Genomic DNA, 57,671 nt, shown 5'->3' on the forward strand with positions numbered 1-57,671 from the left:
GATCCTGGCTCAGGATGAACGCTGGCGGCGTGCCTAACACATGCAAGTCGAACGAAGCATCCCATAGGAAGTTTTCGGATGGAATATGGGATGACTGAGTGGCGGACGGGTGAGTAACGCGTGGATAACCTGCCTCACACTGGGGGATAACAGTTAGAAATGGCTGCTAATACCGCATAAGCGCACAGTACCGCATGGTACGGTGTGAAAAACCCAGGTGGTGTGAGATGGATCCGCGTCTGATTAGCCAGTTGGCGGGGTAACGGCCCACCAAAGCGACGATCAGTAGCCGACCTGAGAGGGTGACCGGCCACATTGGGACTGAGACACGGCCCAAACTCCTACGGGAGGCAGCAGTGGGGAATATTGCACAATGGGCGAAAGCCTGATGCAGCGACGCCGCGTGAGTGAAGAAGTATCTCGGTATGTAAAGCTCTATCAGCAGGGAAGAAAATGACGGTACCTGACTAAGAAGCCCCGGCTAACTACGTGCCAGCAGCCGCGGTAATACGTAGGGGGCAAGCGTTATCCGGATTTACTGGGTGTAAAGGGAGCGTAGACGGCGATGCAAGTCTGAAGTGAAAGCCCGGGGCTCAACCCCGGGACTGCTTTGGAAACTGTGTGGCTGGAGTGCAGGAGAGGTAAGTGGAATTCCTAGTGTAGCGGTGAAATGCGTAGATATTAGGAGGAACACCAGTGGCGAAGGCGGCTTACTGGACTGTAACTGACGTTGAGGCTCGAAAGCGTGGGGAGCAAACAGGATTAGATACCCTGGTAGTCCACGCCGTAAACGATGAATGCTAGGTGTCGGGGGGCAAAGCCCCTCGGTGCCGCCGCTAACGCAATAAGCATTCCACCTGGGGAGTACGTTCGCAAGAATGAAACTCAAAGGAATTGACGGGGACCCGCACAAGCGGTGGAGCATGTGGTTTAATTCGAAGCAACGCGAAGAACCTTACCAAGTCTTGACATCCCCCCTGACCGGACAGTAACGTGTCCCTTCCTTCGGGACAGGGGAGACAGGTGGTGCATGGTTGTCGTCAGCTCGTGTCGTGAGATGTTGGGTTAAGTCCCGCAACGAGCGCAACCCTTATCCTTAGTAGCCAGCACCTCGGGTGGGCACTCTAGGGAGACTGCCAGGGATAACCTGGAGGAAGGTGGGGATGACGTCAAATCATCATGCCCCTTATGATTTGGGCTACACACGTGCTACAATGGCGTAAACAAAGGGAAGCGGCCCTGCGAAGGTGAGCAAATCCCAAAAATAACGTCCCAGTTCGGACTGTAGTCTGCAACCCGACTACACGAAGCTGGAATCGCTAGTAATCGCGGATCAGAATGCCGCGGTGAATACGTTCCCGGGTCTTGTACACACCGCCCGTCACACCATGGGAGTCAGCAACGCCCGAAGTCAGTGACCCAACCGAAAGGAGGGAGCTGCCGAAGGCGGGGCAGGTAACTGGGGTGAAGTCGTAACAAGGTAGCCGTATCGGAAGGTGCGGCTGGATCACCTCCTTTCTAAGGAAGAAGAAGTAGGGGTTTGAGTATTATTGAGTCCTTGATTAAAAGGTACTGAAAATTTCCGGTGGCGATGCGCTTAGGGGACACACCCGTTCCCATCCCGAACACGATGGTTAAGACCTAAGCGGCCGATGGTACTATGCTGGAGACGGCATGGGAGAGCAGGTGGCTGCCGGATTCCATAAGAGTTTTACAGTAAGCAGGCAGCATGGTTTGCTTATACTGAAAACATAGAATAAGGTAATGATGTTAAATTGAAAAATTGCAGAATTAACCGGGGCTTATAGCTCAGCCGGTTAGAGCGCACGCCTGATAAGCGTGAGGTCGGTGGTTCGAGTCCACTTAAGCCCAGTAGGAATTATTTTACATAAATGATTCCGCAACGTACCTTGAAAACCGCATATTGAAAAAATGAATTGAGTATCCTAAGAAATTAGGATAAACAAGACATCCGAGGCCATACAAGCGATTGTATGGAAAGAAACAAACTTGTAAACGCGAAAGCGTTTAAGAAGAACCTAGAACCAAAGAGTCCAACGCTATGGACTTCGACTGACACCCGCACCCGCAGGTGGAGGTCGTCTTGGTTAAGCTGATAAGAGCGCAGGGTGGATGCCTTGGCACTAAGAGCCGATGAAAGACGTGATAAGCTGCGAAAAGCTTCGGGGAGGAGCAAATATCCTTTGATCCGGAGGTATCTGAATGGGGAAACCTACTTGAGCAACCCTCAAGTGTCGTATGGTGAATACATAGCCATACGTCGGGAACCCGGTGAACTGAAACATCTAAGTAACCGGAGGAAGAGAAAGAAACATCGATTCCCAGAGTAGCGGCGAGCGAAATGGGAAGAGCCCAAACCAGCGTGCGTGCATGCTGGGGTTATGGACCGCGTAAGTGAGCCGATCTGTTAATGGAACTGCCTGGGAAGGCAGGCCACAGAGGGTGAGAGCCCCGTACATGAAAACAGTAGGCAGCGGCGGTATCCAGAGTACCACGAGACACGAGAAACCTTGTGGGAAGTCGGAGGGACCACCCTCCAAGGCTAAATACTACTTAGTGACCGATAGCGCATAGTACTGTGAAGGAAAGGTGAAAAGGACCCCGGGAGGGGAGTGAAAGAGAACCTGAAACCCTGTGTTTACAAGCTGTGGGAGCACGTTAAGGTGCGACCGCGTACTTTTTGTAGAACGGTCCGGCGAGTTGCCGGTACTGGCAAGGTTAAGCACTTAAGGTGCGGAGCCGAAGGGAAACCAAGTCTTAAATGGGCGTCAAGTCAGTACAGGCAGACCCGAAACCGGGTGACCTATCCATGTCCAGGTTGAAGCGGAAGTAAAATTCCGTGGAGGACCGGATCCACATCCGTTGAAAAGGGTGGGAATGAGGTGTGGATAGGGGAGAAATTCCAATCGAACCCGGAGATAGCTGGTTCTCCTCGAAATAGCTTTAGGGCTAGCCTCGTATCAGTTTAGCGGAGGTAGAGCACTGAATTCCTAAGGGGGCGTCAAAGCTTACCAAGGGATATCAAACTCCGAATGCCGCATAAATGATGTACGGGAGTCAGACTGCACGAGATAAGTTGGGTAGTCAAAAGGGAAAGAGCCCAGACCTACAGCTAAGGTCCCAAAGTGTGTGTTAAGTGGAAAAGGATGTGGGATTTCAAAGACAACTAGGATGTTGGCTCAGAAGCAGCCACACATTCAAAGAGTGCGTAATAGCTCACTAGTCGAGAGGTCCTGCGCCGAAAATGTCCGGGGCTGAAACACAACACCGAAGCTTAGGAATGTACGTGAGTACATTGGTAGAGGAGCATTCTTAAAGGGGTGAAGCAGTACCGATGAGGAGCTGTGGACCTTTAAGAAGAGAGAATGCCGGAATGAGTAGCGAGATGGAGGTGGGAATCCTCCAGGCCGAATATCCAAGGTTTCCAGAGTAAAGCTGATCTGCTCTGGGTAAGTCGGGGCCTAAGGCGAGGCTGGGAGGCGTAGCCGATGGACAACAGGTTGAGATTCCTGTACCATGCATCATCAGAACTGTGGGGACACAGAAGGACAACACATCCCGGGAATGGGAATACCGGGGCAAGCGTAGTAGGGGTTAAGCTGGCAAATCCGCTTAACAACCCGAAGACGTGACGCGGAACGAACTGAAGTAGTGAAGTGTGTGATTCCGGCTGTCAAGAAAAGCCGCTATCGTGTGATGCATGCCCGTACCGTAAACCGACACAGGTGGATGAGGAGAGAATCCTAAGGCCGGCGGGAGAAGCATTGTTAAGGAACTCGGCAAAATGACCCCGTAACTTCGGGAGAAGGGGTGCCACAGAGATGTGGCCGCAGAGAATAGGCTCAAGCAACTGTTTAGCAAAAACACAGGTCTATGCAAAACCGTAAGGTGAGGTATATGGGCTGACGCCTGCCCGGTGCTGGAAGGTTAAGAGGAGAGGTTAGGGAAACCGAAGCTTTGAATTTAAGCCCCAGTAAACGGCGGCCGTAACTATAACGGTCCTAAGGTAGCGAAATTCCTTGTCGGGTAAGTTCCGACCCGCACGAAAGGCGTAATGATTTGAGCGCTGTCTCAACAATGCACCCGGTGAAATTGAAATACCAGTGAAGATGCTGGTTACCTGCGCCAGGACGGAAAGACCCCATGGAGCTTTACTCCAGCTTGATACTGGGATCCGGTGCTGCATGTACAGGATAGGTGGGAGGCTATGAGGCATGGACGCCAGTCTGTGCGGAGCCATTGTTGGGATACCACCCTTGCGGTACTGGGTTTCTAACCTGCGCCCATGACCTGGGCGGGGGACAATGTCAGGTGGGGAGTTTGACTGGGGCGGTCGCCTCCGAAAGGGTATCGGAGGCGCTCAAAGGTTCCCTCAGGATGGTTGGAAACCATCCAAAGAGTGCAAAGGCATAAGGGAGCTTGACTGCGAGACTGACGGGTCGAGCAGGTACGAAAGTAGGACTTAGTGATCCGGTGGTATGAAAGTGGGATTGCCATCGCTCAACGGATAAAAGCTACCCTGGGGATAACAGGCTTATCACTCCCAAGAGTTCACATCGACGGAGTGGTTTGGCACCTCGATGTCGGCTCATCGCATCCTGGGGCTGTAGCAGGTCCCAAGGGTTGGGCTGTTCGCCCATTAAAGCGGTACGCGAGCTGGGTTCAGAACGTCGTGAGACAGTTCGGTCCCTATCCGGCGCGGGCGTAGGAGATCTGAGAGGAGCTGTCCTTAGTACGAGAGGACCGGGATGGACAGACCGCTGGTGTACCTGTTGGCCTACCAGGGCCATGGCAGGGTAGCCAAGTCTGGACGGGATAAACGCTGAAGGCATCTAAGCGTGAAGCCCCCCTCAAGATGAGATCTCCCATGCGTAAGCAGTAAGACCCCTTGAAGACGACGAGGTGGATAGGTTAGAGGTGGAAGTGCAGCAATGTACGGAGCTGACTAATACTAATCGGTCGAGGGCTTAACCAGAAGGTTCAGGGAGAAGCAGGAAGTTTGTCAGTTCGGTTTTCAATATGTGGTTTTGAGGGTACGTAATATACTTGAAATTTTCAATCATCTATGGTATATTATTTATCGTTGGTGATGACGGGGTGTGGCTCAGCTTGGCTAGAGCGCCTGGTTTGGGACCAGGAGGTCGCAGGTTCGAATCCTGTCACCCCGACTTTCATTAATTAAATAAGATATAATATGCGCGAGTGGCTCAGTGGTGGAGTATCGCCTTGCCAAGGCGAGGGTCGCGGGTTCGAATCCCGTCTCGCGCTTTTTTTATTGGCTGGAATCCTTTGATTTATAAGGGATTTCAGCCTTTTGCGTTCTCCAGGATACTGTAGACAGTTGTAGACACCCCTCATTCTTTCCAGATGGGGAAATGACGGTATGGTTCAAGTCCCGCCGCACGTTGCTTTTTGGGTGTCTACACTTTTTGGCAGGCAGCTGTATTTAATCATCCTCTGGAACAGGGGCGGATGGGAAATATTCCAGGAACAGCTGGTCCACACATTTGTGGACAGAAGATTCAAATTTTTGGAATTGTGTTAACAGGCATTGACCTTCCGGGGTCAGGACCGAACCGGCACGGGTGGAACCTCCCTTTTTCTTGATGATGAGGGCGAATCCCAAATCTTCTTCGGCTGAACGGATCAGATGCCATGCCTTACTGTAAGCCATATTCATCACCTGGCTGGCAGAGCGGATGGAATGCCCTTGTTGGATTAACAGCATCAGGGAGATGACTCCTTTCCCAAAATGAGGGGATGTGTTATAGACCTGAAGTTTAAGAAGGTAATGGGCCGGACTTATGGGATTGCTGCTGGAACTAAGGCTGCCGTGGTCTGTTACTGATTCTGAATTCATGGAACACTCCTTAAATGGTTTTATTTCATATAAAATATGATACCATTATATTTAATAAAATACAATGGTTGACAGGGATTCGGGGTTCCATTATACTAAGTAGAGAATATATCAACAAATACAAGGGAAGGCATGGAAATGAACAAAAGAAACGCAATAACGGTGGAAGAGGCACAGAAACGATTGGGGCAGATTGAGATAAATGTCAATACTGAAATGATAAAATCAGTTGATTCACTTGGACGCATATGCGCCCAGGATATATACTCCATTATGAACCAGCCTCCATTTCCAAGATCGCCACTGGACGGTTATGCGGTCAGAAGCGTGGATGTACAGGGGGCATCCAGGGAAAATCCTGTGAAGCTGAATGTAATTGAACGGGTTTGTGCGGGAATGTGTCCCCAGAAGGAAGTGGGGCCTAAAGAGGCCGTCAGGATTATGACAGGCGCTCCCATACCGGAAGGGGCCGATGGCATCATCATGCAGGAACAGACGGACGAAGGGGACCAGGTGGTGGAGATTTACCAGCCGGTTAAAGCTTATGGGAATTACTGCTTTCAGGGCGAGGATGTGGAAAAAGGGGTATTGCTGTTTGAAAAAGGCACCCAGATACGCCACATGCATGTGGGGATAATGGCCAGCCAGGGGATTGAGGATGTACAGGTATATTCAGTGCCAAGAATCGGAGTCATGGCAACTGGCGATGAATTGATGCCGGTGGGATGTGCCCTTATGCCGGGAAAGATATATGACAGCAATGGTCCGCTTCTCTCTGCCAGGGTCATGGAATTGGGAATGGAAGCAGTCAGGATGGACAGCTTTGGTGATGACACAGAAAGGCTGGCTGATGCGGTTATGGAGTCATTAGGCCAATGTGATGCCCTGATTACCAGTGGAGGTGTATCAGTGGGGGTCAGGGATTGCATGCCCCTTGTGGCTGAACATCTGGGCGCTGAGGTGCTGTTTCATGGAATTGATGCAAAACCAGGCTCCCCCATCATGGTGATGCTGATTGGTAATAAGCCTGTATTCTGTCTGTCCGGCAATCCGTTTGCAGCCGCAGCGACCTTTGAGGTTCTGGTAAGGCCGGTTCTGGAGGTAATGCGTGGAAGGCTCGGTTGGAGGCCCGGCCGGATTCAGGGAATCCTTGAAACTGCATTTCCAAAACCATCATCCACAAGAAGGTTTATCAGGGGACGTATGGATAATGGAAAGGTCTGGCTTCCTGAGGGACGCCATTCATCGGGCATGCTTGTAAGTCTGTCCCAGTGTAACTGCCTTGTGGATATTCCTGCCGGTAACGGAGGAATGAAAGCCGGGGAGGCAGTAGATGTAATATTGTTATAATATAATACGGTACACAGATTCCTGTAAGAAGGCCTGTGTACCGTATGTCTGTTCCTATGGTTCTATTTCAAAATTTTCTGATTTGAAATTACTGTAGTATCTGCCGGACTCAGCCGTGAACCGCAGGACACAGTAGTCAGGGTCTGTTACCCCCAGGGGATAATACATGGTATCCCCTTCCTGCCAGATCATTTCCTTGCTTTCACTGTCCTCCAAAACCTCCATGGTACCGGTCAGCATTACCCCGCGGAAAAAACGCCGGTCACAGAAATATACACAGGCCTTGGGATTCTCCCTGTATTGTGCGGCCCGCATGGATGATGTGTTGCTGGTGAAATAAATGGTCTTCAGTCCAATCCGTTTCCTTGGGGCGAGCATCGCCTTTACATTAGGGAACCCGTCCTGGGAAACAGAACCTATAAATGCAGTACTCTGTCTGTCGATTAAATTTCCAATGGTTTTCTGGACATCTCTCATATGTGTATCATCCTCCTTTTAACTACAATCTTAAGGGTTTGCAGCAAATAAGGGAAGTAGGCACTTTTTAGTAACTATACGGACTGGTCATAAAAGTCCTTTGGTCCTGAGCAGTTCTTCCTTATGGTCTTCTATCATCATCTCAATGCCGACTGTCTGCATGATTGTGATGGCATCGAATATTTTCCTGCCTCTGTCCGTCAGGTCATATTCCACCTGCAGGGGATAACCTTCAAAGGTGGTCTTGGCCACAAATCCATATTGGATTAATTCATTCAGATGCTGGATCAGCATTTTCTGTGATATACCTGCAATTGAATGCCTGAGCCCTGAAAGGGATTGGGGTGCCTTACTCAGCTGCCACAGGATAATGGGCTTCCATTTCCCTTTGATGGCATCGTGGGTCAGTTCCAAAGGGCAGGTATACTCGTCACGCATTTTCATATACATTCACCTCATGGAAAGTATATCATAGAAAATACTTGACAGAAAGATGATTGAGGAATAAAATGCAAGTAAATACTTGCAAATGAGGATGGCATTAAAAATGGATCAGACCAGTCAGAAGATAATTGACGCAGCCATGGAGCTGATGATGGAAATCGGATACACGGCAGCCACCACAAAGGATATTGCCAGACGTGCAGGGGTTAATGAATGTACTATTTTCCGCAAGTTTGGGGAGAAAAAGGAAATCGTTCTTCAGGCCATGAAGCAGAGCCGGTGGCATCCGGACCTTAGACCGGAAGATTTTAATACATGGACAGGGGATTTAGAGGAAGATTTAAACCGGTTTTCACGCATATACATGAAAAAGGTAACGGAGCATTTTGTGAAGCTGTCCATTGGGCTTCGCACACCCGAACTGGCAGATGCTGCTTCTGATGGGATCATGGCTGTTCCGCAGACATTTAAGAACGGTCTGGTCAATTACTTTGGGGAAATGCATAAAAAGGGAGTCCTGAAGCAGAATCATGCAGAAACCCTGGCCATGATGTTTTTATCATTGAATTTCGGGTTCGTCTTTTTTAAAGCTTCCTTTGGGGAAAGGCTGACGGCAATGTCGGAAGAAGCATATATCACCGGGATGGTATCTGCATTTGTAAAAGGGATTAACGGCTGATTCCCATGATGGGAGGGGGATGTCTGGTTGGAGGACGTATGGGGATATAGCACATGCCGTGCCATATATTTTTGATTTGAATGCAAGCATTTACTTGCATCGGAGGAGGACATATGGGGATATATTTTATTGTAAGCACTTATCTGGATAAAGAAAAAGGGCGGGGGGAATATGATGAATACATCAGGATGGTCAAACCGATTGTAGAAGGATATGGGGGCAGATATATTGTGCGGAGCGAAGCAGTTGAGGCCATTGGCTGCCAGTGGAGGCCGGAACGCGTGATTGTCATACGTTTTCCTGATAGAAGCAGCCTGAATGCATGCTTTGACTCAGAGGACTATAAACAGATTATGGGAAAGCGTACTTCTTCGGTCAACAGCCAGGCAGTAATTGTCCCAGGAATCTGATGACTTGAGGCAGCTATGCCCGATTATATCCATTTGGTGAGGAGGAACGATATGAAAATATGTGATACAGTACATCAGTTAAAAGTTGAATTCGATGTGACACCGCAGGTTAAACGGTATGTTTATGTGTATATCATTGTAGGAAAACAGGGGTATTACCTGATTGACTCCGGCGTCAAAGGGTGTCAGAAAAAAATTGGGGAATATATACATAAAATTGGAAATCCAAGACAAACTATCAATGCAGTCATCCTGACACATTCCCATCCCGACCATATTGGCGCTGCAAAGTCCATAAAAAAAGAGTATGCCTGCTGTGTATATGGATGTCAGGGGGAACGTGACTGGATTGAAGATACAGAGCTTCAGTATAAGGAGCGTCCGATACCTAATTTCCATGAGCTGGTTGAAGGTCCGGTCATGTTGGACCGGATAATAAAAGATAAGGACAGTATCTGTCTGGAACCTGGGATAGATTTGGAAATAATCAATTCTTCCGGACACTCCAGGGAATCACTTTCTTTTTATTACCGCCAGGAACAGATGCTGTTTACAGGCGATGCAATCCCGTCAGCAGATGACGTACCGATTTACGAGAACTCTGAAAGCAGCATTCATACACTGAAACGTCTGGGAAGCCAAGGAGAGGTGCGGCTGTATTGTCCTGCCTGGGATAAAGTGTATGACAAGGAACAAGGACTGCACACCATTGATTTGGCAATATCCCAAATGGAGCGCATCTGTAATATAACCCGGCAGTATGCAGATTCCTGGCGGCCGGAGATGACCTGGGACGAAGTGTTTTGTCTCCTGTGCAGGGACTTGGAAATGCAGCAATGGGAAAAACATCCTTTGTTTAAATGGTCCGTTTTCAAGGATATTTACAGGCTAAAGGAGGCACAGGAAAAGTAATTAAAAAAGTTTGCAGAAAAATGTTGACAATTGTCGAAGCATCTGGTAAGATATCTCTTGCGTTGCGGTGAGAGCCACAACGCAGGAACACGGCAAAGAAAAAAGTTAAAAAAGTTGTTGACAAAAGCAAATGCTTATGATATACTATCAAAGTTGCTGCTGAGACAGACAACAGACCAAGAACCTTGATAATTGAAGATTGAACAGTATGTAAAACCCTGAAAATTCTAAAAACAGAAGGCCTGGTTTAGGCCTTTGGATTTGAGAAAATTCAGAACAAAACCAAGTAATGAAGGTTAAAGATAACTAGCCAAGCTAAGTAGTCTGAAACCTGGAATCAGCTTTTAATTTGAGAGTTTGATCCTGGCTCAGGATGAACGCTGGCGGCGTGCCTAACACATGCAAGTCGAACGAAGCATCTTATAGGAAGTTTTCGGATGGAATATGGGATGACTGAGTGGCGGACGGGTGAGTAACGCGTGGATAACCTGCCTCACACTGGGGGATAACAGTTAGAAATGGCTGCTAATACCGCATAAGCGCACAGTACCGCATGGTACGGTGTGAAAAACCCAGGTGGTGTGAGATGGATCCGCGTCTGATTAGCCAGTTGGCGGGGTAACGGCCCACCAAAGCGACGATCAGTAGCCGACCTGAGAGGGTGACCGGCCACATTGGGACTGAGACACGGCCCAAACTCCTACGGGAGGCAGCAGTGGGGAATATTGCACAATGGGCGAAAGCCTGATGCAGCGACGCCGCGTGAGTGAAGAAGTATCTCGGTATGTAAAGCTCTATCAGCAGGGAAGAAAATGACGGTACCTGACTAAGAAGCCCCGGCTAACTACGTGCCAGCAGCCGCGGTAATACGTAGGGGGCAAGCGTTATCCGGATTTACTGGGTGTAAAGGGAGCGTAGACGGCGATGCAAGTCTGAAGTGAAAGCCCGGGGCTCAACCCCGGGACTGCTTTGGAAACTGTGTGGCTGGAGTGCAGGAGAGGTAAGTGGAATTCCTAGTGTAGCGGTGAAATGCGTAGATATTAGGAGGAACACCAGTGGCGAAGGCGGCTTACTGGACTGTAACTGACGTTGAGGCTCGAAAGCGTGGGGAGCAAACAGGATTAGATACCCTGGTAGTCCACGCCGTAAACGATGAATGCTAGGTGTCGGGGGGCAAAGCCCCTCGGTGCCGCCGCTAACGCAATAAGCATTCCACCTGGGGAGTACGTTCGCAAGAATGAAACTCAAAGGAATTGACGGGGACCCGCACAAGCGGTGGAGCATGTGGTTTAATTCGAAGCAACGCGAAGAACCTTACCAAGTCTTGACATCCCCCTGACCGGACAGTAACGTGTCCCTTCCTTCGGGACAGGGGAGACAGGTGGTGCATGGTTGTCGTCAGCTCGTGTCGTGAGATGTTGGGTTAAGTCCCGCAACGAGCGCAACCCTTATCCTTAGTAGCCAGCACCTCGGGTGGGCACTCTAGGGAGACTGCCAGGGATAACCTGGAGGAAGGTGGGGATGACGTCAAATCATCATGCCCCTTATGATTTGGGCTACACACGTGCTACAATGGCGTAAACAAAGGGAAGCGGCCCTGCGAAGGTGAGCAAATCCCAAAAATAACGTCCCAGTTCGGACTGTAGTCTGCAACCCGACTACACGAAGCTGGAATCGCTAGTAATCGCGGATCAGAATGCCGCGGTGAATACGTTCCCGGGTCTTGTACACACCGCCCGTCACACCATGGGAGTCAGCAACGCCCGAAGTCAGTGACCCAACCGAAAGGAGGGAGCTGCCGAAGGCGGGGCAGGTAACTGGGGTGAAGTCGTAACAAGGTAGCCGTATCGGAAGGTGCGGCTGGATCACCTCCTTTCTAAGGAAGAAGAAGTAGGGGTTTTATATACTGTCCAGTTTTCTGATTATCAAGCAATTGAATAAGGAAGACGAAAGATTTCTGGTGCCGATGCGCTTAGGGGACACACCCGTTCCCATCCCGAACACGATGGTTAAGACCTGAGCGGCCGATGGTACTATGCTGGAGACGGCATGGGAGAGCAGGTGGGTGCCAGATTACCGTGGGGGTGTAGCTCAGTTGGGAGAGCACCTGCCTTGCAAGCAGGGGGTCAAGAGTTCGAATCTCTCCATCTCCATTCGGGATTGTCCTAACAGGACGGTCCCCATACGTACCTTGAAAACCGCATATTGAAGAAAATGAATTGAGTATCCTAAGAAATTAGGATAAACAAGACATCCGAGGCCATACAAGCGATTGTATGGAAAGAAACAAACTTGTAAACGCGAAAGCGTTTAAGAAGAACCTAGAACCAAGGAGTCCAACGCTATGGACTTCGACTGACACCCGCACCCGCAGGTGGAAGTCATCTTGGTTAAGCTAATAAGAGCGCAGGGTGGATGCCTTGGCACTAAGAGCCGATGAAAGACGTGATAAGCTGCGAAAAGCTTCGGGGAGGAGCAAATATCCTTTGATCCGGAGGTATCTGAATGGGGAAACCTGGCTGAGCAACCCTCAGTCGTCGTATGGTGAATACATAGCCATACGTCGGGAACCCGGTGAACTGAAACATCTAAGTAACCGGAGGAAGAGAAAGAAACATCGATTCCCAGAGTAGCGGCGAGCGAAATGGGAGGAGCCCAAACCAGCGTGCGTGCATGCTGGGGTTATGGACCGCATAAGTGAGCCAATCTGTTAATGGAACTGCCTGGGAAGGCAGGCCATAGAGGGTGAGAGCCCCGTACATGAAAACAGTAGGCAGCGGCGGTATCCAGAGTACCACGAGACACGAGAAACCTTGTGGGAAGTCGGAGGGACCACCCTCCAAGGCTAAATACTACTTAGTGACCGATAGCGCATAGTACTGTGAAGGAAAGGTGAAAAGGACCCCGGGAGGGGAGTGAAAGAGAACCTGAAACCCTGTGTTTACAAGCTGTGGGAGCACGTTAAGGTGCGACCGCGTACTTTTTGTAGAACGGTCCGGCGAGTTGCCGGTACTGGCAAGGTTAAGCACTTAAGGTGCGGAGCCGAAGGGAAACCAAGTCTTAAATGGGCGTCAAGTCAGTACAGGCAGACCCGAAACCGGGTGACCTATCCATGTCCAGGTTGAAGCGGAAGTAAAATTCCGTGGAGGACCGGATCCACATCCGTTGAAAAGGGTGGGAATGAGGTGTGGATAGGGGAGAAATTCCAATCGAACCCGGAGATAGCTGGTTCTCCTCGAAATAGCTTTAGGGCTAGCCTCGTATCAGTTTAGCGGAGGTAGAGCACTGAATTCCTAAGGGGGCGTCAAAGCTTACCAAGGGATATCAAACTCCGAATGCCGCATAAATGATGTACGGGAGTCAGACTGCACGAGATAAGTTGGGTAGTCAAAAGGGAAAGAGCCCAGACCTACAGCTAAGGTCCCAAAGTGTGTGTTAAGTGGAAAAGGATGTGGGATTTCAAAGACAACTAGGATGTTGGCTCAGAAGCAGCCACACATTCAAAGAGTGCGTAATAGCTCACTAGTCGAGAGGTCCTGCGCCGAAAATGTCCGGGGCTGAAACACAACACCGAAGCTTAGGAATGTACGTGAGTACATTGGTAGAGGAGCATTCTCAGGACGGAGAAGCGGTACCGATGAGGAGCCGTGGAGTGCTGAGAAGAGAGAATGCCGGAATGAGTAGCGAGATGGAGGTGGGAATCCTCCAGGCCGAATATCCAAGGTTTCCAGAGTAAAGCTGATCTGCTCTGGGTAAGTCGGGGCCTAAGGCGAGGCTGGGAGGCGTAGCCGATGGACAACAGGTTGAGATTCCTGTACCATGCATCATCAGAACTGTGGGGACACAGAAGGACAACACATCCCGGGAATGGGAATACCGGGGCAAGCGTAGTAGGGGTTAAGCTGGCAAATCCGCTTAACAACCCGAAGACGTGACGCGGAACGAACTGAAGTAGTGAAGTGTGTGATTCCGGCTGTCAAGAAAAGCCGCTATCGTGTGATGCATGCCCGTACCGTAAACCGACACAGGTGGATGAGGAGAGAATCCTAAGGCCGGCGGGAGAAGCATTGTTAAGGAACTCGGCAAAATGACCCCGTAACTTCGGGAGAAGGGGTGCCACAGAGATGTGGCCGCAGAGAATAGGCTCAAGCAACTGTTTAGCAAAAACACAGGTCTATGCAAAACCGTAAGGTGAGGTATATGGGCTGACGCCTGCCCGGTGCTGGAAGGTTAAGAGGAGAGGTTAGGGAAACCGAAGCTTTGAATTTAAGCCCCAGTAAACGGCGGCCGTAACTATAACGGTCCTAAGGTAGCGAAATTCCTTGTCGGGTAAGTTCCGACCCGCACGAAAGGCGTAATGATTTGAGCGCTGTCTCAACAATGCACCCGGTGAAATTGAAATACCAGTGAAGATGCTGGTTACCTGCGCCAGGACGGAAAGACCCCATGGAGCTTTACTCCAGCTTGATACTGGGATCCGGTGCTGCATGTACAGGATAGGTGGGAGGCTATGAGGCATGGACGCCAGTCTGTGCGGAGCCATTGTTGGGATACCACCCTTGCGGTACTGGGTTTCTAACCTGCGCCCATGACCTGGGCGGGGGACAATGTCAGGTGGGGAGTTTGACTGGGGCGGTCGCCTCCGAAAGGGTATCGGAGGCGCTCAAAGGTTCCCTCAGGATGGTTGGAAACCATCCAAAGAGTGCAAAGGCATAAGGGAGCTTGACTGCGAGACTGACGGGTCGAGCAGGTACGAAAGTAGGACTTAGTGATCCGGTGGTATGAAAGTGGGATTGCCATCGCTCAACGGATAAAAGCTACCCTGGGGATAACAGGCTTATCACTCCCAAGAGTTCACATCGACGGAGTGGTTTGGCACCTCGATGTCGGCTCATCGCATCCTGGGGCTGTAGCAGGTCCCAAGGGTTGGGCTGTTCGCCCATTAAAGCGGTACGCGAGCTGGGTTCAGAACGTCGTGAGACAGTTCGGTCCCTATCCGGCGCGGGCGTAGGAGATCTGAGAGGAGCTGTCCTTAGTACGAGAGGACCGGGATGGACAGACCGCTGGTGTACCTGTTGGCCTACCAGGGCCATGGCAGGGTAGCCAAGTCTGGACGGGATAAACGCTGAAGGCATCTAAGCGTGAAGCCCCCCTCAAGATGAGATCTCCCATGCGTAAGCAGTAAGACCCCTTGAAGACGACGAGGTGGATAGGTTAGAGGTGGAAGTGCAGCAATGTACGGAGCTGACTAATACTAATCGGTCGAGGGCTTAACCAGAAGGTTCAGGGAGAAACAGGAAGTTTGTCAGTTCGGTTTTCAATATGTGGTTTTGAGGGTATGTAAATAGTGTAATTTGTGCTTGAAATTTAGATTGAATTATTGTATAATGATTTGGTCAGCGCAATAAACGCTTAGTTGTACCATTATTCCTCGATAGCTCAGTCGGTAGAGCACGCGGCTGTTAACCGCGCTGTCGTAGGTTCAAGTCCTACTCGGGGAGTTTTTAGTGGAAGTCCATGGCGACCACTACCTTGTTCAGGCCCCATGGTCAAGCGGTTAAGACATCGCCCTTTCACGGCGGTAACACGAGTTCGAATCTCGTTGGGGTCATTTAGCTTCAAGATTATTGGCATGAATATGCCGATGTGGCTCAATTGGCAGAGCAGCTGATTTGTAATCAGCAGGTTATCGGTTCGAGTCCGATCATCGGCTTTACTGTGATAACAGTAAATTTTATAAGAGATAATATAGTTCGGACCTTTAGCTCAGTTGGTTAGAGCAACCGGCTCATAACCGGTCGGTCCTGGGTTCGAGTCCCCGAAGGTCCACTCTTTCCTAACTAAAGCAGATTGAGAACTATATAATCTAAATAATGGCCCGGTGGCTCAGCTGGTTAGAGCGCCGCCCTGTCACGGCGGAGGTCGACGGTTCGAACCCGTTCCGGGTCGTTTGCATTTTATAATGCGACACAATTCGTATACATTTTGGGGTCTTAGCTCAGCTGGGAGAGCATCTGCCTTACAAGCAGAGGGTCACAGGTTCGAGCCCTGTAGGCCCCATTTGTATTATGCGGGTGTGGTGGAATAGGCAGACACAAGGGACTTAAAATCCCTCGGTAGCGATACCGTGCCGGTTCAAGTCCGGCCACCCGCATTGCAATTAAGTTCTGATGCTGAAAAGTGTTGGGACTTTTCTTGTAATTATATTAGATTTGCGGCTGTGGTGGAATTGGCAGACACGATGGGTTTAGGTCCCATTGGGAGACCGTGCAGGTTCGAGTCCTGTTAGCCGCATTGAGGAGCCTTATGAATAGGCTCCTTTTATATTTGAATAATGATGACATACAGATGTCATGTTTCTCCTGTTATAATGTGAAAAACAGGAAGAGGGAGAACGCATGAGACTAGAAGGATTTGGCATTTTCGTGAAGGATATGGGGACCATGATACGGTTTTACCGTGATGTCCTTGGGTTTGAGATTAAGGAAGATGAAGACGGTGATAATGTATTCCTGGAAAAGGACGGCACATTGTTCCTGCTTTATGGGCGTGATGATTTAGAGAAGATGACTGGCCGGAAGTTTTGTTATGCAGGTAAGGTGAGTGGTCATTTTGAGATTGCATTGACAGTAGCAGATTATGCTGCGGTAGATGAGGCATATAATAGTGTGCTTAAAAAGGGGGCTGTTCCAATCATGGCTCCTGTCACGGAACCATGGGGACAGCGGACCTGCTATGTGGCTGACCCGGAAGGCAATCTGGTTGAGATTGGGTCATTTGTTAAGGGAGAATCGTAAAATGGGTGATAAGCCGGTATTTAAACAGGTCACATTGGAAAATCTGGAGACAGAACATATATGCTGCTGTATTTCCGATAAGAAAGGTGAAAACTGTGTTCCATCCAAGAAATCATGGCTTCGCGGCAGGATGCAGGAAGGACTTGTGTTTAATAAGCTGGATGTGCGGGGAAAAGTGTTTATAGAATACATACCGGCAGAATTTGCCTGGGCGCCCATTAAGGCGGATGGTTATATGTATATTGACTGTTTATGGGTTTCCGGGCAATATAAGGGAAAGGGCTTTGGAGACCAACTGATGGATCAATGCATTGATGATAGCAGGGCCAAGGGAAAAAAGGGTCTTGTCTGCCTGTCATCTAAAAAGAAGATGCCGTTTCTGGCAGACCCGGGATATCTGAAGCACCGGGGGTTTAAGGTGGCGGATACAGCCAGCCCTTATTATGAGTTGTTCTATCTGCCTTTTTCGGATTCGGGTACAGTTCCGGCCATTAAGGATGTGGCGAGGAGTGGCTGTGTGGATGAGAAGGGATTGATCCTGTATTATTCAGATCAATGTCCACATACGTCTAAATATGTACCGCTTCTTGCTGGGAATCTGAAGGAACTTGGGCTGGAGTGCAGGTTCAGGAAGCTTGAAACAAAAGAGGATGCACAGTCTGCACCTGTTCCATTTACAACATATGCGTTATTTTATAATGGCAAATTTATTACCAATGAAATCCTATCGGAAAAGAGCTTTGCAAAAATATGGGAGCGGATTAGGAAGATGTGAAGGTAGGAAGATATGGGGATGGATTGGAATATGTAGGGATGGAAAAATAAGGGAATGGATTGGCGGGGCCGATGCGGGAAAAGGAATTGGCCGGAGGAAGAATCAGAGGAAGAATCAGCGGGGCGATGTGGAAAGAAGAATACACAGAGTGATGGGGAAAGCGAATAGAGAGGTCAGTGGACAGTCAGAAATGGCTGTCCTTTTTTGGGGATATATAGTAAAATTGTTTCATGATATGATATGCCAGGATAAGAAGATATGGGCAGGCCATGGATTAAGGCCGTCCATTAACTGGCTGTGACAGGGGAGTCTGGAAAATATATGCTGTATGATAAAGATATAAGGGAGCCGCTTTTCGATTTCCTGGAGGAAACTTATGGTAAGATAAGGATTATAGAAGAAAAGCAGGTAGGGAAATCAAGGGCGGATATTGTGATGGTCCTTCCCGGACTTTTGACGGGAATTGAGATTAAAAGTGATGCAGACACCTATGTACGTCTGTCCCGGCAGGTTAAGGATTATGACCGCTTCTTTGACCGGAATATGGTGGTGGCTGGTTCCAGCCATGCGGTCCATGTCAGGGAGCATGTTCCGGAATGGTGGGGAATCATTACAGTGGAGCAGACGGACCTGGGCATTGATTTTTATGTCCTGCGGGAGCCTCGGGAAAATCCTCAGATGAACTGGAAACGTAAGCTCAGCCTTTTATGGCGTCCGGAACTGGTACATATCCAGGAACTGACCTGTATGCCCAGATATAAAGAGAAGAGTAAGGCATTTGTCATCGACAAAATGCTATTGAAAATCCCAAAGGAGCAGTTGTCCGCCCTGGTGAGCGATGAACTGTTTGAACGGGATTATACACGGATTGAGGAAATCATCAGGGAGTTTAAAATACAGAACAGGCCGGAGTTGAAGGACCAGACAGGGAAAAAGAAAAGGATAAGAAGCAGGATAAAAGGCAGAAGGAAAAGCACGATAAAAACCAGATGAAAAGCAGGACGCAGCCAAAATGAAAGCAGGATGAAAGTTGGATGAAAGCAGGATGAAAGTTGGATGAAAAACAAAATAAAGAATAGGAGGGCAGAGGTTTGGGTTTGTTTAATTGGAAAAATAAGCGGAAAAAAGAGAAGGAGGAGCCTGGGAAAAAGGAGATGAAGGAGGCAGTACTGACCTTATATGCATGCAGGAAAGATGGGGAGGCAGTGCCTGGGATAGCGAAGGACTTATTTTCACAGGTGATGGAGAGGATTTTCTTTACGGATGAGCAGGAATTCCAAATCCTGTTTAAGGATGGGACAGCCATTCAATTTCATGTGACAGCAAATAAACCGGAAAATAAGGCCCAGTCAGAGGGAATGGTCCGTTTTTTTGCCCAGGCGCCCCTTGAGGATGATACAATCAGGGATGCAATCCTGCGCCAGATTAGCCTTTTTAATTGTATTGTGGGGATTCAGTTCCAATTGGATGACAATGAACAGAGGACAAATCATATTGTTAACACCATATATGGGATGGCAAAGGAACTGGGAGGATTTGTCCTGCACCCGGATATGTGCCTGTACAGCCCGGATGGGAAGCTGCTTATATCCATTGATGGAAAGACGGATTATGAGGAGTTCCGTCCTCAGGCCCATTCCAGCCTTCTGGAACGGGATGCGGAGGAGACGGAGGCGGACAGGGCAAGAAAAGAACGGTCAATCGCCCTTCTGAAGGAAAAAGGCATACCGTATATTGAGCACCTGCAGGCCGCGGTATTGGAAGAGGAATGCAGGATTCCACCGAAAGACGTCATTATCCACAGGCTGTCAGCTGTATTTGCGGCGGCAGTGGTGTCTGAGATTTATGGAGGCGGTCAGTTTGACAACTGCCGTGAGATTGCTGAAGGCCAGATGAAGCAGATGGAGGAGCGCTATCAGGTCACCCGCTGGCTCTCCCCTGAGGAAAAGGCGTATATTGAAAATCCATTGCAGGAACCGCTGCAGCACGTTAAGTTTGGCTGGAGATATGAATGCTGCTCCGTCCTTTTGTGGGCGTTGTCCATGATTGGGTTGAAAGAGCCGGATGAAATCTGTGACGCTGCCAAACTGGGGTCAATTATGTGGAATCATACATTTGACAGCCTGATGGAAAAAGCCGTGCTCCGCGGCAGGGATGAAATCCTGGATATGCAGGATCTTGTATTCCGATATGACTGGGCCTGTGTGGATGCACGCATACACCATGGGAAAGTGGATGGGCTGGATGGGGAAATCATATTTGAATGGCATTATGCGCTTAACTGGCTGACAGGAGCAGATGGGATTACGGAGTGGGATAGGGTGAGTACTACTACGTGATATGTGGATTGTGATGTGTTTAAGGAATCTAAGGCAGTATAAGAAGCATGTAAAATGTTTTCATAAGAAAGTGATTGACGTTCCACTGAGATTTTCGTATAATTTTTATTAACGGTTGGCAGAAGTCAACATCTGTGTGGAGTATGGATTCTGCATGGACCTATGGTCCGGACGATAATTAACAGCAATGATTTCATGATATCAGGAGAATACCAGGAAGGTAATGGATATCCCTAAGGGATAGGTCTGTTTTCCTGGTATTTTTGTGTGTTAAAGGAGCCGGATGAGGGAGATGCAAAAAGATGGACCTGAGACATGTAGGATGGTTTTCAGGAATTATAGGAGGACGGGAATGAAACGAAGTTTTAATTTTACAATGGCAGCCATGGCTGCAGCAGCCATGCTGGTGACTGGGTGCGGGGGAAATGGTTCCGGTGCGGCAGGAGGACCGGCATCCGGACAGGAGCAGCAGGGAACACAGGGGACAGCACAGGCGTCCGGCCAAAAGGAGCAACAGGAAAATGGACAGGTGTCCGGAACCCAGGGAACGGTAAGGGATGACGTGATTGTTGTCATGGGGCCTACGTCCGAACCGGAAGCGGGATTTGACCCGGCTTATGGATGGGGGGCAGGGGAGCATGTGCATGAGCCGTTAATCCAGAGTACCCTGACGGTGACGACGACGGATCTGAAAATCGGCTATGACCTGGCGACCGGCATGGAGGCCAGTGACGATGGCCTGACCTGGACCGTGACCATACGGGATGACGTGGTGTTTACGGATGGGGAGAAGCTGACTGCGGGGGATGTGGCATTTACCTATAATACGCTGAGGGATACCAGTTCGGTTAATGACTTCACCATGCTTAAAGAGGCTGAGGCAGTGGATGACACAACGGTGGAATTCCATATGAACCGCCCGTATTCCATATGGCCATATACCATGGCTATTGTCGGAATCGTGCCGGAACATGCCTATGGGACGGGATATGGGGAGCATCCGGTTGGTTCGGGCCGTTATGTGCTGAAGCAGTGGGATAAGGGGCAGCAGGTAATCCTGGAGGCTAATCCGGATTATTATGGGGAGGCGCCAAAGATGAAGAAGGTGACCATCCTGTTCATGGAGGAGGATGCGGCCTATGCGGCTGTCATGTCGGGACAGGCGGACCTGGCCTATACGGCTGCTTCTTATTCGGACCAGACACTGCCGGGATATGAACTGCTGGCATTTGAAACCGTGGATAACAGGGGATTTAACCTTCCTGCCGTGCCGGATGAAGGAAAGACAATGGATGGGATACCCGTTGGAAATGATTTTACAGGTGATGTGCAGGTGCGGCGGGCCATCAATCTTGCAATCGACAGGAATGAGATGATTGATAATGTGCTGAACGGCTATGGAAGCCCGGCCTACAGCGTCTGTGACAAGATGCCCTGGTATAATGATGCTGCCCGGGTCGGGTATGATGCTGCGAAGGCAGCGGATATACTGGATAAAGCCGGGTGGTTGACCGGAAGCGATGGAATCAGGGAAAAGGACGGCGTCAGGGCATCCATGACCCTTATGTACCCGGCCAGCGATTCTGTCCGTCAGGCCCTGGCAGCAGATACGGCCAATCAGCTAAAGGAAGTCGGCATTGAGGTTAAGACAGAGGGCGTTGGATGGGATACGGCTTATGACAGGGCGCAGGCAGAACCGCTGATGTGGGGCTGGGGCGCGCATACGCCTATGGAGCTTTATAACATTTACCATACCATGAAGGAATCGGGGCTGGCGGAGTATTCTCCTTATACCAATGAGACCGTGGACCGTTATATGGATGAGGCCCTGGCCTCCAGCGATTTGGAACAGTCCTATGAGCTTTGGAAAAAGGCACAGTGGGATGGGAACACGGGAATTACCCAGGATGGGGATATACCATGGATCTGGCTGGTGAATATTGACCATCTGTACTGGGCCAGGGAGAATCTAAAGGTGGCGGATCAGAAGCTGCATCCCCACGGGCATGGATGGTCCATTGTGAATAATGTGGATCAGTGGAGCTGGTTGTGATGAAAGGACGATGACATGGGTTTGAGACAGGTTGGTAAGAATGTTGCACGGATGGCAGTACTGCTTGTGCTGGTCAGTATTGCGGCCTTTTTCCTGGTCACGGTGTCGCCTCTTGACCCACTAAGGACGAATGTAGGGCAGGCGGCGCTGGGAAGCATGAGTGAGGAGCAGATTGCACAGCTTGAGGAGTACTGGGGCGTGAACACGCCGCCTGTCAAACGGTATGTGTCCTGGGCAGCGGATTTCCTGCGGGGGGATATGGGGACATCCCTTCTGTACCGCCAGCCTGTTTCCAAGGTGATTGGAGAAAGGCTGGCTAATTCCCTCTGGCTGATGGCATCGGCCTGGCTGATATCCGGCGCAGTGGGATTTGTGCTGGGCGTGGCGGCAGGGGCCAGGAAAGGGGGGCTGACAGATAAGCTGATTTCTGCATATGCGCTGCTTACTGCCAGTACCCCGGCCTTCTGGCTGGCGCTGGTGCTGCTGATGGTATTTGCGGTGTGGCTGAAGGTGCTCCCGATTGGACTCAGCGTCCCCATCGGGATGGAAGCGTCCGCTGTCACGCTGGGGGACAGGCTGGTCCACGGCATCCTTCCGGTGGCTGCCTTGTCCATTACCGGCATTTCCAATATCGCACTTCACACAAGAGAGAAGATGGCAGAGGTCATGGAGAGCGATTATGTGCTGTTTGCAAGGGCCAGAGGTGAGTCGGAGTGGGGGATTGTGAAGCGCCATGGCATACGCAACATCCTGCTTCCGGCCATGACCCTGCAGTTTGCTTCGGTCAGCGAGATATTCGGAGGGTCGGTCCTGGTGGAGCAGGTATTTTCCTATCCCGGACTGGGGCAGGCGGCTGTTACGGCTGGCCTGGGCGGGGATGTGCCGCTTCTGTTGGGAATCACTGTCATAAGCGCGGCCATTGTGTTTGCAGGGAATTTCACCGCCAACATACTGTATGGCGCAGTGGACCCCAGGATCAGGAAAAGGAGGGCAGGCTGATGGGATGGTTTACGGCGTGGAACCGGCGCAAGACCCTGTTCGTTTTCCTGATAATGGCAGCCCTTATGCTGGCAGCCATTACCATTGGGGGCAGGGTATTGGAAAATGAGGCCATGGTGACGGATTTTTCCAGGAAGAATCTGGCGCCATGTCCTGCATATCCTTTTGGGACGGACTGGATGGGACGCGATATGTTTGTAAGGACAATAACCGGCCTCTCCCTGAGTATACGGATTGGACTTTTGACAGCGGCAGTGAGCGCGGTCATTGCATGTTTTATGGGAACCGCGGCAGCCTGTCTGGGAAAGGCCGCGGATGGATTGGTGGGAATTATCATTGACCTGGTCATGGGGATTCCGCATATCCTGCTGCTGATTTTGATTTCCTTTGCAGCAGGCAAGGGGTTCTGGGGCGTGATGGTGGGGATATCCCTGACTCACTGGACATCCCTGGCAAGACTATTGAGGGCTGAGGTCATGCAGCTGAAGGAGCGCCAGTACATAAAGATTGCTGGAAAGCTGGGAATGGGTAAAATGCAGATTGCGTGGAAGCACATGATGCCCCATCTCCTGCCGCAGCTTCTGGTGGGGGTGGTGCTGCTGTTTCCCCATGCCATCCTTCACGAGGCCAGCATTACATTCCTTGGCTTTGGCCTTTCCCCGGAACAGCCGGCCATCGGGGTCATCCTGTCTGAGAGCATGAAGTATCTGACCATGGGAAAATGGTGGCTGGCCCTGTTTCCGGGACTTTTGCTGGTGTTGGTAGTGGCCCTGTTCCATTTTATCGGCGATACCATGATGACGTTGATTAATCCTAACAAGGCTCATATGTAGGCGGGGGAACTGGATTGGTCAGCGGAGTATGGGAGGGAAATGGGAATGGGGAGTGGAATCTGGTGCGGGGATGAAGCTGGGTAGTGGAATCTGGTGCGGGGATGGAGCTGGTTAGTGGAATCTGGATTTGGAAGGAAATTATGGGGTGGAATCTGGGGCTGAAAGGAGATTGGCGGAATGGAAACAGTATTGTCAGTGGAACATCTGATGATTTCATTTTCCCAGTATGAGCGGGGGTGGAGGAAGATACAGCTTCCGGTTATCAGGGACCTGAGTATTAATGTTAAAGGTCATGAGATTGTGGCTGTGGTGGGATCCAGCGGTTCGGGGAAGAGTCTCCTGGCCCATGCGGTCATGGGGCTTCTGCCTGCCAATGCTTCCTGGAAGGGAAGGATTACCTTTAAGGGGGAGGAACTGACCGGAAAAAGGGTGAAGGAGCTGAGGGGAAGGCAGATGGTGCTGGTACCTCAGAGTGTTTCCTATCTGGACCCGCTTATGAAGGTTGGGGACCAGGTGAGGAACGGGCATAAGGATGGGAAATCCAGAACCCGAAGCAGGGAGGTACTTGGCAGATATGGGCTGGGGGAGGATACGGAAGGGCTCTATCCGTTTCAGCTGTCTGGCGGAATGACACGCCGGGTGCTGATTTCCACCGCTGTCATGGAGAAACCGGAACTGGTGATTGCGGATGAACCGACCCCGGGGCTTCATATCAGTGCGGCTAAGAGGGTGTTGTCGCATTTCCGGGAGATTGCGGATGAAGGGGCGGGAGTGCTGCTGATTACCCATGATTTGGAACTGGCCCTTAAGGTGGCTGACCGGATTGTGGTGTTTTACGCAGGAACCAATGTGGAGGAGGCTGCCGTGTCTGATTTTCAGAGGGAGGAGAGCCTGCGCCATCCATATACAAGGGCGCTGTACCGTGCCATGCCGAGCCATGGATTTGAGGTTCAGCCAGGGGCGCAGCCCTATGTGAAGGACCTCCCCAGGGGATGCCCCTATGGACCCAGATGTCCCATGGCAGACCAGGGCTGTTTGGAAGAAATCGAGTATCGCGCTTATAAAGGCGGTATGGTAAAATGTAGGAAGGCAGGAATATGAGACTGGAAGCAGGGAACATTTCCTTTCAATATGACAATGGAAACAGGAAAATACTGAATAATGTAAGTATATGCCTGGAGCAGGAGGAACGGGTAGGGATTACTGCTCCCAGCGGGTTTGGGAAGACCACGTTCTGCAAGATCCTGGCCGGGTATGAATCGCCTGATTCCGGGCGCGTGCTGTTGGACGGAAAACCTTTGTCCGGATTTGGCGCGTACTGTCCGGTCCAGATGGTGTGGCAGCATCCGGAGCTGTCGGTGAACCCAAAGCTTAAGATGAGGGAAGTCATCAAAGAAGGGGATGAGGTGGAGGAGCGGATCATCAGGGGGCTGGGCATTGAACCGGACTGGATGAACCGGTATCCAGGGGAGCTTTCCGGAGGCGAGCTGCAGAGGTTCTGCATTGCCAGGGCGCTTGGCAGGCGGACACGGTTTTTGCTGGCAGATGAAATCAGTACCATGCTGGATTTGATAACCCAGAGCCAGATATGGAATTTCCTTTTAGAAGAGGTGAGGCACCGGAAGATGGGATTGCTGGTGGTGAGCCATTCCAGGGAACTGCTGGAGCGGGTATGTACCAGAATTGTGGATTTGAAGGAGGAAATTTGAATATGGACGTAAGGGAACTGCTGGAACAGGTGAAGTCAGGGGCGGTTAAGATAGAGGATGCGGAACATGCTTTGAAGGACCTGCCGTATGAGGATTTGGGATATGCAAAGCTGGACCATCACAGGAAACTCAGGTCCGGTTTCGGTGAGACTGTGTTCTGCCAGGGAAAGCCGGATGCTTACCTGATGGAGATTTATAAACGGTTTTATGAGCGGGACGGCGAGGTGCTGGGAACAAGGGCGTCTGAGGAACAATATATGCTGGTGAAAGCAGCGGTCCCGGAAGTGGTCTATGACCCTATTTCCAGAATCCTTAAGGTGGAACGCCCGGGCAAGGAAAGAAAAGGACTCATTGCTGTGTGTACGGGAGGCACGGCAGATATACCGGTAGCTGAGGAGGCTGCACAGACAGCGGAGTATTTTGGCTGTGCGGTGGACCGGATCTTCGATGTGGGGGTGGCGGGAATCCACCGGCTGCTTTCACAGCGGGACAGGATCATGAAAGCCAACTGCATTGTTGCGGTGGCGGGAATGGAAGGCGCTTTGGGGACTGTGATCGCAGGGCTTGCGGATTGTCCGGTGGTTGCGGTTCCCACATCTGTGGGATACGGGGCCAGCTTTCATGGACTGTCGGCTCTTTTGACCATGCTGAATTCCTGTGCCAACGGGATTTCAGTGGTGAATATTGACAATGGATACGGGGCCGGTTATCTGGCCACGCAAATAAACAGATTGGCGGTAAGATGAAATGGGAAAAATATTGTACTTGGAATGTAATTCCGGAATCAGCGGGGATATGACAGTCGGGGCGCTTCTGGATCTGGGCGCGGACAGGGATGTGCTGGAACATGCCCTTGAAAGCCTGGGGGTGGGAGGATATCATCTGTATTTTGGGCGGAAGAATGTATGTGGATTGGATTCGTATGATTTTGATGTGCATCTGGAGGAGGATGGGCATGACCATAGAGAAGGGCATGGGGATAGCCATGGTCATGGAGAAGGATACGGGCATAGTCACGGCCATGAAGCGGGGGATGAGCACGGTCATGGCCATAGTCATGGAGAAGGGGATGAGCACAGCCATGGTCATGGAGAAGGCCATGAACACAGCCATGGTCATGGAGAAGGCCATGGGCACAGCCATGGTCATGGAGAAGGCCATGGGCACAGCCATGGTCACGGAGAGGGCCATGAGCACAGCCATCCCCACGAAGAAGGCCATGAGGACAGCCACAGCCATGAAGAAGGCTATGAGCACAGTCATGCTCATGAAGAGAGTCATGAGCATAGCCACATTCATGAAGAAGGGCATGAACACAGCCACGGTCATGAAGAAGGGCATGAGCACAGCCATGGTCATGGAGAGGGCCATGAGCACAGCCACGGTCATGGAGAAGGCCATGAGCACAGCCATGGTCACGGAGAGGGCCATGAGCACAGCCATCCCCACGAAGAACCGCATGACCATGCCCACCATAATCACACAGAAGCCCAGGCCCGTGTTCACGACCAATGGGAAGTCCATAAGCATGTACATCCCCATGAAGAAACCCATAATCATACGGATCCTCACACCCATCCCAATGAGGACGCCCACAGTCATTCCCATGCCCATCAGCACGGGGACGGTCATTCCCATGTTCACAGAAATCTGTTCGACATATATCAGATTATTGACAGACTGGATTCCAATGACCGCGTGAAGGAACTGGCGCGAAAGATGTTCAGGATAGTGGCGGAAGCAGAGTCAAAGGCCCATGGCCTGCCTCTGGAGCAGGTGCATTTCCACGAAGTGGGGGCCATTGATTCAATTGTGGATATCATCAGTGTGGCGGTGTGCGTGGATAATCTGGGAGTGGATGATGTGGTGGTGTCCGCCCTGGCAGAGGGACACGGACATGTGCATTGCCAGCATGGAGTCCTTCCTGTTCCTGTACCGGCCACAGCGAATATTGCTTCAGCTTATGGGCTGGATCTCCGGTTTACGGATAATGACGGGGAGATGGTCACGCCTACCGGGGCAGCGATTGCGGCGGCCTTGGGCACCAGGGACAGCCTGCCGGATTCCTGCCGCCTTCTTAAGGTTGGTATGGGAGCCGGAAACAGGGTATTTAAGCAGGCCAATGTGCTGCGTGCCATGCTGATGGAGACGTCTCAGGCAGAGGCGGGAAAAGCTGGGAATCTGACATCGGATGGCTGTTCCATGTGGGTAATGGAGACCAATCTGGATGACTGTACAGGGGAAATCCTGGGCTTTGTCATGGAACTGCTTCTGGAGGCAGGGGCTGCGGACGTGTGGTATACGCCGATATTCATGAAAAAGAACAGACCCGCCTACACGCTGTCTGTCCTGTGCAGGGGTGAGGACAGGGAGAAGCTGGAGGAAATCATACTGATCCATACCACGACCATTGGAATCAGGCAGTATCCTGTGACAAGGACTGTGCTTGCCAGGGAGAAGATGACCGTGGACATGGACTGTGGACAGGCGGACGTGAAGGTATGCACATATAAAGACAGGAAATTTTATTATCCGGAATATGAGAGTGTACGCCGTATCTGCCGGGAGACGGACCGGGATTTTAAGGCTGTGTACCAGGCTGTGCGCCTGGAAGCAGAGCGGAAAGGATTGTGAGGATGAGCGACAGGGAAATGCTTCAGGCCAGGATGAGGGAGCTGGTATCGGAGGATATCTGCCTTGCATTTTCAGGCGGCGTGGACTCCAGCCTTCTCCTTAAAGTGGCTGCTGATGCGGCTGTTGAAACAGGGAAAAAGGTGTATGCAGTGACATTTGACAGCAGGCTCCACCCATCCTGCGATTTAGAGATTGCCAAGCGGGTGGCCGGTGAACTGGGAGGAATCCACCAGGTCATAGAAGTGGATGAACTGGAACAGGAGGAAATACGGATGAATCCTGTTAACCGCTGCTATCTGTGCAAACGCCATCTTTTTATGTCGCTTAAGAAGCTGGCAGGGGAATATGGAATCAGCCGGATACTGGACGGTACCAATGAGGACGACATGCATGTGTACAGGCCGGGGATACAGGCTTTGAAGGAACTGGGGATCATAAGCCCGCTTGCTGAATTGCATATCACGAAGGACGCGGTGAAGCAGATGGCAGCTGAGTACGGGGTTTCAGTGGCATCAAGGCCCTCCACCCCCTGTATGGCCACAAGGCTGCCTTATAATACAAGGATTGATTATGATGTGCTGGACAGGATTGCCCGGGGAGAGGCATATCTGAAACGTATGCTGCCGGGAAATGTACGCCTGCGCCTCCATGGCGGGATTGCCAGGCTGGAGGTGGACCGGGATTCATTTACCAGGCTCCTGGATATGGGGGAGGAAGTGGTGCGGAGGCTGAAGGAACTGGGATTTACTTATGTAACCCTGGATATGGAAGGATTCCGGTCGGGGAGCATGGATGTGGGGATTGGGAAAAGCAGTTAAAGGATACGCCACGCCTGCATAGAGAGGTTCCATTATAGATTCTTGTGTTTATGGAAAAATAAGAGTATAATGGTCTAAGATTTGCTGTTGGCAATACAGGGAAAATATACCGGATCAAAGGGGGATAATCCTATGTTTCTTCTGTTATTGGCGGTGTGGCTTATATTGAATGGTAAAATAACGGTGGAAATCTGCGTCTTTGGCGTATTGATTTCCGCCGCTCTTTTTTATTTCATGTGCAGGTATATGGAGTACAGTCTGCGCAAGGAGCTGCTTCTGTTCCGCCTGACGCCGCTGTTCGTCCAATATTTCTGGGTTCTGGTGAAGGAGATAGTGAGGGCAAATGTGTGCGTGCTGAAAATCATCGTGTCGCCGGAACTGGAACCGGAACCGGCTTTTGTGTATTTTGATGCAAAGTTCAGGACCGGGATGGCTAAGGTGGTGCTGGCTAACTCCATTACCCTGACCCCGGGCACCATTACGGTTTCTGTGGAAAATGACAGCTTCTGCGTGCATTGTCTGGACCGGGAACTGGCAGAGGGGATGGAGGATTCCGTGTTTGTGGAGCTTTTATTGGAAATGGAGGCAGTGGAAAGCAGATGGATGTGATTGGGCTGGTATATGATAAGATGCTGGGCGGTTCGGTCATTGTACTGGCTGTCCTGATTATTTTAAGTATCATCCGTTCGGTCCGGGGTCCGGGGATTGCGGACCGGATTATTGCGGTTAATATGATTGGAACCATGATCATCATGATAATAGCAATCCTTTCCGTGTACCTGGATGAGAATTATCTGGTGGACGTGTGCCTTATATATGCCATGCTGAGTTTCCTTGGGGTGGTGGTCCTCTGTAAGGTGTATACGGGTGTTTACCTGCAAAGGAAGAATATGAAGGCTGACCTGGGGGCCATTGAGGATAATGTAAGCAGGCAGGGTGTTGATACGGCGGATGCATCGGACCCTTCTGAAAGGGAGGAAGGCATATGACGTGGAGATGGATACAGCTGGCAGCAGCGTCTGCCTGCTTTCTGGTTGGAATCATATTCATGATTCTGGCTGTTTTCGGTGTGAACCGCTTCCATAAGGCCCTGAACCGTATGCATGCGGCGGCCATGGGGGATACGCTGGGGATCCTGTTTGTATTTGCAGGACTGATTGTGATGAAGGGATTCTCCATGGATTCCCTTAAACTGTTCCTGGTCATCCTTTTTTTCTGGTCGGCAGGACCTGTGTCAGGCCATATGATAAGCAGGCTGGAGGCCATGACAGATGAGGAATTGGGGAAAATCCTGATAATACGGAAGACGGGGAAGGAACGGGGATATGGGGAGGAAGAGTGCAGTGCGGACGGATGCGGTGTAGGCGGATATTGTGCAGTAGGGTACGGTGCAGACGGATGTGGTGCGGATGGATGCGGTGCGGATGGATGTGGTGCGGATGGATGTGGTACGGATGGATGCGGTGCAGACGGATGTGGTGCAGACGGATGCGGTGCAGATGCGTGTGAGGCAGAAGGATACAGCGCAAAAACATGCATGACAAAGACGCACAATGCAGAAAATCACAATGCAGAAAATCGCAACGCAGAAAAGCACAACGCTCCGGCAAAGGAGGAAAGCACAGATGAGGTTATTTGAAATCATACTTCTAATCAGCCTGGTAGTATGCGCGGTATCGGTTGGGTTTGCCAGGGATTTGCTGACCTCGATTGTTATTTTCATGTCCTACAGCCTTATTATGTGTGTTATATGGATCCTGCTCCAGTCTCCGGACCTGGCTATTACGGAAGCGGCTGTGGGAGCCGGGGTTACCAGCATCCTGTTTTTCATTACATTGAAGAAAATAAGGGCCATAAGTAAGGCCCGCGATGCAGTGGACGGCGGGACCATCCGAAAGGAGGGCCAGGATGAGCAGGAGAAGGGATAATTATGAGAGTAGCCGGTGGATGAAATTCAGGAAATGGGTGGATGGGGAAGTAGACCCTTTGGATCATGGAATGGAGATAAAGATACCGGGAAATGAAAATGACTGTACAAAAGTTCAGTATACAGCTGAAGCAGGGGGAGAAGGCAGGACAGCCGGAACTGTCAGGGGCGATGAAGTGCTGACAGGCAGCGCCGAACCGGGGATGAAGGCTGTATCCGGGCTTTTGCAGGAGTCTATGAACCAGGAGCCTGCAGACAAAAAAAACATGGACCCAAATCCCATGAATCAAGGGCCTGGAACCCCGCCGTCCGCCGCTCCATCCCTCCTGATCCGCGAAGAACGTGGAATCAGGATTTTCCACCGCTTTTACCAGGTCATGTCGGTGCTTCTGTGCTTCAGCATCATATTTGTCCTGCTGTGGACCATTGCCTATCTGCCGGTATTCGGAAATGCGGGCAATCCGGATAACAATGAGGTGTCGGCGCGCTATATTGAGAAGGGATTGGAGGAAACAGGGGCAGTGAATATTGTGACAGGGATGATACTGGATTACCGTGCCTTTGATACATTTGGGGAATCCTGTGTCCTGTTCATTGCATCCTGCTGCGTGTTTGCGCTGCTGCGGATTGACGCGGCCAGCAGGGACAAGCAGACGGCCAAACGGCTGGCAGAGGCCAACGACCGTTTATTTGAGCCTAAAAATGATATCATCCTTCAAAAATGCGCCTGCGTGCTGGTGCCCCTTATCCTGGTCTTTGGCATCTATATTGTGCTTAACGGCCACCTTTCGCCGGGCGGGGGATTTTCGGGCGGGGCGGTTCTGGGATCCGGACTGATCCTTTATCTGAATGCATTTGGTTTTCAGAAGACAGAACGCTTTTTTACGGAAAAGGTTTACCGCAGGATTACGCTGGCGGCCCTGACATTTTACTGCCTGGCTAAGAGTTATTCTTTTTATACGGGAGCCAATCATCTGGAGAGCCATATTCCGTTAGGGACACCGGGCGCAATTTTAAGCAGCGGCCTGATCCTTCCCCTGAACATCTGCGTGGGCCTGGTTGTGGCCTGCACCATGTATGCATTTTATACCCTGTTCCGGAAGGGAGGTATGTAGGATGGTTTCACATCTGTTCATGAATGTGGAAGAAACCGTGTCGGTCATCCTGTTCGGCATCGGATTTACCATGCTTTTGCTGCACCAGAACCTGATTAAGAAAATCATGGGCATGAATATCATGGATACGGCCGTGTACCTTTTCCTGGCCGCCAAGGGGTATATCCGCGGCAGGATGGTGCCCATTGTGGTGGATGGGGTCAGGGAGGTGTCGGCCTACATCAATCCGGTACCCAGCGGCCTTGTGCTCACCGGAATCGTGGTTTCGGTGAGTACCACGGCCTTGATGCTGGCTTTGACCATACGGCTTTATGAGCGGTATGGTTCCCTTGATCTGGATGAGATCCTTACACGGGCAAAGGAGGAAGAAAAGGCATGACACTTGTGCAGAATTTTCCTTTCTTTTCCATCATCATCGCCATGTTTTCCGGCATCCTTTCCCTGGCCCTATCCGGCAGGCGGGCCAGGAACGTAAGCCTGGGCGCAATCAGCATTGTGACGGTTATGTCCTTTGCTGTGTTCCTGTACTGTATGGATGCGGGGGAAAGCTATACCTACATGATGGGGCATTTTCCTGCGCCATGGGGAAATGAAATCCGGGCAGGGGTCCTGGAAGGGCTGACTGCAACGGTATTTGGCGTGGTAATGCTGCTCTCGGTTGTGGGCGGCATGGACCATACGTATGAGGATGTGGAGGGGACCAAGCTTAACCTGTTTTTCATTATGATTGACATGATGCTCAGCTCCCTGCTGGCCCTGATTTATACCAATGACCTGTTTACCGCTTATGTGTTTGTGGAAATCAATACCATAGCGGGCTGCGGGCTTATCATGATACGGCAGAAGGGGCGGAGCCTTTCCGCGGCCATCCGTTATATGATCATGAGCCAGCTGGGATCGGGCCTGTTCCTGATTGGCCTGAGCCTGCTCTATGATGTGACCGGACATCTGCTCATGAGCCCGGCCAAGGAGGCCGTGGCCCTGATAGAGGCAACCGGGAAGTACGGGATTCCCATGCTTGTCATCCTTGCGGTCATCAGCGTGGGCCTTGCCATCAAAAGCGGCCTGTATCCGTTCCATTACTGGATACCGGATACGTATGGCTATGCCACGCCAACGGCCAGCGCAATCCTGTCCGGCCTGGTGTCCAAGGGATATATATTCCTGCTGATTAAGATATTTTACAGGGTGCTTGGACGGGAAAATGTGATTGCCAGCCAGATTGTGAATGTCCTTTACCTGTTCGGCCTGGCGGGAATGATCATGGGGTCGGTGCACGCCATCATGGAGGAGGATACAAGGCGGATGATAGCCTATTCCTCAGTGGCCCAGATTGGCTATATCTATATGGGAATCGGCCTGGGAACCCAGGCCGGGATGGTGGCGGCCGTATTCCACATGTTTACCCATTCCGCCACCAAGGCCCTTCTGTTCATCAGCGCGGTGGGGCTGTATGAGGTTTCGGGAGATAAAAAGGATTACCGCAGCCTGCGTGGGGCAGGATACCGCAATCCCCTGGCTGGAATCGGTTTTGCAGTGGGGGCGCTGTCCATGGTGGGATTTCCCATGCTGGCGGGATTCATTTCCAAGCTGCTTTTTGCCACCTCGGCGCTTCAAAGCCCCCACAAGATGATACCCACCCTGATTGTGCTGGCTGTCAGTACCACCCTGAATGCCATCTACTTCCTCCGGCTGGTCATCACCCTTTATTCGGGCGGTGGAAGTGAGAGGAAGGGGAAGGCGAGTTCCTGGAAGCTCAGGGCAGCTATCCTGTGCTTTATCCTGCTGAACCTGGTGCTGGGGCTTAAATCCCAGCCGGTTGTACAGGCTATCTGGGACGGGCTTGCCATGTTTGATTAAAAGGAGATACCATATGGACGGAAATGTGATATTGCTGCTGCCGGTCCTGATTCCCATTGTAATGGGGAGTCTGGTCCTGACAGTAAAGGGATTCAGGAAAAACAGGAATGTGCTGATTGCAGCCGTGGCCGGAACCCTGGCCGCGGGCGTCCTTCTGACATGGGCGGCCCTGCTGACAGGCGGGCGGCTTACGCTGTGGCAGATGACGGAGCATATAACGGTTGCACTGGCAGTGGATGGGGTCGGCAGGCTGTTTGCCGCCCTGACATCAGGTATCTGGCTTCTGGTGGGGATATACTCCTTTTCCTATATGACCCATGAAAAGGATGAATTCCGTTTTTTCGGCTTTTACCTGATTGTGCTGGGGGTCCTGATTGCACTTGATTTTTCTGCCAACCTGGTCACCTTCTACGTGTGTTATGAGATGATGACGCTGACCTCCCTGCCCCTGGTGCTGCATGAGATGACAAAGGAAGCAGTGATGGCAGGGCTTAAATACCTGTTTTATTCTGTGGCCGGCGCATTCCTTGCACTGTTTGGCATATTTTACCTGTACTCAGTGGCGGAAAGCCTGACGTTTACCCCGGGCGGGGTTGCCATGGGATTACCTGCCAATGGCCATGATGGGCTGTTCCTGGGGGCTGTGTGCTGCATGCTGGTGGGATTTGGGACCAAGGCAGGCATGTTTCCGCTGCACGGCTGGCTGCCCACGGCCCATCCTGTGGCCCCGGCGCCTGCCAGCGCCGTACTTTCAGGGCTGATTACCAAGTCAGGCGTGCTGGCGCTCATCAGGGTTGCGTATTACATTGTGGGACCGGACCGGCTGAGGGGGACATGGGTCCAGGATGTGTGGATGTTCCTTGCCCTTCTGACCGTGTTCATGGGTTCCATGCTGGCGTATAAGGAGCCGGTGCTCAAGAAACGCCTGGCGTATTCCACGGTGAGTCAGGTGTCGTATATCATATTCGGTCTGGGACTTTTTAACGGGACAGGCTTTGTGGGTGCTTTGTCACATGTGGTATTCCATTCCCTGGTGAAGAACGGGCTGTTCCTGGCAGCCGGGGCAGTCATCTTTAAAACCGGGTGGACCAGGACCAGTGAAATGGACGGGCTGGGCCGGGTGATGCCTGTGATGCTGGGATGCTATACCCTGGTTTCCCTGGCCCTGATCGGGATTCCCCCGGCCAGCGGTTTTGTAAGTAAATGGTATCTTGCCACCGGCGCCCTGGCTTCCGGTACAGGTGTCTGGTCCTGGCTTGGCCCGGTCATCCTGTTAATCAGCGCGCTGCTGACAGCGGGGTATCTTCTGCCCCTGGCCATAAGGGGATTCTTCCCGGGGGCGGATTTTGATGAAGGGGAGATACGGGCCAGGGGTCTTGCGGGCCAGGAGCCTTCCTGGCTTATGATGGTTCCCATGCTGGCACTGACCGCAGGGGCAATCCTCTTTGGCTGCTTCCCGGGACCATTGATATCCATGCTTAAGTCCATTGCAGCTACAGTGCTTTGACGGAGGTTGGCATATGAGCAGAATGTTACTGGCGGTTCCGGCGCTCCTTCCCATTGTCGGGGGTGTGGTCCTGCTGATCATGAATCATTTTAAGGGAAATGCCGTCTTCCGGTACAGGGGGCTGGCATTGTTTGTGGAAGGGATTACCCTGGTGAACAGCCTGGTCATTGGGTGGCTGATTGTCCATAAGGCGGGAACCGGTGAGCAGATGGTGCTGTTTAAGCTCTATGGCGACCTGAGGGTCATGTTCAGCCTGGACGGTCTGGGCAGTGTGTTTGCCGGGCTGATTGCGTTCCTGTGGCCCCTGGCGGTGCTGTATTCGTTTGAGTATATGAGGAATGAGGAGAGGCAGACGGTTTTCTTTGCCTATTATCTGATGACCTACGGTGTGACGGTGGGAATTGCGTTCGCAGGGAATCTGGTAACCCTGTACCTGTTTTATGAGCTGCTGACCCTTGTGACCTTTCCGCTGGTGCTTCATCCCATGACGAAGGCAGCGGTGCGGGCAAGCAGGAAGTACCTGTATTATGCCATTGGCGGTGCGGCTTTTGCATTTATCGGAATCATATTCGTACTTAATTTCTCTACCACGGGCAATACCCAGTTTGTGCCGGGGGGAATCATGGATGCGGTGGCAGGGCAGACAAGGAGGGGGACACTGTTATTTGTGTATGTGCTGGCATTTTTCGGATTTGGCGTAAAGGCCGCGCTCTTTCCCTGCCATGGCTGGCTACCGGATGCCACGGTGGCGCCCACGCCGGTCACGGCCCTGCTTCATGCGGTGGCAGTGGTGAAGTCCGGCGCATTTGCAGTCATGCGCCTTACCTATTACAGCTTTGGCACCGCCCTTTTAAGAGGGAGTTTTGCCCAGTATATTGTCATGGGGGCAGCCATGGTAACCGTGGTTTATGGTTCCACCATGGCGGTGAAGGAGATTCACTGGAAACGGAGGCTGGCTTATTCCACCATCAGCAACCTTTCCTATATCCTTCTTGGGACTGCCATGATGAGCCCTTTGGGGCTGATTGCAGCCATGAGCCATATGGTGTTCCATGCTTTTATGAAAATCTGCTCCTTCTTCTGCGCAGGGGCAGTGATGCACCAGTCCGGGAAGACCTATGTCTATGAACTGGACGGCATGGCCAGGAAAATGCCGGTTACCTTTGCATGTCTCACCATTGCCAGCATATCCCTGGCAGGAATCCCTCCTTTTGCCGGATTCATAAGCAAATGGAACATTGCCCAGTCAGCCTTTGACTGCGGCCGGATCCTGAGCGGGGCGGGAAACGGGGGATACTGGCTTCCCTATGCAGGGGCGTGTGTGCTGCTGTATTCAGCGCTGATGACAGCGGTTTACATGTTTACGGTCCTGGTAAGGGCGTATTTCCCAAAGGAAGGGACGGTTCCCGGCGGGGATGTGAGGGACCCCAACTGGATGATGCTGGTTCCCCTCCTGATTTTCGCAGGTGTGATTATCTGTTTCGGGTTTCATTCCGTTCCGCTGATGAAGATATTGTGGGCAATAGGAGGTAAGGCAGGATGATGGATACAATGGACCTGGTGATTCCGGGATTCTGCGGCATGGGAATGCACCTGAGGCTGGATGGCTTCAGGCTGGTTTACGTGCTCATAGCCATTGTGATGTGGACGGTGTGCGGCCTGTTTTCCCTGGAATATATGAGGCATTATGAGAAGCGCGGAAGATATTATGTTTTTTTCTGGATAACCTTCCTGGCAACGGCAGGCGTATTCCTGTCAGCGGACCTGTATACCACTTTCATATTTTTTGAAATCATGTCATTTACCTCCTATGTGTGGGTGGCCTTTGATGAGAAGAAGGAAAGCCTGAGGGCGGCCGGGACCTACCTGGCAGTGGCGGTGATTGGCGGACTTGTCATGCTCATGGGGCTGTTCCTGCTGTATGATATGACCGGCACCCTTGAAATCGATGGACTGGCCGGGGCCGCGGAAACTATATTATCCGGAAATGGGGTATATGGCTCTCAGGGGCCTGTGAGGCTGTACGTGGCCGGAGGGCTTTTGCTGTTTGGGTTTGGGGCCAAGGCAGGCTGTTTCCCGCTTCATATCTGGCTTCCCAAGGCGCATCCGGTGGCTCCAGCCCCTGCCAGCGCCCTGCTGTCCGGGATACTGACAAAGGCAGGTGTGTTCGGAATCGTGATTGTGTCCTGCGTGATGTTCCAGGCAGATAGGAACTGGGGCCTGCTGGTTGCCGTGCTGGGATTCATCACCATGTTTCTGGGCGCCCTGTTGGCCCTGTTTTCCGTTAATCTCAAGCGGACCCTGGCATGTTCCTCTGTGTCGCAGATAGGATTCATCCTCACAGGTACAGGGATGTGCTGCCTGCTAAAGTCCGTGGGCGCCGGCAATGGGCTGGCTGTCCGCGGTACCTTCCTCCATATGGTGAACCATTCCATGTTTAAGCTGGTACTGTTCCTGTGTGCGGGCGCGGTGTTCATGAACCTGCACCAGCTGGACCTGAACGATATCAGGGGATTTGGAAGGAGGAAGCCGGCCCTCCTGTTCTGTTTCCTCATGGGGGCCTTGGGCATCAGCGGGATTCCCATGTGGAGCGGATATGTGAGCAAGACATTGCTCCATGAGGGGATTGTGGAATACGGGGAAATGCTGGCGCAGGGGATAGGAACGGCTTTTGGCGGGGGGATTGGGTCTGCGGGAGGGGGAACCTATCTCGCTGGCGGTATATATGGATTGGGCGCGGTTCTTGGATCCCCAGCCCTGTGGAAGGCGGCAGAGTGGCTGTTCCTGTTAACGGGCGGAATGACACTGGCTTATATGCTGAAGCTGTTCATTGCCCTTTTCGTGGACCGGCATCCGGTGCGGCAACAGGAATTTGATGCCATGTCCTCGGGCTATATGAATCCGGTGAGCCGGGCGGCACTGTGTATTTCTGCGGCGGTGATTCCGGTATTCGGGTCATTCCCTCAGCTGTTCATGGACCGGGCGGCGGATTTGGGGCAGGGATTTTTTCATGGGGATTTGCCGGGGCATAAGGTTTCCTACTTTGCGGCTGGGAACCTGAAGGGGGCTGCAATTACCATTGGCATAGGGATTGTGCTGTACGTGGTTGTGGTGCGCGGCCTGCTGATGGAGAAGGCGGAAGTTGGGGAACAGGTGGAGAATCGGGGGATTGATAGTGGGGTCGATGGAAGAGTCGATAGTAGAGCCAATGGAGGAGTCGATAGCGGAGTCAATGGAGGAGCCGATAGCGGAGCCGATGGAGGGGCCGATAGTGGAGTTAATAGAGGAGCCGATAGCGGAGTCAATAGAGGAGCCGATAGCGGAGCCGATAGTGGAGTTAATAGCAGAATCAATAGAAAACTTGGCAGCGTGTACAGATATGTGGACCGCTGGCCTAAGTGGCTGGATTTAGAGGAACTGGTTTACCGCCCGATTCTGGCAGTGGCGCTTCCGGGCATATTTGGAGCCGTCTTCCGGTTTATCGACCGGTATCTGGTGTCCACGGCTGTGAATCTGTTCCTTCAGATATCCGCGGTCCTGTGCCGTACCCTTGACCATATGGCGGATGGCATCATCCTGCTGGCCAGGAAGACTACCCACAGGCAGAGGAATGGGGAAAAGGTCCTGGGCGGAAATGACAGGTTGGCTTTTATCCTGGGACATTTTATTGATGATGTGGCCATCCTTGGACGCCGCCTGCCGGGAAGAAGGAAAGAGCGGGAAGGAAAAGATTCTGTCATTCCCCGCCTGATTGAGGGGGAGGAAGTGCTGAAACGTACCGGAAAGCTGGTGGAGGAAAGTTTTTCATTTGGACTTATGCTGTTTTGTATCGGACTTTGCCTGACGCTGGGATATCTGCTGGTGGTGTTTTTTAGGGGATAGGATTTTCAGGTAATAGGTTTTTTGAATAATAGGATTTCAGAAGGCAGGGCAACTGACTTAGCCAGCTTCCCCAGGTAAAAAAATACCTATTTACCAAAAATGGAAAATATAAAAGGGCAATTTGCTGCAGTAAAAGCCGGGAAAAAGGACAGGGGGCCAATGATATCCGATATTGGATATCATTGGCCCCCGCATTATCTATTTTTGATAATCTTCCTTCTATGTTAATGAAATTAAAACTTTACTACTATTTAAAACCGTGTTAGAATTAAAATCGTGAGTATGTAAAGTATACGTAAAGATAAAGTAAAGAATAAGAGAGTAGGTAAAAAAGAATTATGGATATGTCGTTTTCCTTTTTCCTGCGGCAGCTGATGACGAATCCGGCCTTATTGATAACGGTATTGCTGACCTTGGGGGTCATCTGTGTGAATGGTATCACGGATGCGCCCAATGCCATTGCCACCTGTGTATCAACCAGGTCCCTGGATGTCAATGTCGCTATTGTCATGGCTGCTGTGTGTAACTGCGCCGGAATCGTGGTCATGACCATGATTAATGCAACGGTTGCTTCCACCATTACCAACATGGTTAATTTTGGAGATGATACTTCCATTGCCCTGGTGGCATTGTGCGCGGCCCTGTTTTCCATTGTGGTGTGGTCTTCCTTCGCAGTGTCCATCGGCTGTCCCACCAGTGAGAGCCATGCGTTGATTGCCGGCCTGACAGGCGCGGCGATTGCAATCAGGGGCGGATTCTCAGCCATCAATGGGGCTGAGTGGATGAAAGTAGTTTACGGCCTGGTGTTTTCCGTGTTACTTGGATTCTTCAGCGGATATTTATCCTGCAAGCTGGTTTCCTGGACATGCCGTAACATGGACAGGCGCAGGACCACCGGATTCTTCAAGTATGCACAGATTGGCGCGGCCGCGGCCATGGCCTTCATGCACGGCGCCCAGGACGGGCAGAAGTTCATGGGTGTCATGCTTCTCGGAATCTGTATGGTAAATGGCAGCAGCAGTACGGCAGGCGTACGTTTTCCGCTGTGGATGCTGCTTCTGGGTTCCGCGGCCATGGCGCTGGGAACTTCCATAGGAGGAAAGAAAATCATTAAATCCGTTGGAATGGACATGGTCCGTCTGGAGAAGTATCAGGGCTTTTCCGCTGATATGGCAGGAGCCGCCTGCCTGCTTGGCTTTTCCATGTTTGGTATCCCTGTGAGCACCACCCACACCAAGACCACCGCCATCATGGGCGTAGGCGCCGTGAAGCGGCTGTCAGCCATTAACTTCGGGGTGGTTAAGGATATGGTGATGACCTGGATCATGACCTTCCCGGGCTGCGGCCTCATAGGATTCCTCATAGCTAAACTGTTCATGATGCTGTTCCACGGTTAGATAAAGGAGAAGATGAGATGTCTAAGAAAAGCGATAGTTACTATTTTCAGAACTTTATAGAATGTGTCCAGTGCGGCTGCGAGGCGGCAAAGATGCTGGAGGAAAACCTGATGAGCTTTGATGCGGGATGCCTGCAGGAGAAACTGGACGAGCTTCACCAGATTGAGCATGATGCGGACAAGAAAAAGCATGAGATGATGGGAGTGCTGGTCAAGGCATTCATCACACCCATTGAGCGCGAGGACATCATCCTTTTGAGCCAGAGCATTGATGAGGTGACGGACAAGATTGAGGATGTGCTGATCCGCATTTACATTAATAATGTGCATGACATCAAGCCGGAAGCGGTTGCATTTACCAAGGTAATCATCCGCTGCTGCCAGGCATTAAAGGAAGTGATGGAGGAGTTCTGCGACTTTCAGAAGTCCAAGACACTGCACGGGCTGATTATTGAGATTAATGCCCTGGAAGAGGAAGGCGACCGCCTGTTCATTGATTCCATGCGTAAGCTCCACACCGAGGAGAAAGACCCCATTCAAATCATTGCATGGAGGGAAATTTACGTCTACCTGGAGAAATGCTGCGATGCCTGTGAGCATGTGGCGGATATTGTGGAAAGCGTAATAATGAAGAACACCTGATGTACTGAACGTTTTAAATATATGATATGGTAAGGCATTGTTCCTGTGATAAAACAGGGGCAGTGCCTTTTTCACATTGTTAACACAAATTTAACAAAAGCCTGACACATTTTCCCGCTAACATAATAAAAAATCAAATTCATCAGGGGCAGTCATGATGTCCCCGGAAGGAGGAACGATGGCGCAGGAAGTATTCAAACGGTATGAGAAAAAATATCTGCTGACACAGGAACAGTATCAGAAGCTTATGCTGATTCTGGGCGGGGTCATGGATATGGATGTATATGGCCATCACACCATCTGCAATATTTATCTTGACACTCCGGATTATGAGCTGATCCGCACTTCCATTGAGAAGCCGGTCTATAAGGAAAAGGTGAGGCTGCGGTGTTATGGCGCCAGGGGAAATGACAGCTCCCCGGTGTTTCTGGAACTCAAGAAAAAGTATGATTCCGTGGTCTACAAGCGCAGGGTGGGGATGGATATGGAAACAGCCAGAAGATATGTCTGCTATGGAATCCATCCAGGGCAGGACGGACAGATTTTCAGGGAGGTGGATTATGCCGTCAGGCGGTACGGTCTGCGGCCCATGGCCTACATTTCCTATGAAAGGGACGCCTATACCTGCCAGATGGACCGGGAACTGAGGATTACCTTTGATAGCAGCATCCTGGGGCGGCTGGGGGACCTGGATCTGCGGGTGGAACCTTACGGTAAATGCCTTCTGCCACAGGAGCAGATCCTGATGGAGGTTAAGATACCAGGCGCCATGCCGGTATGGCTGAGCAGGATTTTTGCTGAGCAGGGGATTTTTCCGTCAGCCTGCTCGAAATACGGGACATTTTATGAAACCTATATCTACCCGGCAAGGATGACGGGATATGAAGAAATGGCGGGTTATCACACAACGCGGCAGGAATATATGCAAGGAGGGATTATCTGTGCTTGAGAGCATTTTGAATGAAACGGCAAGCAGCATTACCATGACACATATGGCAGTCTGCACGGCGGTATCCCTGGGATTGGGATTCGTGCTGGCAGGAATCCACACATACAGGAACCAGAGCAGCAGGAATTTCCTTATGACGCTGGTGCTGCTGCCGGTAATCGTGCAGATGGTCATCATGCTGGTAAACGGAAATCTGGGGACGGGCGTGGCTGTCATGGGGGCGTTCAGCCTGGTGCGTTTCCGCTCCATGCCGGGCAATGCAAGGGAAATCAGCAGTGTATTCCTGGCAATGGCGGTTGGCCTGGCAGATGGGATGGGATACATAGGAATCGGGATATTGATGATGGCAGTGGTGGGGATAGTGACAGTCATACTCTTAAAGATACCGGACGGCAGCGGCCAGCTTCTGGGCCGTGAGTTGAGGGTTACGATACCGGAAAACCTGGATTACTGCGGCATTTTCGATGATATTTTTATGAAATATACGAAAAAGGCTGAGATGGTGCGGGTAAAGACCGTGAACATGGGAAGCCTGTATGAACTGAGTTATATGCTGGTGCTTAAGTCTCAGGAAATCGAAAAAGTCATGCTGGATGAGATACGGTGCAGGAATGGGAATCTGACCATTGTATGCGGACGGATGGCAGCGGGAAATGAAAATCTGTAAGGAAGGTGGATGAAGGAATGAGGAAAAAAGGCATGGAGGATACAAATAAGGGTGGGAAATATGGTAAAAGGTCCGTGAGAAGGGCAGCCACGGTGCTGGCTGTGCTGATGGCGCTGCAGCTTACCGGGTGCCAGGGGAATAACGGTACGGGGAATGCTGGAGCGGATCATGTTGGCGGTACGGGCAGTGAAGGTAATGGTAGTGGATTGGATGGTAATTCCCAGGCCATGGGCGGGGAGGATGAAAGCGGGGATGTTGGGGGCAGTGGAGGTGGTAATGCCGGGAATGGGGGGACTTTTGATGGGAGTCTGGCTGGTATGACTGGAAAAACGGCGGTTTATGAGGAGGAGGATTTGGACGCTGGGTGGAGTGAAGAGGAGTCGGTTGTCATTACATGCGATGGGACTGAGGTGGTGATGGAGGATGGCGGCGTTGAGGAAACGGGAAACGCGGCGGCGGAAAGCGGGATTATCCGGATAACCGCAGCAGGAACCTATATCTTGAGAGGGACCTATAACGGGCAGATTCAAGTTGATGCGGGAAAGGATGACCTTGTAAGGCTTGTCATGGATGGATTCAACATTTCCAATGAAAGTACATCTCCTATATATGGGAAACAGAGTGGGAAGATTGTGCTGATTCTGGCGGACGGTACAGAAAATACCGTGACAGACGGAACCGGGTATGTGTTTGAGTCAGCGGATGAGGATGAACCGGATGCAGCCATATTCAGTAAGGATGACCTGACCATAAATGGGCAGGGGACCTTGACCGTGGAAGGTAATTACAGCAATGCAATACGTACAAAGGATAACCTGAAGGTGATATCCGGTACCTTTAATATCACGGCGGTGAAGGATGGGCTGAAAGGAAAGGATTCCGTATCCATCAAGGACGGAATCATGCAGATTAAGACAGGTCAGGATGGGATTAAATCCAGCAATGAGAAGGATTCGGAACAGGGATATGTGGTGATAGAAGGGGGAACGATTACAATCCAGGCAGGTGATGATGGAATCCACGCTGAAACATGGCTTACGATTTCCGGGGGAAATATTGATATCCGGGAAAGCTATGAGGGCTTGGAGGGACTGAAGGTGGATATAAATGGAGGAACCATAAAAATCAAATCCACGGATGATGGTATCAATGCGGCGGGAGGAGACGGAGGAACAGGGCAGGAACAGGCGGAAACGGGACAGGAACGGAGGGACGCAGGGGAAGCGCGGGTGGAATTAGGAGAGAACGGGCCGGAATCAGGACAGGCGCGGGCGGAATCAGGGCAGGCGCGGGCGGAATCAGGGCAGGACCAGGCAGAGCCGGGACAGGAACAGACGGGCCGGCAACGGGCAGATATGGGGAAGGCATTGGAGAAGATGGGCGATGAACATCAGAAAATGCAGAATAATCCGGAAGCATATGTGCGTATTACCGGGGGTACCATAGAGGTAGATGCCATGGCAGATGGAATTGACTCCAATGGAAACCTCTATGTGGAAGGCGGAACCATCTACATAAACGGCCCTGTCAGCGATGGGGATGGAGCACTTGATTATAATGGGACAGCAGTTATCAACAATGGTATTTTCGTGGCAGCGGGAAGTTCCGGGATGATGCAGGGATTTTCGGAAGAGTCCGGGCAGAATGTCCTGATTGCATACTACAGCGAACGCCAGGAGGCAGGAACTTCTGTCATATTGACCGATGAAAGCGGCAGGGAACTGCTCAACTTCACACCAGAAAAAGAATTTTCCTGTATACTGATCAGCATGCCGGATTTGGAGCAGGGGAAGACATACAGATTATCCACGGCAGATGCTTCGGAAGAAGTTGTACTGGACGGCGTCGTCACCCAGCTGGGGGAACGGACAGGAGGCCATGACAGGGGGCGCGGTCCTGGCAGCGGAACCGGGAACGGAAGCGAGGCAATGTCAGGAGGAAGGACAGGCAGACCTGGAAAAGGAAGGTCACAAGATAGTGATAATGAAAGTTGACCATGCACAAGTTACCGGCAGATGATGGGAAGGGATGGAAATAGCATATCAAAATGCCTGGGCGTGTTATCCGTGCCCAGGCATACTGACATTATCCGAATATTGATAATATAGAGCGTATTAAAGTCCATTCTCACTATCGGTACGTATTAATAGACATTGGCTGCTGTTCTGACCAGCTTTTCCAGCAGTGACTGCATTTTTGGTATGACGGGGTGACCGGACAGCCCGTACTCTTGTGCCATATTATCCAACCTTGGGAATGCCAGCCAGGTACTGCCGGCCTCATCTTCCCAAATTGAAATCCGGAGGGGCAGCTCCAGGGAAATGCTCTGGTCAGCCTGCATAAGTCCTGTGCCCACCTTGGGCGAACCGAATACAAGGACGGTTGTGGGGCGCAGGGTAAGACCTGCGTCTGCAGCATTTTTTGCATGGTCAAATTTGGCGAAGAGAGGGATGTCCTGGGCTTTGAGGGCGTTTTCCAGACGTTCAACTGTTTCCTTTACAGGAAGCTGGCCTTCCGTCAGATACAGGCGGTTGTCGTCGTAATTGGTGGACAGAAGGTCTCCGTATGCCCCGGCAATCCTGCGTCCAAGATTGGTAAAATCCACCCCTTCCCTGTTGGCCAGCAGGGTGACGCAAACCAGTTCCGAGGAATCTGTGAAACGGCTGAGGAAGGAAGAGTAGCCGGGAACAGAACCCTTAATATCCATCAGTCCTCTGTGATGGTAAAACTGCCAGCCAGCCACAGCAGGTACCGTCCGCCCATCCGGCAGTTTCCATGGTGCGTATATCAATGCCCGGTTTTCGGGATTATGTATCAGCACAGAACCAGCCAGCCCAATGTCCCAATGTGAGATATCCTGGGCAGATGCCCATATGTCGGAGAACCCGGGGAGGGAGGCTGCGTCAGCCGGATTAAACAGTGTATCGTCCTCATGGTAAGAAGCGGCTGGTTCGGTGAAATACCATTTCAGGTATTGGTTAATGTTTGTCCTATGGGAATATGTAAATATAAATACATATCCTATACTGTAACTATAATACTTACAGTTTGGTTTGTCAAGGGATCCAGACATATTTTAACAGCCTTGCTGGAATAAAGACACAGTTGCATAAAAATGGATAATGAATTATAATGTAACAAGTGCAGGAAGTTTTGATTCTGCCCTGAATAGAGCAGATGCGGTGGTTGATGAAAGGAGATTCAACATGAAGAAACGTTTGGCAATGACATTGACAGCCTTGGCGCTGAGTGTGATTATGGCAGTACCCGCCTATGCAGGTACATGGAAATATGTGAATGATCAATGGAAATATCAGAGAGGTGCTAACAAATTTGCTTACAATGAGTGGGTTAAGGATAATGGGAACTGGTACTATCTTGATAAAGATGGTTATATGAAGACCGGCTGGCAGCAGATAAACGGCATATGGTATTATATGGATCAGTCAGGCGTTATGCAGAACGGCTGGTTCAAGGACAATGACAAGTGGTATTTCCTGCTTCCAAACGGGGCAATGGCAGTCAATACAACAATCGACGGCCGGCAGCTTGGACAGGACGGCGTATGGGTTCCGGCAGAGGGACAGGTAGAGCCTGCCAACACCATGGACCTTAACACCCCTTACCTGATTCAGAATATGTCAGAGGGATTTTCCACAAAAGGATATAATATAATTACTTCCGGCAAGAATGCCAGCGGGGAACGCTGGACCAATGCAATCCGTCTGAAAGGAAAAGGCAGCTATGTAAAGTATGACACCAAGGGTGAATATAAGCTGCTTGCAGGAGCCGTGGCCCCGTCATCCCAGTTTGACAGCGCCCTGATGGCAAGGATAACGGTGTATGGGGATAATGATACGGTCCTTTATACATCACCGGATATCCATTATAATGAAAAGACCATTTATTTCGGCGCGGACGTTTCCGGACAGAACACGGTGCGCGTGGAGGTTTCCCTGGTGACGGATAATTTCTATGATGACCCGGTTATATTGATGGATGGGCTGGCTGTTTATAAGTAGGTAAATATATAAAGAAGTAAAAGACGGACGGAAAGAAAGTTAAACTGTAAATATAATTAAACAGGCACTGCTTTGAAAGACAATTCATGGCTGTGCCTGTTTTATATATCATATCAATATAGGAAGTGATTTAAAATTTATTTAGCTCCTTCATCAATGATTTATTACAAGAGCCCTTGGGCATTGCGCAAATGAATTGATGATAGAAATTTGAAAGACTGTTGAATGAGCCGGCTAATATAAAACTTTAATATCAGACTGCTCTAATTTTTCCATAATGTCATCCGAAGGCTTTTTGTCCGTGATTAAATAGTCAAATTCATCGAAAGATGCCAGGCGTTCAATAACGGTTTTTTTATCAAATTTACTATTATCTGCCAGAACATAAACTTTTTCCCCGCAAGTAAGGATCATACGCTCGGCTTCCGTAAGATGGGCCATTGCCGTAATGGAGCGGGAAGCTAGGGAAATCCCGTCTGCCCCTATAAATACCTTGTTGACAAGGGCTGATTCAAACAGATTTTTACATTGGGCACTGTAAACGGCACCAGATCTGCTGTGAATGATTCCCCCGCTCAAATATATCTCTATATTTTCTTCTTCCATAAGCTCAACTGCCACATAAGCAGAGTCGGTTATGACGGTGAGGTTGTCCATGCCATGTAGTAATTTGGCTAAAAACAGAGTTGTGGAACCACATCCCAAGGCGATTACATCGCCATTTTTAATTAACTTACGTGCCCTTTGGGCAATTCTGCTTTTTTGGACAATATTGTTTACATTGGGCTTGATTTCCAAAGAAAGGCAGTTTTCTTTCTGAAGCGATTTTACACCGCCATGGGTCCGTATGGCCAGGCCTCTTTGTTCCAGGGACTCCAATGCCCTTCGCACGGTAGATGGAGATAATTGGAATCTGTCAACCATATCAGCTACAGTTACATTGCCATTTTGCTCAATATAATCAATTAGTTCTTCTAGTCTGGAATTCATATATTCTTTTGAGCGTCGCATCAGGCGTTCCCCTTTCCTTTTGTGATAGAAGTATAAAACGGTTAAAAGCCTATGCATAGTTTATCATGTAAAGAAGATTTCAACAACTGCATATGTTTTATTTTAGCAGAAAAGCGAAGATGTTTCTGTCCTTCTTCCCACAGGATTGGAGGATGAAAAGTTAAAAGTTCCAAAAAGAATGGGTTATATATGACTGTATAGTCATTAAAAAGAGCTATAATCTTTTTGTTTAGCAAAAAATATTGTAATAATGACTAAAAAGTCAAAAAATACGATTGAGTTATTGACATTAATTTGAGGATTGTTATAATTAAATTAACTTGTTTTTGTGAAAAAGGCTTTTAAGTGTTGAAAAAAATGGGTTTTTATGTAGAAATATAATAAAAATCAATTAGCGATTGATGATTTGATGAAAGATGTGGGGGTGAAATAAATGATTGATTAGTCATATAATGGCGGCGTAATTAAAACTTGATATATAGGTTGTTCTTAAAAGGAGGGGTATTTTGGAGATTTTTATGGCATTTTTTTTGGGCGGTTGGGTTGCTGCGGCTGGTGTGCTGATAACGATTAAACTTAAAAGGGAACTAAAACAATTGGAAGAAGAGAATCAGGAAACGGACTCAAATACCAGAAGATGAGGAAGATAATATGAATATTTATTTAATAGGTATGATTATTTCCATGGCTCTTTATATTATTATTGGAGGTTTAGTAAGCCGTAAACTAAAAAGTGCGAATGATTTTTATATTGCTGAGGGAAATGCCCCTACTATTTTGATTGTCGGCTCCATTGTTGCTTCATACATAGGATGTGGGGTGTATATGGGGGATGCCGGCGAATGCTATGCTGGTTTCTTTGCAGCACTTTTAACTATTATTACGATGAAGGTGGTAGGCCCTATCTATGGCTCTGTTTTCTTTGGGCGATATCTGCGGAGGAGCGGATGTACAACACTTCCGGAATACTATGGGGTACGTTTTCATTCGACAGCAGTAAGAAAGCTTTCTGCGGTTATTGCTATAATTTCCATGGTCGTGTATCTGCTATCTGTGACACAGGGATTAGGGACCTTGATGTCTTTTGTTACTGGCGCTCCCTACATTATATGTATTGTATTGGTTATGATTACATTCACGCTGATTTCTGCTTTGTCCGGCTCAAAGGGAGTGTTGCTGACCGACACTATTATGTTTGCTGTTTTTTCATCCGCCTCCATTATTGGTTTAGGGTTCATTGTGAAAGCTGCCGGCGGCTGGTTTCCGTCCATTGAAGCACTGGCGAATTTTGATAAGGTGCCCGGGCTGCTGGCTTGGACTTGTAACCTTGATTATATGTATCCTACCGGTATTCAGAATTTTATCTGGGCCTGTGGTTATGGTATTGTATGGGGAGCTATTGCAAGTATTGCACCATGGCAGTCAAGCCGGTATCTGATGGCAAAAAATGAGAGCGTTTGTATACGGTCGGGCGCTTATGCAGCTGTATTCCTATTCTTGATTGAATTTGTGGTAAATATTTCCGGTGTATTTATTAACCGGATTAATCCGGATATCCAGAATCAAAGTCATGCGGTTTTGTGGACTGTCATGAATAAGATGCCTACCATTATCGGTGTGGTATTTCTTACAGGTATGCTTGCGGCAGGGATTTCCTCATCAACCACTTTTCTTTCTCTGATTGGGTCATTTTTTACAGTAGATATTTTAGGGAAAAAGGATAAATCCGATGGTCTTGTCTGGGCCAGGATTGCTATTGTTGCAGCTTCAGCCGCAGTTTTCGTATTAGCCTACGCCAATCCGCCCTCCCTGTTTTGGATTATGTATCTGGGTGCCACTTTGGTGGCCTGCTGCTGGCTTCCAATGTCCTATGCAAGTATTTGGAGCAAGCGGGTCAATAAGTACGGTGCTATCCTGAGTATGTCTTTGGGGTTCGCAGGATGTTTTGGGGTAAAGTTGTTTACAACACTAAAGGGAGGAGGGGTCCCTGTTTATCTGGACAGCGCATTCCTGGGAATGGGACTATCTGTTTTAGGGCTTATCTTGGGTTCTGCTGTAACGAAGGTCACGCCTGCTGAAGAAAATTACAGGAAAATGCTTCACGTACGCCCTCAGACAGAACGGGATATTAAAGAACTGAGAAGTAACATCAAGTATGCCCAGGTATCTATCGTCTTGGGGATTGTCATTACAGTAATACTTCTTGTATTTTGGGCGTTGCCTTATACCAAAGCAGTGGTGCATTAGAAAAATGTTGACCTGGTATGTGGAAAAATTCAGCGGAGGAGAATGGGATGGGTTATTATTTTTTAGGAATTGATCAGGGAACTACAGGTACTACTGCGCTTGTGTTAAATCAAAAGTGGAAGGTCCTGGGCAGAGGATATAAAAAGCATGCGCAGATCTACCCTCATCCTGGATGGGTTGAACATGATCCGGAGGATATCTTTCAAGCCCTTCTGGAAGTTTGCAATGAGGCTGTCCACAATGCCGGAATCTCCTTTAAGGAACTGGCAGGACTGGGACTGGATCATCAGGGTGAGACCTGTACAATGTGGAATGCCAGAACAGGTGAGACGGTTTATAATGCGATTGTCTGGCAGGACAAACGTACTGCCGACCTCTGCAACAATCTGGCCCGGGAACACAGCGGGGAGATTGAGAAAACAACCGGTCTCTACGTAGATGCGTACTTTAGCGCTTCTAAATTTAACTGGATACTTAATAATGTAGAGGGGGTCAAGGAACTGCATTGCAGAGGGGAGCTGCGTGCAGGGACACTGGAGACCTATCTTCTCTGGAGGATTTCAGGAGGAGAAGTATTCGTTACGGATCCTGGTTCCGCAGGCCGTACCTTATTGATGGATATTGAAAAGGCAGTCTGGGATGACAGGATGCTGGAACTGTTTGGGATTCCTATGGGTATCCTCCCTCCAATCGGAGAAACATGTTTTATAAAAGGTCATACCAGGCCGGATGTGTTTTTTGGGGTTTCCATACCTATTTGTGCATCCATTACAGATGGGGCTTCTGCACTTCTGGCACACGGCTGTGTTAATCCAGGAACTATTAAGGTTTCCTATGGAACAGGTTGTTTCGCGAATCTTAACGTGGGAAATAAACCTATATTTTCCCGAAAAGGTCTTATGACTGCCCTGCCATGGCAGATTGACGGAAAAAAATGTTACAGCCTGAACGGAAGCGCCTATATTGCCGGCTCCGGTTTGGAGTGGATGTGTAATAATCTCAGTCTATTAGAAAATCCTGTACAATCGGAGTCAATGGCCCTGTCTGTTCCTGACAGCGCCGGAGTTGTGTTCGTTCCGGCATTTTCCGGATTGGCCGTACCCTGGTGGGACCAGTATGCCAGAGGACTTATGATTGGCCTGACCGGCGGAGTAAGGAAAGAACATATTGTCCGGGCTATGTTGGAGAGTATTGCCCTGCAGGTACTGGATATTATTGAGGTAATGAAACAGGAATCGTCCCTGCCCATTGATTGGGTACGCGTGGATGGCGGGATGGTGGAGAATAAATTTCTTATGCAGCTCCAGGCCGATTTAATGAATATACCGGTAGAGGTTCCGGAAGAGAAGGAAATGAGCGCCTATGGGGCGGCTATCCTTTCAGCATATGCACAAGGGGAGTTTTCAGCGCTCAGTGATATAAAGAATTGTGTGGATTTGAAATACCGTTTTGAACCTGCCATGAGTCAGGATCAGCGTCAGACAACAGTGGAGTTATGGCATCGTGCAGTAGAACGAAGTCTTGGTTGGATACATACAAAATAAAGGGAAGGTAATGTTCGATGGAACAAAAGGAAAAATATGACATAGTAATCATAGGTGCAGGACCTGCAGGACTTGCGGCTGCAATATCTGCAAGAGAATCTGGTGCGGGGGATGTACTTATCATTGAGCGGGATACCCATCCGGGAGGGATACTTCAGCAGTGTATACATCCTGGTTTTGGCTTGGATTATTTTGGGGAAGAGCTGACAGGTCCGGAATATGCTTACAGATTTTTCCGAAAAGCTGCAGAATACGATATAAGCATTCTACTGGATACCATGGTATTGAGTCTTGAAAAGGGGTATATCTGTGCCGTTAATCCACAAAAGGGTATGTTCGAGGTTAACGCAAAGGCTATTGTTTTAGCTATGGGATGCAGGGAAAGGACCCGGGGAGCCATAAAAATCCCAGGAACAAGGGCGGCAGGAATATATACAGCAGGTACTGCCCAGCGTATGCTGAACATAAAGGGGGAACTGGTGGGAAGGAAAATTGTGATTTTGGGTTCAGGTGATATTGGTATGATAATGGCACGCCGCATGACGCTGGAGGGCGCTGAGGTGAGGGCTGTTGTAGAAATACTTCCCTATTTGTCCGGACTTATCAGGAACAAAGTCCAGTGCTTGGATGATTATGGCATACCGCTTAAATTAGCGCATACCATAACTGATATTTCGGGCATAAACAGGGTTGAAAGTGTAACCATATGTAAAGTGGATGATGACAAAATACCAGTGAGGGGGAGTGAGGAAATAATCGAATGTGATACGGTACTGTTATCAGTGGGATTGGTCCCGGAAAATGAGTTGAGTATGGATGCTGGTATTAAGCTTTCCGCTGCAACGAAAGGCCCTGTAGTTGATCAGTTCATGCAGACAAGCATCAAAGGGATTTTTGCATGTGGGAATGTGCTTCATGTCAATGATTTAGTGGATAATGTTACCAGGGAAAGCCAGATTGCAGGAAAAAGTGCAGCTTTATATGCTGCGGACAAACTGCCTCAGATGATACACATAAATACAGTTGCGGGTCAGGGCGTAAGCTATGTCTGTCCCCAGCTGCTTGCCTGCACTGAAGACGAGGCCGATTTATTCTTTAGGGTACGCCGTCCAATGAATAAGGTAACAATGTCCGTTTTGTGCAATTCCCGGATAATTACTTCCCGCAGGTCCGCCCGTGTAAGTCCTGGAGAGATGGATAAACTGGTCCTGTCAAAGGAAATGATGCAGGCTGTAAATGGGGATATAATCATAAGTGTGAAGGAGGGGAATGAATGACGAAATCTATCACATGTGTTATCTGCCCTTCTGGCTGTAATATAGTTGTGGAGGGCGGAGGGATAAGCATCAACAGTGTTACTGGAAATAGATGTCCCAGGGGTAGGGAGTATGCAATGAATGAATTTATATGTCCTATGCGCACACTCACCTCCAGTGTGGCGGTGAAGCATGGTGAGCGGCCTGTCTTTTCTGTGAGGACAACTAATCCTATACCAAAGGAAAAGATGAAAGAATGCATGGACATCATAATGACACTGGAGATAGAGGCTCCTATACAGATGTATCAGCAAATCATACATAATATTTTAAACACTGGGGTTGACGTGGTTGCAACTACCTGTATAAAAAGGGTATAGACAAATGATAAAGACGGATATATTGATTATTGGCTGCGGGGCAGTAGGCGTTGCTATTGCCCGCGAATTTGCACACTATAATATTAAGATTACGGTTGTTGATAAAAATGGAGATGTAGGGGGGGACGCAACGCCTGCCTGCAGTTCAATTATAGGTACGGGGTATGCAAATACCCCGGGAAGCCTGGTGTATCAGCTTTCCCACGCATCGAGGATGATGTTTGACGGGGTTCTTCGGGATTTAGAGATATGCCATAATCCCTGCGGATGTATTATGCCGGCTTATGATTGTCTTCAAATGGATGTACTGAAAAAGAGATTGGATAATGCAAGGGCCAACTGCGATTATGATGTGGAATTCATGAGCAGGGACGAGACTGAAGCAATGGAGCCGGAACTGGCAAAAGGAATGCTGGGGGCAATCTATAGTCCGAGGGAGACGGTTGTGGATACGTTTGATTTGGTCTATGCCCAGGCAGAAAACAGCGCTGCTAATGGAGTAGAATTTATTCTCAACTGTGAAGTGACAGGGGCGGGAGTGGAAAATGACGAAATCCGGTACATAAATACAAGTCAGGGCAGGATACAGGCACAATGGGTAATCAACGCAGCCGGTCTGCATAGCGATGAGATATGCAGGATGATTGAAGGAACAGTTGATTTTACAGTACATCCAAGGAAAGGACAGTTTTTTATACTGGATAAAAATACAAAATGCAGGGTATCCCATATCATAATGCCTGCGCCAACCCCTTACACGCGTGGCAAGCTAATGCTGCCGACTGCACATGGCAATATGCTGGTGGGACCTACGGCAGAGGATATAGCTGATAAAACAGATACGAAAGTGACATCAGAAGGGTTAAAGGATATTGAAAAGGACGTAAGGGCCATCATACCGAATCTGAACCTGGATGATGCCATTACTGAGTTTTCCGGATTGCGTCCGACCAGGACTCCGGAAGGCTATTTCATCGGTTTTTCAAGAAAGGTGAAAGGATATTTTGAAATAAGTGGGATGCGTTCCGATGGAATAGGCACAAGCCTTGGGATTGGCAAATATGTACGTATGTTGTTCGAAGATAAAGGTATCGTTTTTGAACGGAAGAACCACTATATCCGAAAACGGGCGGCTATCCCCTGTTTTGCAGCGGCTACCCCTATGGAAAGAGAGCGGATGATTTCTTCCAATCCTCTTTACGGGAGGGTTATCTGCCGGTGTGAAACAGTGACAGAAGCCGAAATCATCCAGGCCATTCACCGTATTCCCGGCGCTGGAACGGTTGACGGTATTAAGCGTCGTCTCCGGGCGGGGATGGGACGCTGCCAGGGAGGGTTTTGTACCCCGAAAGTAATGGAGATACTTTGCCGTGAATTGGGTAAGGATTCAACAGAGATACTAAAAAACAACCTTGGCTCTAATATGATAAGCGGCTATAGCCGGAAACAATCAGACTGGGCAAAGGACAATATTTCCTGAAGATAACCATTAGGCAGGCTAAGGAGGAAAGACAATGTCTGAAAAGAATCAGAATTCTGGTGTAAACGTTATAAAAGCCGAACGCCAGATAAATTTAGGTGAAGCGGTTTTGGTATTTATTATGTCTATTGTTGTAATAGGATATCCGGCACTCAGTAAACAGTTTCCTATTGCTATGGGTATCCTGCTGGCATTGGTGTTATGCTGTACATATGCGATGCTGGTCCTGAAAATTTCCTGGGACTCCCTTTTTGACAGTATCACAAAAACAATTGCCGAGGTTTTGTTCGGTTTGCTGTTCTGCCTGTTTGTTGGATTTATCAGTGCGTCATGGATTGCGAGCGGCACCATTCCATTTTTGTTCTATTGGGGATTAAAATTATTGAATCCTGATATATTTCTTTTTGTCGCATTTCTTATTACTTCCTGCGCTTCATTTTTTACAGGGCAGCCCTGGGCCTTGCTGCCTTCTATCGGACTGGCCTTTATGGGGATTGGGACAGCCTTGGGGGTACCCGCACCTCTGGCGGCTGCGGCTATTGTCAGTGGCTGTTTTGTAGGTGATGTGGCTTCCCCTATTAATGAGGTTCCAGTCATTGCCTCCGTCAGCGCAGGTACCGCTGATGTCATTGGTACAATTAAAAGCACATTACTTCCCTTTATCCCAGGGATGATTGTGGGTGCTGTTGCCTATTTTTTCATTGGAATGAATATGACTATTAATACAGCACAGGTCCATACCGCGGACAGCCTGATAAATTCCCTTGCGCTGGGCTTTAACCTGTCTCCATTAACACTTATTCCACTAGTGGTGATATTTGCACTTGTATTTATAAAATTTCCGATATTACCAGGAGTGATTATTGCTTCTCTGATAGGTATGGCAGAGGCTGTCATACTGCAGGGAGAGACTTGGGGCGGGGTTACTAATATGATGTGGTCCGGGTATGTGTGTTCTACAGGGGATCAGTTTTTAGATGGCCTTTTAACCAGAGGTGGCATTATGGACTTTGCCGGAACAATAATCATGCTTTTGTTTGCTTTTTCTTTTGCCGGAGTCATCAAACGAATGGGAATGCTGGAACGGATTATGAATTGTGCACTTAAAAAGGTGGATAATAGCGGTTTCCTGGTATTGTATACATCCATTACAACGTTAATTGGTGTTTCATTTACCGGTTCTGCCAATGTTTCAAGCCTGCTTAATGGCAGCATCTACAAGGAAGCTTACAGGAAGAAAGGGTTGCACCCGGAGGTCCTTGCAAGAACTATGTCCATGAATGGGGCCCTATGGAATGCCATGCTTCCCTGGTCTGCCAGTGGAGCGCTATGTCTTTCTGTGCTGGGGGTGAATAATTTTGAATATACCTTTTTTATGATTCCTTTCTGGACGTCTTTCATATTAAACATTGTATTTGCCTTCACGGGGAAATTTACGAGGAAACTGACGGTGGAAGAGGTGGATCCCCAAGTGGATGCTGTATGATTCGCCCTTGAATTTTAGAGGACGTTATATGAATGGTATGTCCCTCCGGTGTGATATTTTGTACCGGAGGGATTTCTTTTCCTTTTCCTGCCTAAATAGCCATTCCAAGCATGGAAGGTAAAGCAAGGCTGATTTCCGGAATATATGTAATTAAAAGCGTAATCAGAATCATGGCTGCGATGTAGGGTAACAGGCGTTTGGTCATAGGACCAATGGAGTCCAGACCAGCCATCTGATTTGAGATATAAATCGTTCCGGCTAGCGGAGGAGTAACCATACCCACAGCAATATTGACAGTCATGAATACACCGACAGCAACAGGACTCATGCCCAATTGGGCTGTGATGGGGAGGATGATGGGACATGTCAGCAGGATGATTGACGTGGGGTCTAAAAAGCACCCCAAAACAAACAGCAGAATGTTAATGACTGTCAAAATTGCAAGTTTACTGCTGAGTCCGGAAAGCACGGAGGCGGCTACCAGCTTCGCCAACCCGCTGCTGGATACATACCAGGCCATAACAGAGGCGGAGCTGACAATAATGAGCATGGCCCCTACTTTGACGCCTACACTCTGCAGCGTTTCAAGAATCTGCTTAAGTGACAGTGTCCGGTATATAAATGCCCCCACAATAAGGGCATAGATGCAGGATACTGCGGCTGCTTCTGTTGGAGTGAAGATACCGCCGTAGATTCCGCCCAGAATAATCACTGGCATACCCAAAGCGAAGATGGCATCGAAGAAGGATTGGATACCCTGTCTTAGAGGGATTCGCTCAGCATCGCTGCGCTCTATCTTATGGTAGCGGACAATATGCATACCACAGAATGTTGCTACAACAATCAATCCAGGAACAACCCCGCCCATAAACAGTGCTCCGATTGATACAGATGCAGTTGTTGCGAATACCACCATTGGTATACTTGGTGGAATGATAATGCCAATGGATCCGGAAGCTGCATTGATTGCAGCTGCGTCTTCCGGATTATATCCATTTTTAACCATGGGTTTAATCATGACTCCGCCGATAGCTGCCGCGGTTGCCGGTGCGGATCCTGATATCGCTCCGAAAAAGGCAGCGGAAATGGTAGTAATACATGCGGATGCGGCCGGAAGCCTATGGAAGACCAGTTTCATAAAATTAACCAGCCGCTCTGAGATACCGCTTACTTCCATCAATGCGCCTGCC

The 57,671-nt window shown here is 49.9% G+C and carries 46 protein-coding genes, 12 tRNA genes, 6 rRNA genes and 1 pseudogene (2 of these 65 only partly in view); 59 read left to right on the plus strand and 6 right to left on the minus strand.

Features of this window, described 5'->3' with window-relative positions; translation table 11 throughout:
- The 6 genes from MCJ35_RS30080 to MCJ35_RS30105 form a co-directional block, all read left to right on the plus strand.
- Nucleotides 1–1,518, plus strand: a 16S ribosomal RNA gene (locus tag MCJ35_RS30080); it begins 14 nt to the left of the window's first position.
- A gap of 63 nt (nt 1,519–1,581) precedes the next feature.
- A 5S ribosomal RNA gene (gene rrf / locus MCJ35_RS30085) occupies nt 1,582–1,699 on the plus strand.
- A gap of 99 nt (nt 1,700–1,798) precedes the next feature.
- Nucleotides 1,799–1,872: transfer RNA gene (locus tag MCJ35_RS30090), tRNA-Ile, on the plus strand.
- Between the two features lie 234 nt (nt 1,873–2,106).
- Nucleotides 2,107–4,996 (plus strand): 23S ribosomal RNA (locus MCJ35_RS30095).
- Together the 16S, 23S and 5S rRNA genes with 3 tRNA genes alongside form the textbook arrangement of a ribosomal RNA operon.
- 118 nt (nt 4,997–5,114) lie before the next feature.
- A tRNA-Pro gene (locus MCJ35_RS30100) sits at nt 5,115–5,189 on the plus strand.
- A gap of 28 nt (nt 5,190–5,217) precedes the next feature.
- Nucleotides 5,218–5,289, plus strand: a tRNA-Gly gene (locus MCJ35_RS30105).
- A 178-nt stretch (nt 5,290–5,467) separates the two neighbouring features.
- Here MCJ35_RS30105 and MCJ35_RS30110 read toward each other — a convergent pair.
- Nucleotides 5,468–5,881 carry a winged helix-turn-helix domain-containing protein gene (locus tag MCJ35_RS30110; protein WP_008726812.1) on the minus strand — a complete coding sequence of 138 codons (414 nt, stop codon included), beginning with the start codon at nt 5,879–5,881 and terminating at the stop codon, nt 5,468–5,470.
- Nucleotides 5,882–6,019: 138 nt separating this feature from the next.
- Here MCJ35_RS30110 and MCJ35_RS30115 point away from each other — a divergent pair, with 138 nt between their 5' ends.
- The gene (locus MCJ35_RS30115) at nt 6,020–7,231 is read left to right on the plus strand and encodes a molybdopterin molybdotransferase MoeA (RefSeq protein WP_034576761.1); all 1,212 of its coding nucleotides are present in this window, start codon (nt 6,020–6,022) and stop codon (nt 7,229–7,231) included.
- 54 nt (nt 7,232–7,285) lie between these two features.
- Here the strand turns inward: MCJ35_RS30115 and MCJ35_RS30120 are convergent, their stop codons facing one another.
- Both MCJ35_RS30120 and MCJ35_RS30125 read right to left on the minus strand, forming a co-directional pair.
- A complete protein-coding gene (locus MCJ35_RS30120) occupies nt 7,286–7,708 on the minus strand; it encodes a pyridoxamine 5'-phosphate oxidase family protein (protein ID WP_008726814.1) in 423 nt (140 codons plus the stop codon).
- Between the two features lie 87 nt (nt 7,709–7,795).
- A complete protein-coding gene (locus MCJ35_RS30125; RefSeq protein WP_008726815.1) occupies nt 7,796–8,152 on the minus strand; it encodes a winged helix-turn-helix transcriptional regulator in 357 nt (118 codons plus the stop codon).
- A 103-nt stretch (nt 8,153–8,255) separates the two neighbouring features.
- Here MCJ35_RS30125 and MCJ35_RS30130 point away from each other — a divergent pair, with 103 nt between their 5' ends.
- From MCJ35_RS30130 to MCJ35_RS30340, 44 genes and pseudogenes are all read left to right on the plus strand, one after another.
- Entirely contained in the window at nt 8,256–8,831 is a 576-nt protein-coding gene (locus MCJ35_RS30130) for a TetR/AcrR family transcriptional regulator (protein ID WP_025483824.1), read from the plus strand.
- Nucleotides 8,832–8,944: 113 nt separating this feature from the next.
- A complete protein-coding gene (locus MCJ35_RS30135) occupies nt 8,945–9,241 on the plus strand; it encodes a DUF1330 domain-containing protein (RefSeq protein WP_025483823.1) in 297 nt (98 codons plus the stop codon).
- 51 nt (nt 9,242–9,292) lie between these two features.
- Complete coding sequence (locus MCJ35_RS30140; RefSeq protein ID WP_025483822.1) at nt 9,293–10,153, plus strand: MBL fold metallo-hydrolase; 861 nt, start codon at nt 9,293–9,295, stop codon at nt 10,151–10,153.
- A 345-nt stretch (nt 10,154–10,498) separates the two neighbouring features.
- Nucleotides 10,499–12,029 (plus strand): 16S ribosomal RNA (locus MCJ35_RS30145).
- An 80-nt stretch (nt 12,030–12,109) separates the two neighbouring features.
- A 5S ribosomal RNA gene (gene rrf, locus MCJ35_RS30150) occupies nt 12,110–12,227 on the plus strand.
- Nucleotides 12,228–12,233: 6 nt separating this feature from the next.
- Nucleotides 12,234–12,306, plus strand: a tRNA-Ala gene (locus MCJ35_RS30155).
- A 235-nt stretch (nt 12,307–12,541) separates the two neighbouring features.
- Nucleotides 12,542–15,431: ribosomal RNA gene (locus MCJ35_RS30160) — 23S ribosomal RNA — on the plus strand.
- A 150-nt stretch (nt 15,432–15,581) separates the two neighbouring features.
- A tRNA-Asn gene (locus MCJ35_RS30165) sits at nt 15,582–15,654 on the plus strand.
- 38 nt (nt 15,655–15,692) lie between these two features.
- Nucleotides 15,693–15,764, plus strand: a tRNA-Glu gene (locus MCJ35_RS30170).
- Nucleotides 15,765–15,793: 29 nt separating this feature from the next.
- Nucleotides 15,794–15,866: transfer RNA gene (locus tag MCJ35_RS30175), tRNA-Thr, on the plus strand.
- 42 nt (nt 15,867–15,908) lie between these two features.
- Nucleotides 15,909–15,982: transfer RNA gene (locus MCJ35_RS30180), tRNA-Ile, on the plus strand.
- A gap of 46 nt (nt 15,983–16,028) precedes the next feature.
- Nucleotides 16,029–16,102 (plus strand) — tRNA-Asp (locus MCJ35_RS30185).
- Between the two features lie 38 nt (nt 16,103–16,140).
- A tRNA-Val gene (locus tag MCJ35_RS30190) sits at nt 16,141–16,213 on the plus strand.
- Between the two features lie 10 nt (nt 16,214–16,223).
- Nucleotides 16,224–16,307: transfer RNA gene (locus tag MCJ35_RS30195), tRNA-Leu, on the plus strand.
- A gap of 60 nt (nt 16,308–16,367) precedes the next feature.
- Nucleotides 16,368–16,447: transfer RNA gene (locus MCJ35_RS30200), tRNA-Leu, on the plus strand.
- 104 nt (nt 16,448–16,551) lie between these two features.
- Nucleotides 16,552–16,950: a VOC family protein gene (locus MCJ35_RS30205; RefSeq protein ID WP_025483819.1), complete on the plus strand. Its 399-nt coding sequence runs from the start codon at nt 16,552–16,554 to the stop codon at nt 16,948–16,950.
- Between the two features lies 1 nt (nt 16,951).
- A complete protein-coding gene (locus tag MCJ35_RS30210) occupies nt 16,952–17,725 on the plus strand; it encodes a GNAT family N-acetyltransferase (protein ID WP_025483818.1) in 774 nt (257 codons plus the stop codon).
- Nucleotides 17,691–18,026 carry a hypothetical protein gene (locus MCJ35_RS30215; protein ID WP_025483817.1) on the plus strand — a complete coding sequence of 112 codons (336 nt, stop codon included), beginning with the start codon at nt 17,691–17,693 and terminating at the stop codon, nt 18,024–18,026. Before MCJ35_RS30210 ends, MCJ35_RS30215 begins: the two co-directional genes overlap by 35 nt.
- A gap of 20 nt (nt 18,027–18,046) precedes the next feature.
- On the plus strand, nt 18,047–18,718 hold the full coding sequence (locus MCJ35_RS30220; RefSeq protein WP_025483816.1) for a sce7726 family protein: 672 nt from the start codon (nt 18,047–18,049) through the stop codon (nt 18,716–18,718).
- 161 nt (nt 18,719–18,879) lie between these two features.
- Nucleotides 18,880–20,064: a DUF4272 domain-containing protein gene (locus MCJ35_RS30225; RefSeq protein WP_051400590.1), complete on the plus strand. Its 1,185-nt coding sequence runs from the start codon at nt 18,880–18,882 to the stop codon at nt 20,062–20,064.
- Nucleotides 20,065–20,416: 352 nt separating this feature from the next.
- Nucleotides 20,417–22,117 carry an ABC transporter substrate-binding protein gene (locus MCJ35_RS30230; RefSeq protein WP_025483814.1) on the plus strand — a complete coding sequence of 567 codons (1,701 nt, stop codon included), beginning with the start codon at nt 20,417–20,419 and terminating at the stop codon, nt 22,115–22,117.
- Nucleotides 22,118–22,132: 15 nt separating this feature from the next.
- On the plus strand, nt 22,133–23,116 hold the full coding sequence (locus MCJ35_RS30235) for an ABC transporter permease (RefSeq protein WP_008720956.1): 984 nt from the start codon (nt 22,133–22,135) through the stop codon (nt 23,114–23,116).
- Complete coding sequence (locus tag MCJ35_RS30240) at nt 23,116–23,949, plus strand: ABC transporter permease (protein WP_008720958.1); 834 nt, start codon at nt 23,116–23,118, stop codon at nt 23,947–23,949. Before MCJ35_RS30235 ends, MCJ35_RS30240 begins: the two co-directional genes overlap by 1 nt.
- Nucleotides 23,950–24,126: 177 nt before the next feature.
- Complete coding sequence (locus MCJ35_RS30245; RefSeq protein ID WP_025483812.1) at nt 24,127–25,050, plus strand: ATP-binding cassette domain-containing protein; 924 nt, start codon at nt 24,127–24,129, stop codon at nt 25,048–25,050.
- Nucleotides 25,047–25,658, plus strand: a complete 612-nt coding sequence (locus tag MCJ35_RS30250; RefSeq protein WP_008720960.1) for an ABC transporter ATP-binding protein — start codon at nt 25,047–25,049, stop codon at nt 25,656–25,658. The genes MCJ35_RS30245 and MCJ35_RS30250 overlap by 4 nt, the downstream gene beginning before the upstream one ends.
- Before the next feature lie 2 nt (nt 25,659–25,660).
- Nucleotides 25,661–26,404, plus strand: a complete 744-nt coding sequence (gene larB / locus MCJ35_RS30255; protein WP_008720961.1) for a nickel pincer cofactor biosynthesis protein LarB — start codon at nt 25,661–25,663, stop codon at nt 26,402–26,404.
- 1 nt (nt 26,405) lies between these two features.
- Nucleotides 26,406–26,613: pseudogene (gene larC / locus MCJ35_RS32625) on the plus strand (nickel insertion protein); the annotation flags it as partial.
- 338 nt (nt 26,614–26,951) lie between these two features.
- Nucleotides 26,952–28,292, plus strand: coding sequence for a nickel pincer cofactor biosynthesis protein LarC (gene larC / locus MCJ35_RS30260; RefSeq protein WP_488473325.1), 1,341 nt, complete (start codon nt 26,952–26,954; stop codon nt 28,290–28,292).
- 2 nt (nt 28,293–28,294) lie between these two features.
- Nucleotides 28,295–29,110, plus strand: a complete 816-nt coding sequence (gene larE, locus MCJ35_RS30265) for an ATP-dependent sacrificial sulfur transferase LarE (protein WP_025483810.1) — start codon at nt 28,295–28,297, stop codon at nt 29,108–29,110.
- Between the two features lie 132 nt (nt 29,111–29,242).
- A complete protein-coding gene (locus tag MCJ35_RS30270; protein WP_025483809.1) occupies nt 29,243–29,719 on the plus strand; it encodes a Na+/H+ antiporter subunit E in 477 nt (158 codons plus the stop codon).
- Nucleotides 29,710–30,099 (plus strand): MrpF/PhaF family protein, encoded by a 390-nt coding sequence (locus MCJ35_RS30275; RefSeq protein WP_008720967.1) that lies wholly within the window; start codon nt 29,710–29,712, stop codon nt 30,097–30,099. Before MCJ35_RS30270 ends, MCJ35_RS30275 begins: the two co-directional genes overlap by 10 nt.
- Nucleotides 30,096–30,749, plus strand: coding sequence for a monovalent cation/H(+) antiporter subunit G (locus tag MCJ35_RS30280; protein ID WP_025483807.1), 654 nt, complete (start codon nt 30,096–30,098; stop codon nt 30,747–30,749). The genes MCJ35_RS30275 and MCJ35_RS30280 overlap by 4 nt, the downstream gene beginning before the upstream one ends.
- On the plus strand, nt 30,736–31,038 hold the full coding sequence (locus tag MCJ35_RS30285; RefSeq protein WP_025483805.1) for a hydrogenase subunit MbhD domain-containing protein: 303 nt from the start codon (nt 30,736–30,738) through the stop codon (nt 31,036–31,038). Before MCJ35_RS30280 ends, MCJ35_RS30285 begins: the two co-directional genes overlap by 14 nt.
- Entirely contained in the window at nt 31,019–32,152 is a 1,134-nt protein-coding gene (mbhE, locus tag MCJ35_RS30290) for a hydrogen gas-evolving membrane-bound hydrogenase subunit E (RefSeq protein ID WP_025483804.1), read from the plus strand. The genes MCJ35_RS30285 and mbhE overlap by 20 nt, the downstream gene beginning before the upstream one ends.
- Nucleotide 32,153: 1 nt before the next feature.
- Nucleotides 32,154–32,531 (plus strand): sodium:proton antiporter, encoded by a 378-nt coding sequence (locus MCJ35_RS30295; protein ID WP_008720971.1) that lies wholly within the window; start codon nt 32,154–32,156, stop codon nt 32,529–32,531.
- Nucleotides 32,528–34,012: a complex I subunit 5 family protein gene (locus tag MCJ35_RS30300; protein WP_025483801.1), complete on the plus strand. Its 1,485-nt coding sequence runs from the start codon at nt 32,528–32,530 to the stop codon at nt 34,010–34,012. The genes MCJ35_RS30295 and MCJ35_RS30300 overlap by 4 nt, the downstream gene beginning before the upstream one ends.
- Nucleotides 34,013–34,025: 13 nt before the next feature.
- Complete coding sequence (locus tag MCJ35_RS30305) at nt 34,026–35,519, plus strand: complex I subunit 5 family protein (RefSeq protein WP_008720973.1); 1,494 nt, start codon at nt 34,026–34,028, stop codon at nt 35,517–35,519.
- A gap of 13 nt (nt 35,520–35,532) precedes the next feature.
- Nucleotides 35,533–37,062 carry a complex I subunit 5 family protein gene (locus MCJ35_RS30310; protein ID WP_008720975.1) on the plus strand — a complete coding sequence of 510 codons (1,530 nt, stop codon included), beginning with the start codon at nt 35,533–35,535 and terminating at the stop codon, nt 37,060–37,062.
- Complete coding sequence (locus tag MCJ35_RS30315; RefSeq protein WP_025483800.1) at nt 37,059–39,401, plus strand: complex I subunit 5 family protein; 2,343 nt, start codon at nt 37,059–37,061, stop codon at nt 39,399–39,401. Before MCJ35_RS30310 ends, MCJ35_RS30315 begins: the two co-directional genes overlap by 4 nt.
- A gap of 338 nt (nt 39,402–39,739) precedes the next feature.
- A complete protein-coding gene (locus tag MCJ35_RS30320) occupies nt 39,740–40,798 on the plus strand; it encodes an inorganic phosphate transporter (protein WP_025483798.1) in 1,059 nt (352 codons plus the stop codon).
- Nucleotides 40,799–40,815: 17 nt separating this feature from the next.
- Nucleotides 40,816–41,439 (plus strand): DUF47 domain-containing protein, encoded by a 624-nt coding sequence (locus tag MCJ35_RS30325; protein WP_008720979.1) that lies wholly within the window; start codon nt 40,816–40,818, stop codon nt 41,437–41,439.
- A gap of 178 nt (nt 41,440–41,617) precedes the next feature.
- Nucleotides 41,618–42,388: a polyphosphate polymerase domain-containing protein gene (locus tag MCJ35_RS30330; RefSeq protein WP_025483797.1), complete on the plus strand. Its 771-nt coding sequence runs from the start codon at nt 41,618–41,620 to the stop codon at nt 42,386–42,388.
- Nucleotides 42,381–43,055, plus strand: a complete 675-nt coding sequence (locus MCJ35_RS30335; RefSeq protein WP_008720981.1) for a DUF4956 domain-containing protein — start codon at nt 42,381–42,383, stop codon at nt 43,053–43,055. The genes MCJ35_RS30330 and MCJ35_RS30335 overlap by 8 nt, the downstream gene beginning before the upstream one ends.
- Before the next feature lie 17 nt (nt 43,056–43,072).
- A complete protein-coding gene (locus MCJ35_RS30340; protein WP_025483796.1) occupies nt 43,073–45,049 on the plus strand; it encodes a carbohydrate-binding domain-containing protein in 1,977 nt (658 codons plus the stop codon).
- Between the two features lie 149 nt (nt 45,050–45,198).
- Here the strand turns inward: MCJ35_RS30340 and MCJ35_RS30345 are convergent, their stop codons facing one another.
- Complete coding sequence (locus MCJ35_RS30345) at nt 45,199–46,128, minus strand: DUF302 domain-containing protein (protein ID WP_025483794.1); 930 nt, start codon at nt 46,126–46,128, stop codon at nt 45,199–45,201.
- 133 nt (nt 46,129–46,261) lie between these two features.
- Between MCJ35_RS30345 and MCJ35_RS30350 the strand changes: the two genes are divergently transcribed.
- Nucleotides 46,262–47,077 (plus strand): NPCBM/NEW2 domain-containing protein, encoded by an 816-nt coding sequence (locus MCJ35_RS30350; RefSeq protein ID WP_008720985.1) that lies wholly within the window; start codon nt 46,262–46,264, stop codon nt 47,075–47,077.
- A gap of 234 nt (nt 47,078–47,311) precedes the next feature.
- Here the strand turns inward: MCJ35_RS30350 and MCJ35_RS30355 are convergent, their stop codons facing one another.
- On the minus strand, nt 47,312–48,088 hold the full coding sequence (locus MCJ35_RS30355; RefSeq protein WP_025483793.1) for a DeoR/GlpR family DNA-binding transcription regulator: 777 nt from the start codon (nt 48,086–48,088) through the stop codon (nt 47,312–47,314).
- A 506-nt stretch (nt 48,089–48,594) separates the two neighbouring features.
- Here MCJ35_RS30355 and MCJ35_RS31740 point away from each other — a divergent pair.
- From MCJ35_RS31740 to MCJ35_RS30385, 7 genes are read left to right on the plus strand one after another with little or no spacing between them, the layout of a single operon-like run.
- Nucleotides 48,595–48,729, plus strand: a complete 135-nt coding sequence (locus tag MCJ35_RS31740) for a hypothetical protein (RefSeq protein WP_275891651.1) — start codon at nt 48,595–48,597, stop codon at nt 48,727–48,729.
- Nucleotides 48,730–48,739: 10 nt separating this feature from the next.
- On the plus strand, nt 48,740–50,335 hold the full coding sequence (locus MCJ35_RS30360) for a sodium:solute symporter family protein (RefSeq protein WP_025483792.1): 1,596 nt from the start codon (nt 48,740–48,742) through the stop codon (nt 50,333–50,335).
- Nucleotides 50,336–50,382: 47 nt separating this feature from the next.
- Nucleotides 50,383–51,879, plus strand: a complete 1,497-nt coding sequence (locus tag MCJ35_RS30365) for an FGGY family carbohydrate kinase (protein WP_025483790.1) — start codon at nt 50,383–50,385, stop codon at nt 51,877–51,879.
- 17 nt (nt 51,880–51,896) lie between these two features.
- Nucleotides 51,897–53,156: an NAD(P)/FAD-dependent oxidoreductase gene (locus tag MCJ35_RS30370; RefSeq protein WP_025483789.1), complete on the plus strand. Its 1,260-nt coding sequence runs from the start codon at nt 51,897–51,899 to the stop codon at nt 53,154–53,156.
- Complete coding sequence (locus MCJ35_RS30375) at nt 53,153–53,515, plus strand: DUF1667 domain-containing protein (protein WP_025483787.1); 363 nt, start codon at nt 53,153–53,155, stop codon at nt 53,513–53,515. The genes MCJ35_RS30370 and MCJ35_RS30375 overlap by 4 nt, the downstream gene beginning before the upstream one ends.
- 4 nt (nt 53,516–53,519) lie before the next feature.
- The gene (locus tag MCJ35_RS30380; protein WP_025483785.1) at nt 53,520–54,995 is read left to right on the plus strand and encodes an NAD(P)/FAD-dependent oxidoreductase; all 1,476 of its coding nucleotides are present in this window, start codon (nt 53,520–53,522) and stop codon (nt 54,993–54,995) included.
- A 34-nt stretch (nt 54,996–55,029) separates the two neighbouring features.
- Entirely contained in the window at nt 55,030–56,481 is a 1,452-nt protein-coding gene (locus MCJ35_RS30385) for a Na+/H+ antiporter NhaC family protein (RefSeq protein WP_025483784.1), read from the plus strand.
- A gap of 91 nt (nt 56,482–56,572) precedes the next feature.
- Here the strand turns inward: MCJ35_RS30385 and MCJ35_RS30390 are convergent, their stop codons facing one another.
- Nucleotides 56,573–57,671, minus strand: the 3' portion of a protein-coding gene (locus tag MCJ35_RS30390) for a TRAP transporter large permease (protein ID WP_025483783.1). Its footprint extends 197 nt past the window's final position; only the last 1,099 of its 1,296 coding nucleotides appear in the window; its start codon lies beyond the right edge, outside the window; the stop codon is at nt 56,573–56,575.

It is taken from the genome of Enterocloster sp. OA13 (assembly GCF_022440595.1).
GTDB classification, from domain to species: domain Bacteria; phylum Bacillota; class Clostridia; order Lachnospirales; family Lachnospiraceae; genus Enterocloster; species Enterocloster hominis.

Excerpts from the sequence above, each read along its gene's own strand:
- MCJ35_RS30120 (WP_008726814.1), bottom strand. The coding sequence starts at position 7,708 with ATGAGAGATGTCCAGAAAACCATTGGAAATTTAATCGACAGACAGAGT.
- MCJ35_RS30365 (WP_025483790.1), top strand. The coding sequence starts at position 50,383 with ATGGGTTATTATTTTTTAGGAATTGATCAGGGAACTACAGGTACTACT.
- MCJ35_RS30355 (WP_025483793.1), bottom strand. The coding sequence starts at position 48,088 with ATGCGACGCTCAAAAGAATATATGAATTCCAGACTAGAAGAACTAATT.
- MCJ35_RS30345 (WP_025483794.1), bottom strand. The coding sequence starts at position 46,128 with ATGTCTGGATCCCTTGACAAACCAAACTGTAAGTATTATAGTTACAGT.
- MCJ35_RS30375 (WP_025483787.1), top strand. The coding sequence starts at position 53,153 with ATGACGAAATCTATCACATGTGTTATCTGCCCTTCTGGCTGTAATATA.
- MCJ35_RS30205 (WP_025483819.1), top strand. The coding sequence starts at position 16,552 with ATGAGACTAGAAGGATTTGGCATTTTCGTGAAGGATATGGGGACCATG.
- MCJ35_RS30315 (WP_025483800.1), top strand. The coding sequence starts at position 37,059 with ATGATGGATACAATGGACCTGGTGATTCCGGGATTCTGCGGCATGGGA.
- MCJ35_RS30235 (WP_008720956.1), top strand. The coding sequence starts at position 22,133 with ATGGGTTTGAGACAGGTTGGTAAGAATGTTGCACGGATGGCAGTACTG.
- MCJ35_RS30310 (WP_008720975.1), top strand. The coding sequence starts at position 35,533 with ATGAGCAGAATGTTACTGGCGGTTCCGGCGCTCCTTCCCATTGTCGGG.
- MCJ35_RS30140 (WP_025483822.1), top strand. The coding sequence starts at position 9,293 with ATGAAAATATGTGATACAGTACATCAGTTAAAAGTTGAATTCGATGTG.
- MCJ35_RS30245 (WP_025483812.1), top strand. The coding sequence starts at position 24,127 with ATGGAAACAGTATTGTCAGTGGAACATCTGATGATTTCATTTTCCCAG.
- MCJ35_RS30115 (WP_034576761.1), top strand. The coding sequence starts at position 6,020 with ATGAACAAAAGAAACGCAATAACGGTGGAAGAGGCACAGAAACGATTG.
- MCJ35_RS30380 (WP_025483785.1), top strand. The coding sequence starts at position 53,520 with ATGATAAAGACGGATATATTGATTATTGGCTGCGGGGCAGTAGGCGTT.
- MCJ35_RS30135 (WP_025483823.1), top strand. The coding sequence starts at position 8,945 with ATGGGGATATATTTTATTGTAAGCACTTATCTGGATAAAGAAAAAGGG.
- MCJ35_RS30250 (WP_008720960.1), top strand. The coding sequence starts at position 25,047 with ATGAGACTGGAAGCAGGGAACATTTCCTTTCAATATGACAATGGAAAC.
- MCJ35_RS30305 (WP_008720973.1), top strand. The coding sequence starts at position 34,026 with ATGGACGGAAATGTGATATTGCTGCTGCCGGTCCTGATTCCCATTGTA.
- larB (WP_008720961.1), top strand. The coding sequence starts at position 25,661 with ATGGACGTAAGGGAACTGCTGGAACAGGTGAAGTCAGGGGCGGTTAAG.
- MCJ35_RS30220 (WP_025483816.1), top strand. The coding sequence starts at position 18,047 with ATGCTGTATGATAAAGATATAAGGGAGCCGCTTTTCGATTTCCTGGAG.
- MCJ35_RS30325 (WP_008720979.1), top strand. The coding sequence starts at position 40,816 with ATGTCTAAGAAAAGCGATAGTTACTATTTTCAGAACTTTATAGAATGT.
- MCJ35_RS30125 (WP_008726815.1), bottom strand. The coding sequence starts at position 8,152 with ATGAAAATGCGTGACGAGTATACCTGCCCTTTGGAACTGACCCACGAT.
- MCJ35_RS30230 (WP_025483814.1), top strand. The coding sequence starts at position 20,417 with ATGAAACGAAGTTTTAATTTTACAATGGCAGCCATGGCTGCAGCAGCC.
- MCJ35_RS30280 (WP_025483807.1), top strand. The coding sequence starts at position 30,096 with ATGACGTGGAGATGGATACAGCTGGCAGCAGCGTCTGCCTGCTTTCTG.
- MCJ35_RS30360 (WP_025483792.1), top strand. The coding sequence starts at position 48,740 with ATGAATATTTATTTAATAGGTATGATTATTTCCATGGCTCTTTATATT.
- MCJ35_RS30285 (WP_025483805.1), top strand. The coding sequence starts at position 30,736 with ATGAGGTTATTTGAAATCATACTTCTAATCAGCCTGGTAGTATGCGCG.
- MCJ35_RS30295 (WP_008720971.1), top strand. The coding sequence starts at position 32,154 with ATGGTTTCACATCTGTTCATGAATGTGGAAGAAACCGTGTCGGTCATC.
- MCJ35_RS30330 (WP_025483797.1), top strand. The coding sequence starts at position 41,618 with ATGGCGCAGGAAGTATTCAAACGGTATGAGAAAAAATATCTGCTGACA.
- MCJ35_RS30225 (WP_051400590.1), top strand. The coding sequence starts at position 18,880 with ATGAAGGAGGCAGTACTGACCTTATATGCATGCAGGAAAGATGGGGAG.
- MCJ35_RS30300 (WP_025483801.1), top strand. The coding sequence starts at position 32,528 with ATGACACTTGTGCAGAATTTTCCTTTCTTTTCCATCATCATCGCCATG.
- MCJ35_RS30210 (WP_025483818.1), top strand. The coding sequence starts at position 16,952 with ATGGGTGATAAGCCGGTATTTAAACAGGTCACATTGGAAAATCTGGAG.
- MCJ35_RS30275 (WP_008720967.1), top strand. The coding sequence starts at position 29,710 with ATGGATGTGATTGGGCTGGTATATGATAAGATGCTGGGCGGTTCGGTC.
- larE (WP_025483810.1), top strand. The coding sequence starts at position 28,295 with ATGAGCGACAGGGAAATGCTTCAGGCCAGGATGAGGGAGCTGGTATCG.
- mbhE (WP_025483804.1), top strand. The coding sequence starts at position 31,019 with ATGAGCAGGAGAAGGGATAATTATGAGAGTAGCCGGTGGATGAAATTC.
- MCJ35_RS30320 (WP_025483798.1), top strand. The coding sequence starts at position 39,740 with ATGGATATGTCGTTTTCCTTTTTCCTGCGGCAGCTGATGACGAATCCG.
- MCJ35_RS30110 (WP_008726812.1), bottom strand. The coding sequence starts at position 5,881 with ATGAATTCAGAATCAGTAACAGACCACGGCAGCCTTAGTTCCAGCAGC.
- MCJ35_RS30270 (WP_025483809.1), top strand. The coding sequence starts at position 29,243 with ATGTTTCTTCTGTTATTGGCGGTGTGGCTTATATTGAATGGTAAAATA.
- MCJ35_RS30370 (WP_025483789.1), top strand. The coding sequence starts at position 51,897 with ATGGAACAAAAGGAAAAATATGACATAGTAATCATAGGTGCAGGACCT.
- MCJ35_RS30130 (WP_025483824.1), top strand. The coding sequence starts at position 8,256 with ATGGATCAGACCAGTCAGAAGATAATTGACGCAGCCATGGAGCTGATG.
- MCJ35_RS30385 (WP_025483784.1), top strand. The coding sequence starts at position 55,030 with ATGTCTGAAAAGAATCAGAATTCTGGTGTAAACGTTATAAAAGCCGAA.
- MCJ35_RS30340 (WP_025483796.1), top strand. The coding sequence starts at position 43,073 with ATGAGGAAAAAAGGCATGGAGGATACAAATAAGGGTGGGAAATATGGT.
- MCJ35_RS30240 (WP_008720958.1), top strand. The coding sequence starts at position 23,116 with ATGGGATGGTTTACGGCGTGGAACCGGCGCAAGACCCTGTTCGTTTTC.
- MCJ35_RS30350 (WP_008720985.1), top strand. The coding sequence starts at position 46,262 with ATGAAGAAACGTTTGGCAATGACATTGACAGCCTTGGCGCTGAGTGTG.